Origin of the sequence: Streptomyces sp. NPDC059454 (genome assembly GCF_042749965.1) — a bacterium.
Taxonomy (GTDB): Bacteria; Actinomycetota; Actinomycetes; order Streptomycetales; family Streptomycetaceae; genus Streptomyces.
Map to the genome: position 1 here is coordinate 1 of NZ_JBHYVC010000037.1, position 47,391 is coordinate 47,391.

A 47,391-nucleotide genomic window follows, 5' to 3' on the forward strand; every position below is an offset into this window, starting at 1 on the left:
GTAGGTCGGAGGCGTCGCCGGAGGGCTGGTCTCCAGCAGGTCGAGGGCGAGCCGCACCGCGTCGTCGAGCACCGCGTAGCGGCCCTCCGCGTGCTGCGGGAGGGGCCGCCCGGTCCGTGCGAGGCACGCTCCGTCAGGTCACCCCTCGCCGAGCGGCCGGGGGTTGGGCGTGACGCGCTTGTCCTTCGGGCGGCCCGGTGGCTGCAGGAACAGCGCCACGAATCCGGCGAAGATCGAGATGCAGCCGGCCAGGGTGAAGGCGCCGTTGTAGCCCCAGGCGCCGACGACCACGGCCCCCATGCCCGCGCCCAGTCCGGAGACGAGCTTGGAGCTGTAGACCATCCCGTAGTTGGTGGCGTTGTTGTTCTCGCCGAAGTAGTCCGCCGTCATCGCCGCGAACATCGGGAAGATGGCGCCACCGCCGAAGCCGGAGACGGCGGAGAAGACCAGGAACAGCGGCAGGTTCTTGATCTCGGCCGACCAGATGATGCCGAACTGGGCGAGGCCCAGGATCGCGCACACGTAGAGCAGGCACTGCTTGCGGCCGTAGAGGTCGGAGAGCCAGCCGATGACGCCGCGCCCGGTGCCGTTGACGATCGCCTTCAGCGACATCGCGGTGGCCACGATGCCGGCCGCGAAGCCCGCGTCCTCACCGATGTCGACCTGGAAGGCGATGCCGAAGATGTTCACGCCGGAGGTACAGGCGAGACAGAACCACATCAGCGCCACCCGGCCGGTCCGCCAGGCCTCCAGCGGGGAGTACTGCTTGACGGCCGGGGGGTTCTTCTCCAGCGAACGCCGGGCCCGCGGGTCGTCCGGCGGGTTCAGCGGGTCGACGGCGGCCGGCCACCAGTTCTTCGGCGGGTCCCGGAAGTAGAAGCCGGCGACGGCCACGGTCGCGGCGAGGAAGACACCCGCCGAGACCAGCACCCAGCGGAAGTTGGAGGTGTCCATGTAGCCGTGGAAGATGAAGACGAACGGCACCGAGCCGTAGGCGAAACCGCCGTTGACGAAGCCGGTCTTGCCGCCCCTGCGCTCCGGGTACCACTTGCCGACCATGTTGACGCAGGTGGCGTACACCATGCCGGCGCCCATGCCGCTGAACACGCCGAAGCCGATGAAGGCGAGCGTGACATGCGGCGCGAACGCCAGTGACAGATAGCCGAGCAGCGTGCCGACCGAGCCCAGCATCATCGCCCAGCGCGCGGGCAGTTTGCCGTTCTCACGCAGCCGCCCCGCCGGAAAGGCGACCGCCGCCTGGCAGAACACCCAGGCGGTCATCATCCAGTAGATGCTGCCGCTGGACCAGTGGTGGGCCTCGTGGAGCGTGTCCTCGGCGGACGCGAACGCGTACTCGGCGGAGGAGATGCCCATCATGCCGATCCAGGGCAGGATCACCATCCACTTGCGTTTGCGCCCCATGATGTCGATGTCGGACTCGCCCACGCGGTAGACGCGTCCGTTCCTGTCGGTCACCTCCCGGTGGACGGTGACTCGTGTGACATCGGTGGTTGTCATGTCGTTTGCACCCCTTGCGTCGAAAGTTCTGGCCAGCGCCCCCTGTCCAATGCCTTTCGTGCGCGCGCGGGTCCCCGGGGCCGGCCGACGCGCACCCGCCGGCCGGCCCCTCGCCGCCTCACCTCATGAGCCGCCCCCCGGCATCCCGCCCGTCTCCCACCACCGCCCTGGCGGAGGGGCCTTCGGCCCTCAGCTTTGACGCGGCCCGCGCCCACCGGTACTTGGCGCCCAGCACGGCCACCGGCTTCTCGGTGGTGTACGGATACGCCACGACCCCGCGTTCGAAGAGGTACTGGCAGGCCTCCTCCACCTCCACGTCGCCCGCGAGGGACGCCACCACCGGCTTCTCGATCCCGCGCTCCCTGAACTCCGCCACCACACGCGCGGTGAGTTCGGCGAACACCATGGGAGGAGTGACGATCGTGTGCCAGTAACCGAGCACCAGCGCGTGGATGCGCGGGTCCTGAAGACCCAGCCGGGTCGTCGCCTCGTACGTCGACGGCGGCTCCCCGCCGGTGATGTCCACCGGGTTGCCCGCGGCCCCGAACGGCGGGATGAACTCCCGGAACGCCGCGTCCAGATCGGCCGGGATCTCCATCAGCGACAGCCCGTTGTCCGTCACCGCGTCCGACAGCAGCACCCCGCTGCCGCCGGCCCCGGTGATGATCACCACGTTGTCGCCCCGCGGAGCGGGCAGCACCGGCAACGCGCGCGCGTACTCCAGCATGTCGTTCAGACCCGGCGCCCGGATGACGCCGGCCTGCCGCAGGATGTCGTCGTACACCGCGTCGTCGCCCGCCAGCGCGCCGGTGTGCGAGCCCGCGGCCTTCGCGCCCGCCGCCGTACGCCCCGCCTTCAGCACCACGACCGGCTTCTTCGGCACGGTCGCCCGCGCGGCCTCGACGAACGCGCGCCCGTCCTTGAGGTCCTCCAGGTGCATCGCGATGCACTCGGTGTGCGGGTCCTCACCGAACCAGGTCAGCAGGTCGTCCTCGTCCAGGTCCGACTTGTTGCCGAGCCCGACGATCGCCGACACACCCGTCTTCGTGGTCCGCGCAAAGCCCAGGATCGCCATCCCGATGCCGCCCGACTGACTGGTCAGCGCCACCCCGCCCTTGACGTCGTACGGCGTGCAGAACGTGGCGCACAGGTCCTGCCAGGTCGAGTAGTAGCCGTAGATGTTGGGCCCGAGCAGCCGGACGCCGTGCCGCTCGGCGATCGCCACGATCTCCTCCTGGAGTGCGTGCTCACCGGTCTCCGCGAACCCGGAGGGGATCAGTACGGCGTTCGGGATCCGCTTGCGCCCCACCTCCTCCAGCGCCGAGGCCACGAACCGGGCGGGGATCGCGAAGACCGCCACATCCACCTCACCGGGAACGTCGGTGACACTCCTGTACGCCTTGCGGCCCAGAATGTCATCGGCCCTGGGGTTCACCGGATGGATCTCCCCGGCGAAACCACCGTCGACGAGGTTGCGCATCACCGAGTTGCCGATCTTGCCCGGCTCGTTGGAGGCCCCGATCACGGCCACCGAACGCGGCTGCATCAGCCGTCGCATGGAGGCGAGGATCTCCCCGCGCGAGTAGCGGCGCCGCTCCCTCGGCGCCCCGGTGGAGAGGATCACGCGGATGTCGGCGGCGACCGCCCCGTCCGCGGTGGCGATCACCGGGTTGAGGTCCACCTCGGCGATCTCCGGGAAGTCCGCCACGAGTCGCGACACCCTGCGGATCTGCTCGGCGAGGGCCCGCCGGTCCACACCCTCCTGGCCCCGCACCCCGCGCAGGACCTCCGCCGCCCGGATGGAGTCCAGCATCGACAGCGCCTCGTCGGCGTCCACGGGCGCCAGCCGGAACGTGACGTCCTTCAGCACCTCGACGAGCACCCCGCCGAGCCCGAACGCCACCACCTTCCCGAACGTCGGATCGGTGACCGCGCCGACGATGACCTCCTGCCCCTTCGGCAGCAGCTCCTGCACCTGCACGCCGTCGATCCGCGCATCCGGGGCGTACGCCCGCGCGTTCTCCACGATCCGGCAGAACGCCGCCCGTACGTCCGCCGCCCCCTCCACGCCGACGATCACGCCGCCGGCGTCGGTCTTGTGCGGGATGTCCGGCGACACGATCTTCATCACCACCGGCCCGCCGAACCGCGCCGCGCACGCCACGGCCTCGTCGACGTCCGTCGCCAGCTCCTCGCCGGGTACGGCGATCCCGTACGCGTCGGCGATCACCTTGCCCTCGGGCGCGGTGAGCGCGGTGCGCCCCTCGGCGCGCACCGAGTCCAGCAGCGCCCGGACCCTCGGCGTCCGGTCCTCGGCCATCACCTCAGATCACCCCGTTCGACTTGAGCAGGCGCAGCTCCTCGTCCCCGAGGCCGAGTTCGCCGACGTACACCTCTTCGTTGTGCTCGCCGAGCAGCGGGGAGGCGACCACGTCGACGGGGGAGTCGGAGAGCTTCAGCGGGCTGCCGACGGTGACGAACTCGCCGCGCTCGGGGTGCGGCACGGTGACGACCATTTCGTTGGCGACCAGCGAGCGGTCCTCGATGATCTCCCTGGTGGACAGGATCGGCCCGCACGGGATGTTGTGCGCGTTCAGCCGCTCCAGCACCTCCCACTTGGGCAGCGTCGAGGACCACTCCTCGATCAGCTGGAACATCTTGTTCAGCTTCGGCAGCCGGGCCTGAGGCGTCGCCCACTCGGGGTCCTCCGCCAGCTCCGGCCGGCCGATGAGCTCGCTCAGCGGCTTCCAGCCGACGGGCTGCACGATGACGTACACGTAGTCGTTGGGGCCGCCCGGCGCGCACTTCACCGCCCAGCCCGGCTGGCCTCCGCCGGACGCGTTCCCGGACCGGGGAACCTCGTCGCCGAAGTCCTCGTTGGGATATTCGGCGAGTGGACCATGGGTCAGGCGCTGCTGGTCGCGCAGCTTCACCCGGCAGAGGTTGAGCACCGCGTGCTGCATGGCCACGTTCACCCGCTGCCCGCGCCCGGTGCGCTCCCGCTGGAACAGCGCGGCGAGGATGCCGGCCACCACGTGCACACCCGTGCCCGAGTCCCCGATCTGGGCCCCCGTCGCCAGCGGCGGCCCGTCCTCGAAGCCGGTGGTCGACATCGACCCGCCCATGGCCTGGGCGACGACCTCGTACGCCTTGAAGTTGGTGTACGGGCCGTCCCCGAACCCCTTGACGGAGGCATAGACGATCCGTGGATTGATCTCCCTGATGCGGTCCCAGGTGAACCCCATCCGGTCGACGGCGCCCGGCCCGAAGTTCTCGACCATGACGTCCGAGCGCCGGATCAGCTCGGTGAGGATCTCCTTGCCGCGCTCGGTCTTGGTGTTGAGCGTGATGCTCCGCTTGTTGCAGTTGAGCATCGTGAAGTAGAGGGAGTCGACGTCCGGCAGATCACGCAGCTGCTTGCGCGTGATGTCGCCGGTCGGCGCCTCCAGTTTGACGACGTCCGCGCCGAGCCAGGCCAGCAGCTGGGTCGCGGAGGGTCCGGACTGGACATGCGTCATGTCGAGGACGCGGATGCCCTCAAGTGCCTTGGGGGTCATGGGCGTGCACCTCACTTGTACATGGTCTGGTTCATGGTTCCGGGGGCGTACGCGTCGGGGTCCACCCAGACGTTGATCAGCGACGGCTTGCCCGACTCGCGGGCCCGGCGCAGCGCGGGGCCGATGTCGGCGGGGTCGCGGACCTCCTCGCCGTGGCCGCCCAGCATCCGCGCGAACTCGTCGTACCGGACGTCGCCGAGGGTGTTGCCGACCCGCTCGCGCTCCTTGCCGTACTTGGCGGCCTGGCCGTAGCGGATCTGGTTCATCGAGGAGTTGTTGCCGACGATGCCGACGAAGGGGAGGTCGTAGCGGACCAGGGTCTCGAAGTCCCAGCCGGTGAGCGAGAAGGCGCCGTCGCCGAAGAGGGCGACGACCTCCTTGTCGGGCCGTGCCTGCTTGGCGGCGAGCACGAACGGCACACCGACGCCGAGGGTGCCCAGCGGCCCCGGGTCCATCCAGTGCCCGGGCGACTTGGGCTGTACCACCTGCCCGGAGAAGGTGACGATGTCACCGCCGTCGCCGATGTAGACCGAGTCCTCGGTGAGGAAGTCGTTGATCTCGCCGACCAGCCGGTACGGATGGATGGGCGAGGCGTCCGACCTCAGCTGCGGCAGCCGCTTCTCCAGGGCGGTCTGCTCGGCCGCCCGCAGTTCGTCCAGCCACTCCTTGCGCTTGGACGCTCCGCCGTTCACCCGCCCGGAGGCCGCCTCGGTCACCGACTTCAGCACCAGCCCCGCGTCACCGACGATGCCGAGGTCGATGTCGCGGTTCTTGCCGACGGTGCGGTAGTCGAGGTCGATCTGCACGACCGTCGCGTCGGGGGAGAGTCGCTTGCCGTAGCCCATCCGGAAGTCGAAGGGCGTACCGACGATCACGATGACGTCGGCGCCCGAGAAGGCGTACCGCCGTGACAGCTGGAAGTGGTGCGGATCGCCGGGCGGGAGCGTGCCGCGCCCCGCGCCGTTCATGTAGGCGGGAATGTTGAGCGTACGGACGAGTTCGATGGCGGCCTCGGTGCCCCGGGTCGTCCACACCTGGCTGCCGAGCAGGATCGCCGGCTTCTCGGCGTGCACCAGCAGATCGGCCAGCTTCTCGATCGCCTCGGGATCCCCGGGCGAGCGGGTGGAGGCCCGGTACGCGCCCTGCCGCGGCACGCGCGCCTTCGAGGCCTGCACCTTCGCGTCCAGCACATCGCGCGGGATCTCCAGGAAGGAAGGGCCGGGGGCACCGTGGTAGCACTCGCGGAAGGCCATCGACACCATGTCCGCCACCCGCGCCGTGTCCGGCACGGTCGCCGCGAACTTGGTGATGGGGTTCATCATGTCGACGTGCGGCAGGTCCTGCAGCGACCCCATCTTGTGCTGGGTGAGCGCCCCCTGACCGCCGATCAGCAGCATCGGGGACTCCGCGCGGAAGGCGTTGGCGACTCCGGTGACGGCGTCGGTCGTCCCCGGCCCGGCGGTGACGACCGCGCAGCCCGGCTTGCCGGTGAGGCGCGCGTAGCCGTCGGCGGCATGGGCGGCCACCTGCTCGTGCCGTACGTCGACGACCTCGATGCCCTCGTCGACGCAGCCGTCGTAGATGTCGATGATGTGGCCGCCGCACAGCGTGTAGATGCGGTCGACGCCCTCGGCCTTGAGGGCCTTGGCGACGAGATGACCGCCTGAGATGACGTCCTGGGTGTCGTCGGGCATGGCGAAGTCCTTGTCCCTTCCTGGGGGGCGGGGAACACTCTCGCGGTACATTGCATACAGTCGACGAATACTGTATGAAGCTTGTTATCCCGCATCCGATGGATGGTGTCCAGGGGGTGCGCGGCACTTTTCAGTCGCCGGTCTCAAGGCCCCCGGACCCCTCTCCGGACCTTCCGGCGACTTCGCAGACAGGAGCCGAAATGGACCTGTACGAACACCAGGCAAGGGAACTCTTCGCGGAACACGGCATCGTGGTGCCGCCGGCCGAGGTCACCGACTCGCCCAAGCGGGCCCGCGAGATCGCCCGCCGGCTCGGCGGCCGAGTGGTCGTCAAGGCGCAGGTCAAGACCGGCGGACGGGGCAAGGCGGGCGGCGTCAAGCTCGCCGCCGATCCGGCCGCCGCCGAACTCACGGCACGTCAGATCCTCGGCATGGACATCAAGGGCCACACGGTCGGCACGGTGATGCTGGCCCGGCCCGTCGACATCGCCGAGGAGTTCTACGTCTCCTACGTCCTCGACCGCGCCGCCGGCCGCTTCCTCGCCATCGCCTCCGCCGAGGGCGGCATGGACATCGAGGAGGTCGCCGCGACCCGCCCGGAGGCCGTGGCACGCGTCCCCGTCGACCCGGCCCAGGGAGTCACCCCGGCGACGGCGTCCCGCATCGCCGAAGCGGCCGGACTGCCGCCGCAGACCGTCGACGTCCTCGTCCGGCTCTGGGAGGTCCTCGTCCGCGAGGACGCCCTGCTGGTCGAGGTCAACCCGCTCGTCCGCACCCGGGACGGCCGGATCGTGGCGCTCGACGGCAAGGTCACCCTCGACGACAACGCCGTCTTCCGCCAGGCCCGTTGGGGTGCCGAGGACGCCGGCCACCACGACCCGCTGGAGGCCGCCGCGGCCGCGAAGGGCCTCGACTACGTCAAGCTCGACGGCGAGGTCGGCATCATCGGCAACGGCGCCGGACTCGTCATGTCCACCCTCGACGTGGTGGCCGGCTGCGGAGCCCGCCCCGCCGACTTCCTCGACATCGGCGGCGGAGCCTCGGCGCAGATCATGGCGGACGGCCTGTCGGTCGTCCTCTCCGACCCGGACGTGAAATCCGTCTTCGTCAACGTCTTCGGCGGCATCACCGCCTGTGACGCGGTCGCCGAGGGCATCGTCCGCGCCCTGGACACCGTACGGCTGACCAAGCCGCTCGTCGTACGGCTCGACGGCAACAACGCGGCTCGCGGACGGGCGATCCTCGACGAGCACGCGCACCCGCTCGTCGAACAGGTCACCACCATGGACGGCGCCGCGCGCCGGGCCGCCCGCCTCGCCACCACACCCTGAGGAGACCCGACGGCATGGCGATCCACCTCACCAAGGAGAGCAAGGTCCTCGTCCAGGGCATGACCGGCGGCGAGGGCATGAAGCACACCCGGCGGATGCTCGCCGCCGGCACGAACGTCGTGGGCGGCGTCAACCCGCGCAAGGCCGGCCGGAGCGTCGACTTCGACCTCCCCCGGAGCCCGAACGGCCCGGGAGGCGCCCCCATCGCCGTCCCCGTCTTCGGCTCGGTCGCCGAAGGCATGGACGCGACCGGAGCCGACGTCACCGTCGTCTTCGTACCGCCCGCCTTCGCCAGGTACGCCGTCGTCGAGGCCGCCGACGCCGGCATCGGCCTCGCGGTCGTCATCACCGAGGGCATCCCCGTCCACGACTCCGTCGCCTTCCTCGCCCACGCCCGGCACAAGGGCACCCGCGTCATCGGCCCCAACTGCCCCGGCCTGATCACCCCCGGCCAGTCCAACGCCGGCATCATCCCGGCCGACATCACCGAGCCGGGCCGCATCGGACTGGTCTCCAAGTCCGGCACGCTCACCTACCAGCTCATGCACGAGCTGCGGGACACCGGCTTCTCCACCTGTGTCGGCATCGGCGGCGACCCCGTCGTCGGCACCACCCACATCGACTGCCTCGCCGCCTTCCAGGACGACCCCGACACCGACCTGATCGTCCTCATCGGCGAGATCGGCGGCGACGCGGAGGAACGCGCGGCGGCCTACATCCGCGACCACGTCACCAAGCCCGTCGTCGGCTACATCGCCGGTTTCACCGCGCCCGAGGGCCGCACCATGGGCCACGCCGGCGCGATCGTCTCCGGCTCCTCCGGTACGGCGCGGGCGAAGCAGGAAGCGTTGGAAGCGGCCGGGGTCAAGGTGGGCCGTACGCCCACGGAGACGGCCCGGCAGGTGCTCGCCGTCCTGAACACCGGCAGTTGACGTCACCCGTCCCTTTCTCTCGACCGTGCACCGGGAGCGGAGCGAACCGCATGCCACCCACCCTCACCCTCAAATCAGGAACCTCCTGGGCAGACGCCTGGCAGCGCTGCCTCGCCGTCGCCCCCGAGGCATTCCGGGACGACCGCGTCCTCAACCTCTGGAACGCCGCCTGGCAGGCTGACGGCCGGACGCTGCCCGCCGTCAGCCCCGTCGACGGCAGTCCCGTCGCGGGCCCGCCGCGGCTGGACCGGGCCACCGCCCGGCAGGCCGTGCGCGCCGCGCTCGACCAGCACCGCGCCTGGCGGCACGTCCCGCTGCCGGAGCGCCGGGCCCGCGTCGCCGCCACCCTCGACGCCCTCACCCGGCACCGCGAACTCCTCGCGCTGCTGCTCGTCTGGGAGATCGGCAAGCCCTGGCGGCTCGCCCGGGCGGACGTCGACCGCGCCGTCGACGGCGTGCGCTGGTACGTCGACGGCATCGACGGCATGCTCGCCGGCCGGGCCCCGCTCGACGGCCCCGTCTCCAACATCGCGAGCTGGAACTACCCGATGAGCGTGCTCGTTCACGCATTGCTGGTACAGGCACTGGCGGGCAACGCGGTCATCGCCAAGACCCCGACCGACGGCGGCGTCGCCTGCCTCACCCTGGCCTCGGCGCTCGCCGCCCGCGAGGGGATTCCCGTCACCCTCGTCAGCGGCAGCGGGGGCGAGCTGTCCGAGGCGCTGGTGCGGGCGCCGGAGGTCGGCTGCGTCTCCTTCGTCGGCGGCCGCGACACCGGCGCCGCCGTCGCCACGGCCGTCGCCGACCTCGGCAAGCGGCACATCCTCGAACAGGAAGGACTCAACACCTGGGGCATCTGGAACCACTCGGACTGGGACACCCTGAGCGCGGTGATCCCCAAACTCTTCGACTACGGCAAGCAGCGCTGCACGGCCTACCCGCGCTTCGTCGTCCAGCGCCGGCTGTTCGACGACTTCCTGGCCGCCTACCTCCCCGCGGTCCGCACGCTCAGGGTCGGCCACCCGCTCGCCGTCGAACACCCCACCGACCCCCACCCGCGGCTGGACTTCGGACCGGTGATCAACGCGGCCAAGGCGAAGGAGCTCCACGACCAGGTCGCCGAGGCCATCGACCGCGGCGCCGTCCCGCTGCACCGGGGCGCGCCGTCCACCGCCCGCTTCCTGCCCGGCCAGGACACCTCGGCGTACGTCCAGCCGGTCACGCTGCTGAACCCGCCGCGCTCCTCCCCGCTGCACCACGCGGAGCCGTTCGGCCCGGTCGACACCATCGTCCTGGTCGACACGGAGGCGGAACTGCTGGCCGCCATGAACGCGTCCAACGGCGCGCTGGTGGCCACGCTGTCCACGGACGAGAGGTCCACCTACGACCGGCTGGCCCCGCACATCCGCGCCTTCAAGGTCGGCCACGGCGTCCCGCGCTCCCGCGGCGACCGCGACGAGCTGTTCGGCGGCTTCGGCGCGTCCTGGCGCGGCGCGTTCGTCGGCGGCGACCTCCTGGTCCGCGCCGTGACCCGGGGACCGACGGGGGAGCGACTGCCCGGCAACTTCCCGGAGTACCAGCTCATGCCCTGACGCACGTGACCGCCCGGACACACATCGTGCACCCCCACCCGGAGGCACGGAAAACGCAGGTGAAAGGCGCTGCGAAACCTTGGTATGGTTGTCCATGTCGCCGCGGGGGAACACCCCGCCAAGGCGACGGACACCTTGTCCGGGTGGCGGAATGGCAGACGCGCTAGCTTGAGGTGCTAGTGCCCTTTATCGGGCGTGGGGGTTCAAGTCCCCCCTCGGACACATCGCTCAGCCGATGGCCCGACCGTTCCGGTCGGGCCATCGGCTGTTCTCGTGTCACCGAGGGTGTGTCCCCGCTGCGGTTCCTCGGCCCGTAGGGTGCCATCGCGCAAGGCCTTGTTCGTGGCCCGTCCGATGACCGCGGTCGCTCCCGCGTCCACAGCGCCTTCGGCAGTGCCTCCTGGGATCGGTCCCCCCGGCGAGCGTGATCGCGGCGCGCCTGGTCCCGTACTTCGCGACGAGGTGGGTCCCAGCCACAGCCACGGACTCCTTGATGAGGCGGGAGGCACGTTCGCGGGGTCCGTGCGGGACTCCGCGCTCCTCGCGGGTTTTCCGGTCCGCGCGCGGGGCTGGTTGACTTCTTCCGCGCGGGCTGCCGGTGCCGGGACTCCGGCCGGGCGGCCCGCGCACCGACACACCGCTGGGGCTCACTGGAGGAAGTGCACGTGGAGCAGTTCGCTGCGGGCAAGGTACTGCGCGGCAGGTACCGGCTGGACCGGATTCTGGGCAGAGGGGCGATGGGGCACGTCTGGCAGGGGACGGACGAGTATCTGGAGCGTCCTGTCGCGGTCAAGACCGTCGCTGCGGATCTGCTCGCCCTGCCGGACCGGCGCCGCACCGCCCTGGCCCGTTTCGAGCAGGAGGCGAAGGCCGCAGCCCGTCTGGATCACGCCAACATCACCACCGTGTACGACGCGGCCGTGACGGAGGACGCCTGCTGCCTGGTGATGCAGCTCGTCGACGGCACGACTCTCGACAACGTGGTCGACGGCGCCGACGACGGGCGTCTGCCGGTGTCCGCCGCGGTCTCCGTGGCGGCGCAGCTGTGCGCGGGGCTGTCCGCCGCGCACGCCGCCGGGCTCGTCCACCGCGACCTCAAACCGCAGAACGTCATGGTCCGCGCCGACGGCCTGGTGAAAATCCTCGACTTCGGTCTCGTGAAGGTCCTCTCGGACGCCGACCCGCAGCTCACCATGACCGGCGAGACGCTCGGCAACGTCGCCTACGCGTCGCCCGAACTCCTCGCCGGGGACAGGACCCTGGACGGCCGCAGCGACCTGTACGCGGTGGGGTGCCTGCTGCACCACATGCTCACCGGCCGGCCCCCCTTCGACAGCCACGGCCCCGCCGAACTGGTGACCCGGCACCTCACCGCGCCCCCGCCCCACTTCGCCGACCACGGCGCCGACGCCCCGGCGGCGCTCCAGGACCTGGCGCACGCGCTGCTCGCCAAGAGTCCCGAGGACCGTCCGGGCGGTGCGGCGGACGTGTACGCGGCGCTCGTGCCGTATCTGCCGGCCCCCGATCCGGCGTTCGCGAACCGCAGGATGCCGCCGGAGGACCCCCGGCGGCCGTTCCTCGTGCCCCAAGGGCCGGTCATGCCCCGTTACGTCCCCCAGGGGCCGGTCATGCTCCGATAGCCGGGGGCCGCCACCGCGGGCCGGGTCACGCGGCGGCCGGCGGCCGCACCGCGATCAGCTCCTTGAGGAACGGACTCGCCTCCCCGTGCCAGAAGACGTCCAGGCTGTCCCGGGCGCGTGTGGCGGCCACGAACAGCAGGGACCTGGCGCGCTGCATCTCCGTGCGGTAGCGCGCCGGGTCCGTGGTGCGCCGCTGCCGGATGCCGGCGCGCGGCACCAGTCCGTCGGTCACCCCGGCGAGGATCATCCGCCGGTACTCCAGCCCCTTGAACCGGAACATCGTGCCGATGTGGACGCCGCTGTCGCCGAGGGGCCCGTCCGGGCCGATCTCGAGCGCCCGGATGCCGCGCCGGGCAAGCGTGTCCCCGACCTCCCGCGCCATGTCGTTGGTCGGCACGGCGATGGCGATCTGCTCGTGCGGCACCTCCCCCCACGACTCGATCAGCGCGGCGATCGCCTCGCGCTCGTCCGCCCAGTCGGCGAGCCGGTGCAGGTCCGGTACGCCGCCGCTGAGCACGGACCGGTACCCGGCCAGCGTCTCGGCGCTGCCGTCGAGGTCGTCGTACTTCTCGTCGCCGAGGACGTTCAGCGCGGAGCGCAGGATCTGCCGGGTGGTGCGGTAGCTCAGCGACAGCCTCGACGACCGGCCGCGGATGTTGACGCCGAGGCTGCCGAGGGTCACCTGGTTCTTGTAGATGCGCTGGTGGGTGTCACCGACCAGGAAGAGGTCGTTGCGGTCCGGGGCGGTCATTGCGCGCAGCATCTTCCAGTGCGCGGGCCGCAGGTCCTGGGCCTCGTCGACGACGATGTGCCGGTACCGGTAGCGCAGCCAGCCCCCCGAACCGTCGGCCATGTGGACGTTGTCGAGGCCGCCCGCCTCCTCCCGACGGCGTTCGATGTCCTGGATGCGCCGGGCGCGTCCCGCCTCCAGCTGCGCCGCCCGCTCCGCGATCTGGTCCCACGTCTGGACCCCGAGCCGGTCCAGGCGCTGGGCGAACCGCTCGGCGAGCTGCCAGATCTCGGCGCGCTCGGCACGGCTGACCGTGCGTCCGCGTCCCGCGCGGCGGGCCCGGAAGTAGTCCGTGCGGGAGGTCACCGCCTGGCCGAGGATCACCTGCGTCCACTCGTCGTGCAGGAACTCCGCGTCCCAGCCGTCCTCGCCGAGTTCGTCGAGGAGCGAGCGCCATTCACGGACCGCCTGCGCCTCGTCGACGATCCGCTTGCGGTTGCCCGGTTCCGCCTCCCGGACGGTGCGCAGCGCGAGCTGGTCGACGTGGCTGATCTCGACGCGTGACAGCAGCGCCTCGCCGCCCAGGGCGAGCAGCCGCGACCGCAGGTCCGCCGCGAGGTTCTTGTTGTACGTGGTCAGCAGGACCGGCTTGGTCCGGCCGGCCGGGAGCCGCTCCACCAGGTGCTTGACCCGGTGCAGCGCCACGATCGTCTTGCCGGTGCCGGGGCCGCCGCCCACGCGTGCCGGACCGTTGTAGTCCCGCGTGACCAGCTTGGCCTGGGTGGGGTGCAGGAACACCTTCCAGCGCCCGAAGTCCTCGCCCTCCAGCGCCTCGCGCAGCGCGTCGTCGGTCGTGGTGACGATGGTGGCGGGGCGCTCGACGGCGGCCCGGAAGTCCTCGGGGTCCACGGGCTCGGGCACCGCGACGGGGGCGGTGACCTGCTCCAGGACGTCGTCGTACGCCTTGCCGTCGTACAGCGCCAGCAGCACCTCGCCGGTGAGCTGCGGCGCGTACTCGACGAGGCCGAGGAGCTGGTCCTCGGTGGTCAGCGCGGCGACGACCGGTACCAGGGACGCGGCCACACCCAGGTCGGTGAGATCCTGCTCCGACCACTTCGCGAACAGCGGCTTTGGAGCGCCCGGTTCGGCGGGCTCGGCGGAACGGGCGGGTGCGGTGGGCTCGGTGGGTTCGGTGGGTGCGGCGGTCCGCTGGGCCGCGGGGGCCAGCACCTCCTCCTGCACGACCTGGAGGTCCACGTACTCGATGCCACCGGTGACGCGGTTGACCGAGTACGTGAGCCGGTCCAGGTGCGCGTACACGTCCTTGCGGTGCTTGACCGAGACGATCAGCCAGTCGTCGTCGGCCAGCCGCAGCAGCAGCGCGCGGTACTCGTCGTTGACGCGCGCCGAGTGCAGCTTGTCGTGCCCCTGCAACTGCTTGAGGCGCAGGCCCGCGGAGTCGGGGTTCGTCTTGAACTTGTGCTGGAAGTCGTAGATCGCGCCCTTGACCGGGCGGGGGAGCTTGAGGATCTCCCGGTCCGCCTTGTCGAGCAGGCGCAGTGTCACGTTCTTGCCGGTCACGGCTGTTCGTTCCCCCCGTTGTCCGTGGTGGTGTCATCTGACGGGCGATGGCCGATCCGCTCGGCGAGGGCGTCGGCCGTCCAGTCGGCGGCGGTCCGCACCTCCCAGCCGGCCGCGGCGAAGTCGCGGTCCCGGTCGGCGGCCTCCGGGTCGAAGTCCTCGCCCTCCGGTGGGCTCGGGGTGCGGACGACTCCGACGCGTGCGTCCGGCCAGGCCAGTTCGGCCTGCCAGCCGGTGTTCGCGTCGAGCTCGTAGCCGTCCCGGGGCACCGGGACGCCCCGCGCGGCGAGGGTCTCGGCGAGCGCGAGCAGGCCGGGCTCGTCCGGGTCGAGGAGCTCGATGACCCGGTCCCATGCCCTGTCCCGCACGGGCGGGGCGGACACCTCGACGACGGCCGGGGGCGCGGGCGTGCTGTCGGCGGGCGCGGTGCCGGCGAGCGTGACGCGTACGCTCTCCAGCACACCGCCGCCGCCCGTCACCGCCAGCGTCTCCACGGGGAACCCGTCGAGGCGGCCGGTCGTGAGCTGGACGGCGTCCCCGCCGCCGGTGTCCAGGAACTGCAGCAGGTTGGACCAGTACAGCCAGGCCCGCCAGCGGCGCTTGTGCGCCTCCTCCCGGGCGTGGACACCGGGCGCGTCGTCGAGGAGGACGAGGCCGGTCCACGCGGGGGGACGGGCCCGGCCGTCGGCGGCGAACACCAGCGGCAGTTCCGAGCGGTCGGTCACCGAGAACAACTGCACCGGGCCGGGCGCTCCCGCGGGCGTTCCGCCGCGCAGCGCCGCCGTGATCTGCCCGCCCAGCGCGTCCGGCGCGAGCGCGACCGGACGGGTCCCGGCACCCATGAAGCCCGCCAGGGCGGCCTCCGCCCGCCACTGCCAGAGTCTCGCGTCCGGCCGGCGCAGGTACTCCACGAGCTGCACGGCCGGGTTGACCCACACCGTCTCCGCGAGCTCCCCGGGCAGCCCGCCCCGCACGGTGGAGTAATAGCCGCGTGCCTTGCCGCAGGCCTTGTCCCCGTACGGTTCCCACACCGGGTCGGCCGGTCCCGTGCCCCCCTGCCCGGTGTCCCGGACGCGGCGCCGCCAGTCGCTCACGTCGCCGTAGGTGAGCTGGAAGACCCGGAGCCCTTCCGCGCGCAGCCGGGTGCGCTTGTCGGCGTCGTCACCGGCCCGGTTGTGCTCCCGGCCGGCGTGGAACTCGTAGCCGTCCAGGTAGAGCGCCACGCGCGGGCCGGGCGCGTCGAGCCGTTCGAAGAGGACGTCGGGGCGGGTTCCGTCGAGTACCCGCTGCTGGGACACCCGCCAGCTCAGCGTGGTGCCGTCGGCGGCGGTCAGCCGCAGGTCCAGCGCGTGGGTGCCGGCCGGGGTGATGTAGGCGTCGCCGCTGGCACGGCTCTCGGGCAGTGCGGCCCACTCCCGCAGCGTGTCGACGAACAGGACCTCCAGGTCGCTCTCCGCCTGCTGGTGCATCGGGATGTGCTGGGTGGTGGTGACGGGGGAGGTGGCCCAGCGTTCGCCGTCCGCGCCGAGCAGTTCGTCCAGCATCTGCCGGACCTCGTTGCGGCTGACCTTGTCGTAGTCGGCGGGCGGGACGCGGCGCAGCAGGCAGCGGTGGCAGCCGTCGAGCCCCTTCCTCAGGCAGTCGCACTCCTCGATGACCTCGCGGGCCTTCAGCAGGACCTCGCGGAAGCCGTCGGAGGTGGCCAGGCGGTGCAGGTAGCCGGTGCCGCCGGGCAGCCGGTCGTAGACCACGAGGAACCGGCGCGGCCAGTCGCGGTCCTCGCCGTCCGGCATGGACGCGGCGGTGATGTCGATGTGGTCGGGGTCGCCGCCGTAGCGGGCGGCTATGCCCGCGAACAGCGCGGCGGTGAACGAGGCGAGCCGCTCCTTGGCCCGCGCCACGGACGCCGGCAGCAGGATGCGGACGGCCTCCGTGGTCAGCTCGTGCGCCAGCAGCAACGGTACGTCCACTCCGGCGCCCTGGCCCTCCCCGCTGCCGCGCAGCCGCCGGCGCGGGCACCACAGCTGGTGGTGGGCGCTCGCCCGCGTGGAGTGGGCGAGGGACGCGGTGAGCGCGTGCTGCGACTGGTCGACGACCGGCCGTCCGTCGGCCGTCGCGCCGCCGCAACTCGTGCACACGTAGAACGGGTTGAGGCGTACGTCGTCCCCGGCCAGCGGGACCGTGCTGCTGCCGTCCTGCCGGTCGATGCCCAGGTTCAGGGTGCGCACGACGGCCCTGCGGGTGAAGTCGGCGCCGAAGACGGCGGTGTCGTGCCGCCACGATCCGGCCGCCAGGTGCGCGGGGTCGACGTCGACGGTGGTGAGCACCGCGTACCGCCTGCGATCCCGCTCGTCGCGGTCGTCGCGCACCCGGGCGTCGTCCCGCTTGTCCCGGGAGGTCACGCGCCGGGGCGTAAGGACGTGGTGCACGCAGCCCGCGTCGGCGATCTCCCTCGAACCGCACCGCGGGCACGGCGAGGTGTCGTTCTTCGGGTCGCCGTGCGTGCGCGCGTACCCGCAGGCCGGGCAGAGACGCCACACCGACCAGGCGCGCCGCTCCGGGCTGCCGATGTCGAGGGCGCGCACGACGTGCCGGTAGCCGTTGACGTAGAAGCTGTTGCCGGGCGCGAGTTCGGTGAGCGCCAGTTTGCGGGACCGCTCGTAGTCGCGCGTCTCGCTGCGGTACACCCACTCCCGGCGCTCGTCGTCGGCGCCCTCCGGTGCCTCCGGGCCCTCGTCGCCGCCGGCGGACTCCTTCCAGTAGAGGGTGGCCTCCAGGGACGTCGTGGTGTCGGTGAGGCTGTAGTTGGGCAGCAGGCCGAGTTCGACGAGGGAGCCGTGCGCGCCGGTCTGGCTCAACTGGCGCAGCAGTTCACCCGTGGCACGCCGCTCGGCGAGCAACTCGCGCCGCTCGGCGCCCTGTTCACGGTCCTCGGCGAGCAGACCGTCCACCGCGGTGTCGATGGCGGCGATACGGCGGCGCAGCTCCTCGCGGCGCGCCGTCCACTCCTCCTCGGCCTCCGCGAGCGTGCGCGCGATGCCTCCGGTGGCGTAGGCGCGCAGCTCGTCCGCGGCGTGCGCGGACACCCCCCGGTCGTCGTCCGGGCCGCCGTCCGGCGCCTGCGGGAACAGCGCGAGGAACTCCTCCACCAGCCGCGCCCCGTGGGTGAGTGCCGCGTCCGACAGGTCCTGGCACCAGCCGGACGTGCCGAACAGCGCCGACGACAGGCGCGGCACCGGCATCAGCGGTTCGCCGTCCGCCGTGGTGAGTTCGCCGCGCGCCGCCCGGTCCAGCAGGTGCGCGGTGTACTGGCGGCGCAGGATCTCGACGGCCGACAGGTAGCAGCCCGGGGGCACGATGTCACCGGCGATCATCTCGGTCGGGTCGTCCAGGTAGTACCGGTCGCGGGCCCGCCGCCCGCCGAAGGCGACCACCAGCGCGTTGCCGGTCCGGCGCCCGGCGCGCCCGGCGCGCTGCACGTAGTTCGCCGGGCCGCCCGGCAGCGAGCCGAGCAGCACCGCCGACAGGTCGCCGATGTCGATGCCCAGTTCCAGGGTGGGCGTGCAGGACAGCACGTTGGGGTCGGTGTAGTGGGTGCCCTGGCGGAACGTCCGCTCCACGCCCTCCCGTTCGGGCCGGGTCAGCATGCCGGTGTGCTCGGCGGTGACGACCCGGTAGGTGCCGCCGGTCAGATACAGGCGGCGGTAGTAGTCGGCCCGGTAGTCGCGCTCCAGTCTGCCGCCGAAGCCGCCGCTGCCCGACCCGGTCGACGACATTCCGTTCTGCGGAGGGGTGAGGTGGCCGGTGCAGCGCCAGCGCGGGCAGGGGTGCCCGTACCAGCGGGTGCGCCGCTCGGGCGGCAGGACCTGCTGCCAGCCGCACTCCTCGCAGGCCACGAACGCCTTGTTGACCAGGTCGTCCGCCAGCAGCCGCACCTGGATGTGGCCCGGCTGGAGCCCGTACACGCGGGTGGTGCGGTCCTTGGCGGTGCGCGCCGACACCACGCCCACGTCGGCGAGGACGGGCAGCAGCCGACGCAGGTACTCGGTCGCCTGGGCCGCGTCCAGGCCGAGGCAGCGCCGCGTCCAGTCCTGGTACCAGTTGCCCCGCCCGGAGACCGTGTCGAACCTGGTCTTCTCCTTGGGCCCGGCGAGCAGGAACCTCGGCGGTGCCACGTACCCCTCGGGGAAGGCCGGCATCCCTTCCGGCCGCTGCCCGGAGATCAGGTACTGGTTGACGCCGGCTTCCTTGATCCAGGTGTCCAGCCACCGGTGCCGGACGCCGCCGCGCAGCCGCATCCGCTCCAGCAGCCCCCGCACGTACGCCAGGTACCGGTCGGGCGTGGGCAGGCCGCCGTCGAGCCCCAGCTGTCCCGGAAGCGTGAGGTGCAGGTCGCGGGCGAGTGCGACGATCCGGTCCGGTTCGGCGATCACGACCTCCGCGGCCGTGGTCCGGGTCAGCTCCAGGGTGCGCCCGAGCCGCGAACGCAGCCCGAACTCCATCACGGTCGCGAACGCGAGCCGCTCCCCGATGAGTTTCCACGTCCGCGCGTCCCCGGTGCCGCGCCCCGACAGCAGCCGGTCGACGCCCGGTTCGTCGTGGAGGTCCGGCGGGACGACCGCGGCCAGCGTCTGCGGGTCGTCCACGGCGTCCAGGACGTCGCCGATGAGGTCGTTGAGCGGGAGCGGCGCGCCGGAGTCGTCGAGCCGGTGCGCGAGCAGCGAGCGCAGCGAGAACTTGTACGAGGCGTTGGCGACGTATCCGGCGCGGTGCGCCGCGTCCTGCGTGGAGTCGTTGAACAGCAGCGTCTTGCGTTCCTCCGGCGCCAGCGCGATCTCGTGACCGCCGGTGAACAGCTGGGTGACGGTGGCGGAGGCCAGCGCGGCGAGCGCGGTGCCGAGGAACCGGATGCCGTTGTCGGCGTTGCACGCGGGACAGGTGTCGTCCTTGGCGGCCTGGTCGGCGGTCTTCTTGTCCAGCACGGCCCGCGCGAACCAGGCGTCCTGCAGCCCCTCCCCGTCCTCGGCGACGGGCATCCGGTAGGTGCCCTGTGCCCCGTCCAGCACCACCACGGACTGCGGGTCGACACCGCCGGCCTGCTTCGGCGCGGTGCCGGTGAGCGCGGCGAGGGCGTCCCGCGCCTCGGCCGGCGTCGCCGAGATGAAGTACCGCAGCCGCCGCTTGTCACGTCCGACGGAGGCCTGCCAGATCTTCAGCGGCCCGGTCTCCAGCTTCTGCGGATCGGCCTCCGGGGACAGCGCCGCCCAGCCCGACCGGCCGCACACCCGGCAGTAGACCGCCGGCAGGTGCGCCTGGGCCGGCCGCTGCACGGTGTCCGAGCCGGGCAGTGCGTCGGGCCGCCGCGAGTCCGCCGTCGGCCACTCGTCGCTCTCCGACGACTCCTCGGACGCGGACGCCGCGCCGAGCGCGGAGCGCCGGGCGAGGGTCCGCTCGTCCTCGTACCAGCGGAACTCCGGCCGGGCGCCGACCCCGCTCAGTATCCGCCCCACCGGCCGCACCCACAGGTGCGCCTCGACGTGCAGCAGCGGACGCGGCCGGCGCTCGTCGGACTCGGGGTCCCGCGCGGACGACAGCAGCGCCACGAACCGCGACAACGCCTCCAGCGCGAGCCGGGGGTTCTCCCGCGCGGTGCGCGCCCACGCGTACCCGAAGCGGGCCATGCGGTCCCGCAGTCCCCACTCGTCGAGCGGATCGCCGTTCAGCAGCGCGAGCACCCCGTGGGTGAAGTCGTGCTTCTTCAGCAGCCGCCCGATCCGGAAGGCGTCCAGGCCGCGCCGCCCGAGCAGCCGCTCGGCGAGTCCGTCCAGGTCGAGCCGGTCCGGGTCGGACTCGACGCCCGGCCCGCCGGAGACGTCGATGACCTCCTTGGGGTCGGGCGGCTCGGGCAGTTCGTAGTCGATGTCGCCGGTGAAGTCGTCGGCGCTCAGCCGCTCCTCACCGATCACCGCGTCCGGCCCGAACGGCACGCCGAACACCTGCTCGGCGACGGCGAGGATGCCGCTGCCGTCGCCGCCGCCCTCGCCGAGGGTCGCCGAGGTCGCCACCGGGCATATCGACCCGAGCGGCCGCTCCGGCTTCGAGGCGCCCACGGCGGACGCCAGCCGCCGCAGCAGCATCGCCACGTCCGTGCCCTGCGCGCCGTCGTAGGTGTGGAACTCGTCCAGCACCACGTACGCCGGGTCCGCGCCCTCCCACAGCGGCCGGTCCTCGGCCCGCTGGAGCAGCAGGTCCAGCATCTTGTAGTTGGTGATCAGCACGTCCGGCGGCGCCTGGCGCATCTCCTCGCGCCGCGTCATCACCCGACGGAAGTCCGTGTCCGGTTTGTCGCCGATGTAGAGACCCGCCGTCACCTGCGCCAGCTCCGGCTGCGCCAGGTAGTCGCCGACGCGGCCGGCCTGGTCGGTGGCGAGCGCGTTCATCGGGTACAGCAGGACGGCCTTCACCCCGCGCCGGCCCAGCGCCTTCTGCCGCCGGCAGTGGTCGAGTACGGGGATCAGGAACGACTCGGTCTTGCCGGACCCGGTGCCGGTCGTCACGAGCGTCGGCTCGGCCGCCCCCCGGTACGTGCTCAGCCGCTCCCACGCCTTCGCCTGGTGCCGCCACGGCGTGAACGCCGGCTGCCACTCCAGCGCCGCCCGCCACCCGTCGCCGGCGGGGTGGAACGGCGTCCTGATCCGCAGGTACGGCCCCCGGAAGATCCCCGTCTCCGGATCCCCGAGGAACCGCTCCAGCGCGAGCCGCGTGTCCTCGTCGGCGAGCGCGTACGTCGTCGTGAGGTACTGCGTCAGACTGCCGCGCAACTGCGCGGCGGCCAGGGTGGGCTTCACGAGGACCTTTCGGGCAGGACGGGCACCGCGACCGCCGGGCACGCGGCGTCCGTGGCGGCGGCGCCGGTGCCGTGACGATCAGCGTCAAAAGTACCGCCCACCTCGGACAAGGGCACCCACCTGGTCGGATCCCGGACTTCCACGAAACGGGCCGAAGGTGCAAATGTGGCAGATGGTGTGGAGGGCGCTGCACCCATGCGTCCGGGTCCCGACCGAGCCCCGTCCGGCGGTCAGGTCCAGTCTCTCCAACTGCGGCAGGACCGTACGGGCGTCGGAGACCAGATCGTGCCAGATCTCCTCGCGGCCGCTCAGGTGGATCAGGAACCCGGCCAGGTTCTCGACGTGCAGTTCGAGGAGGCGGCCAGGCATGGGACGAGACCTATCGGGTCGGTGATCGCGGTGCGGCGGATCGGGCCGGACGCGTGGCCCGCGCCGCTGTGTTCGCCTTCTGTTCGTGCGCGGCTCGAAGGGTGGCGAGAGTACGGTCCGGTGCGAGGCGTCGTCCCGGCATGTCGAGCAGATTAGGCCAGGTCACTGACAACGCACCCGAGGTTCGCGGTGGTCGGCGCGGTGCTCACCGTCGCCCACACGGTCTTGCCGGGGCCGCCGCGGCGGTCGGTGACGCCCCAGTCGTCGGCGAGGGCGGCGACGAGGAGGAGGCCGCGGCCGGACTCGGACTCGGTGTCGGGGTCTGTGGGGGTGGTGACGGTGGGCCGGCGTTCCGTGCGGGTGTCGGAGACCTCCACGCGCAGCCGCCCGCCGTCCGCCTCGGCGGTCAGCCGGACATGGAAGTCCCGGCCGGGGACGCGTCCGTGCTGGACGGCGTTGGCGCACAGTTCGGCGGTGATCAGCGACAGCGTCTCGTTGACATGACCGGTGTGGGGGTGGCCCCAGGAGTCCAGGCAGTGCGCGACGAACAGCCGGGCCAGGCGGGCCCCTCGCGGGGTCGAGGTGAAGGCCATCGCGAACTCGGTGGAGGGCATGGGGAGGAGGGAGAGCAGCCGGGGCCGCTGCGGGGAAGGACTGTGCATGTCGTCAGAGTGACGGCCGCGACGGGCGTGTCACCAGCAGCGACGCCTGTACGGAGGGGTGCTGTACGCGGGTTCGGAGGCGGGCCCGTCCCGGCGGGAGGGACCGTCCGTGGTCAGGTGCGGCGGACGGCCCAGACGGTGCGCTCGGTGCGTACCGTCAGGTCGTCGCGGCGCAGGACGCTGTGCGGGCCGCCGGTGCCGAGGAGCCGGTCGAGCGCGGTGAGGTCCTCGGGGGAGAGCCTGTCGGCGATGACGCTGCGGAGCCGAGGATCTCCGCCTGGCCGGCCGTCGCGTTCTCGGGTGGTGACCGTGCGGAGCGCCGGGGCGGGAAGTGTGGGTGTGTGCGTGGTTCACGCTCCTCCCGCCGGCCGCTGTCGAACGCGAAGCCGAGGGCCAGAAGGACCCGACGGGGCGCGTCCGCGGTCCATTCGGCGATCGTGGTCAGGGATCCTGTACGAGCCGGGACGCTCGCTGCGGCGGCCGTCACGATGGCCGTCAGCGGGAACCGCCGGCCACGGCGGTCGCGCGGATCCGGCAGGCCCGCGAGGAAGTGGGCGAGGCACACCGCGTCGGGCAGCGGCCGCGGTGACGGAGCACGAGCCAGTTGCCCCAGGCCCGACGGCACAGGAGAAGACGAGACAGCAGACACGGTCTTCGGCCGTGGTCATGTGAACTCGACACTCACATGATCAACGAGGCCGCGCCTGTACCTGCATCCGGGTCCTCACAACGCGACTGACAACCCATCACCGGACAACCTCACCCGACCTGCGACCTCGCAAAGTCCCTGGAGACGGACCCGGCCAACGCACAGCCCGAACTCCTGTTGGATTCTCCGCATATTACCTTGATGCTCGCCTGCGTGCCGGTACGGTGGCACTACTGGCGTCCTGAAGGTTACAGATGGCTTCGCTCATGAGTTCCCGCACAATTCCCGTCATGATTGACTTTCACGGATTCTGCCTGCAAGACGCGGACGATTCGTGGATTCCGTCACTTTTCCCGCGCGATTTCGATGCGGGTATATTTCTCTCCTCGAAAGTCGGGCGTCTCGACATCGGAAGTGCCGGACATACCCATACAGCCGAAGTAACCGTCGAAGTGTGGGATTCACAGCCTCTCCAGCCGGCGGGAGAATGGGACGAGACGGGTATGGCGAGCATCATCTGCAAATCAGGACTTCTTAAGGCTTGGGCTGTTGCTGGCGGCCCTATGCCTGACGCAATAGAGCTGCCGGAGGCCGGGAAGGAATGGGCCGTCAGAGTGGCGTGCTCTGGCCGCTCCGAGGTTGCGCGCTTGTCGCGCGAGTCCGTACCTCAAGCCGTAGAGAAGTACCTGATGCAGTTCTGGCTTAAATAGTCAAAGACTCCGGGGGCGATGTTCTGCGTCGCCCCCCGGAGTCTTCATTTATCTCGCGGCTGACTACCCGACAATCTTCACGAGGAAACCGTCGTTCGTGCCGTCGATGATTCGGTTGAGTGTGTAGTACTGCCCCAGAAGACTTTCAGCGTTTCCGTTCTCTACTCCATTCAAGGCCATTACGCTGAAGTTCTTCGTCGGTGCTTCCAGGTCGTATTCAGGGAGGGCGCTTCCTCCATACACCCCGGGGTCGCGTTCGACACCGTGGGCGTGGCGACGGCCGGGGTGCACGGCTACCACGCCACGGAGAATCCCGGACTCTCAGCCGTCACCCATGCCGTCTTCCCTGCCTACGCCGGTGAGATCCCGTCGGGGCATCATGCCTTCCGGGCCAGTCCGGCGACGATGAGGCGTTCCCAGACGGTGAGCTCCCGTTGCTCGCCGCCCGCGCTCCACGGGTTGTCGGCCGTGTCGGGACGCCACAGGGGCGCGGGGACGATTCCGGGGTCGAGGATCTCCAGGCCGTCCAGCAGGGAGGCGATCTCCTCGTCGGTGCGCCACCGGCCGCGGCCGAAGGTCTGCTGGAGGACCCGCTCGGCCTCCGCGGTCTCCGGGTTGTCGCCGGAACGGAAGTGGCTGACGAAGAAGTGGCTCCCGGAGGGCACGTGGTCGCGCCAGTGGCGGACGATCCCGGCCGGGTCCTCCTCGTCGTTGACGTGGTGGAGGATGGCGCTGAGGACGACGGCGACGGGGCGGTCGAAGTCGATCAGTTCCAGGGTGTCCGGGTGGGTGCGGACGCCCTCGGGGTCGCGTACGTCGGCCCGGACGACCCGGGTCCGGTCGTTCTGCTCCAGCAGCGCACAGCCGTGGACCAGCACCTGGGGGTCGTTGTCGACGTACACGATCCGGGACTCCGGGGCGTGCCGCTGCGCGACCTGGTGGACGTTGTCGGCGGTCGGCAGACCACTGCCCAGGTCGATGAACTGCCGTACGCCGGTGGTCGTCACGATCTGCGCGACCGCCCGCGTCAGGGCCGCGCGGTTGGCGAAGGCGATGGCCACCGAACCGGGGAGGTCCCGGAAGAACACGTCGCCGACCTCCCGGTCGACGGCGTAGTTGTCCTTGCCGCCGAGCAGGTAGTCGTAGACGCGGGCGATGCTGGGCCTGGTGGAGTCGATGGAGGAGCCTTCAACCGTCATGACGGACATCCTCCACCGTGCCGCCGCCCGCCCACCGGCGTTCCGGAATCCCGGGCGGACGGATCCACCGGTGAACGCGGACAAGGCCGACGTCCGGTCCCGCACCCGTGACCACGACTTCACCGACCAGGTGACCAGTGGCTGTTCGAACGTCCACGGCGTCCGCTCCGTCGGTACTCATGAGGCCGGGCACCCCTTCGGGCCGAAGGACGTCCACGGGTCGTACGGCGACCTGACGACGTACGGCGGTTCGATCGGGTGCCCGACAAGGGCAAGGACCCCGGGCAGGGGCGATGTCCTCGGCCTCTGCGGCATCCATCGATCCGGGGCCCGAGGCCCCGGGAGGAGGTGTTCAGGTGAGAACCGTGACGTCGGCCGGGCGGAACGCCCTCGCGCGGGTACTGGCGGCGGCGGTGACCGTCGTGGTGTCCGCCGGATGCGCGTCGTCGGGCGACGGCGGGTCCGAGGCGTCCTGCGCGTTCCGGGTCGAGTACGACGAGCGCGTGTACGTGGACGTGGCCCATGCCGAATTCGAGATCGGCAGGAAGCTGGGGCCGGCCGTCCTGCCGCCGTGCGACGACTCGCCGGGCGACGGAGGCGGCCGGGCGTCACCGGACTCGGTGACCGCCTACGCGATCGAAGGAGTGGACCCCGGTGTCGCCATCGCGGTGGACGACGCACCCGACGACGTCCTCTTCGTCGTCGACTCCGGCGACGGACTTCCTCCCGAGGCCAAGAAGTTGATCAAGGCTTCCTGAGGCCCGGGTGACGGGTCGCGCACGCCACGCCTCGGTGACATCCGCGACCCGCGCGAAGCGGACGGCCGGTCGCGCGGGCGTGCCTTCGGGTGGGTGACCGCGGCCGTACGGCCTGCTGCCGCGGCGGGCGGACGCCGTTCGGCACGGGGTGAGGGCTTTCGGGTGACAACGCCGTCCGTTCCGGCGAACCCGGGCCCGACGGCCGTCACGACGACGGGGACGGGTCCGAACCGGCCTCCTCGAGAGCGCACTCGGGCGGTCGGGGGGAAAACTGAGCCGTCGGTCAGCTGCCCTGGTAGATCGTGGTGCACAGCAGCGTGGCGCCGTCGTCCACCAGAGCGGCCCAGTAGCGCGTCTGATCGTCTGCCACCCGGCGGCAGTTGTTCGCGTCGGCGCCCGCCGGGGCGCGGTAGACGCCCGTGATGTGCATGATCTGGTTGTACGGGACGGGTACCGGCTCGCGTCGGCAGGCCACGGCCGTCATCAGCGCGAGGGAGACCGAGTCGCCGGACTGCCGGCCGAGGATGCAGTAGCCGGCGTGGTAGACGCGGGAGAGGCAGAGCTTCGTGGTGTCGCCGGTGGTGGTGGACCGGTAGCTCCAGTACGACTTCCCGTAGCCGGTGGGGCAGTCCGTGTTGACGGCGGTCACCTGGACCTGCGCCTGCTCGCCGGCGCAGGACACGGGGTCCGGCGGAGCGCCGGCGCTCCAGTCGACGCTGGTGGTGCCCCCGCGGCCGGTGTCGTGGACCGGCAGGCAGTCGCCGGCCGAGACGGCTTCGAACGCCGCTTCGGTGGGATCCGGAGCGGGAGTGGGTGTGGGTGTCGACGGCTCGGGGTCCGGCTCGTCGGCGCTCCCCTCACCGTTGTCGGAGTCATCGGGGATGCGGTCGTTCGGCGAAGACGTGTACGGGGTTGGGCTGGAACCGGAGGGGGGCGAGTCGGCCAACAAGTCCTTCAGTTCCCCCGGGCTGCCCACGCCCAGCCAGGCCAGGATCGACAGCAAGGATGCGATCCCGCCGAGCAGTGCCCATGACTTGGCAGCGGAATGGTCACCGGATGCGGCTGCCACCATGCCCTCCCCCGCTGAGGCTCAGGCGATGTTAACCATTCCGGCACCGCTGGGAGTCGAACTCCCTTTATCTCGAATCTGTCGGCCCTCATGCGCGCAGATTCAGCACCCCCATTGATCGTCGCCCGGTCGGATCATCCGTTGATCGTCTCCGGCTTCCCGTGGCGCCCGGGCAGCTCACCCGGGAGATCGCCGTCCGCTGCCGGTTGCTTTCCGCCGGGCCGTCGCCGCGGGGACCGGGGAACGGGAACGCCGCGCGGCATCCGCCCGCCCGCTCGGTCCGGGCCGAACGGGCGATCCGGCGGGTGCCTGGCGGGTGATGCCCGGTTCTCAGTCGTCCAGTTCGGCGCAGAGGGTGGTCACCTTCTCGTGGGCCGCCTCCGCTTCGGCGCCCTTGATGTCGTACGTCCGCAGGCGCATGCTGATGTTCTGGAAGGCCTTGCCGAGAGCGTCGTAGCGGCTGTCCAGCTGGGCCGCGGACTGGGCCAGGGTGGCAGCACCGACGGCGCGCTCGTAGTGGGCCATCCTGGTGTCCTTGTCGTCGTTGTCGTATATCGCGTCGAGTGACGGAACACGCTTCCACGCCTGGCAGGCACCCGCCGCATCGGCCGCCGCGTCGTCGACGCCGGTCCCGGAGGCCGCGCTGTCCGGCCCGGACCACAGGAGCCAGCCGATTCCCATGCCCGCACCGGCGGCGACGACGGCAGCGGCCACCGGCGCGATCCACCGGGAGGGAGCACGACCACCGGGGGCGGGAGCCGGCGGCTGGGAGGGAGGGGGCGGCAGGGGAGCGGACGCGGTCATCGCAACGGCTTCCTTCGGTCTACGGACAGGCGATCCCGGCACGGGAACCGGCAGCAAGTGAACCACTTCCGGCACCGGGCAAGCAGTCGGGATACGCATCGAGTCGGTGAGGCGTCAGAAGCGCTCGGCTGTCCGGGCCGGGACCTGTGGCGAGGGCGCGGTAACACGCGACTTCCGGTCGGTTTCCGCTGCGCTCTCCGAGATGCGCGACGAATGGATCGCCTTACCTCGCCGTCACCTCCCCGAAGGGGATATGAGTGATATCTGCCGTAAACTCTCCTTTAGTTCCTCCGTGCTACCCAACGCACCCAAATGCAACCGCCAGTTGATCCCCAACGCCATGACGAGGGAGACTGCCTGGCGGATGCGTGTTCCCGACCGAGTGGCACTCGCTTCGGTATCCTCCCGTGCAGGCCATCAGAGGTCATTTACCCAAGGATTACTGGGCAGTTGACCTCGGGGTTTCGTGATAGCGTCCTTGTTCGGAGGGACAGTGCAACCTGAAAGGGAAATCGTGAACACGGAGAAGATCGCCGCTCGCCGCCTCTCGCTGGAAGAGGTGACGAAGCTCGGCGTGAAGGACAGGATCTTCGTTTCCGCCGACACGGCAGAACTCAAGCTTCCCGACTGCTATGTCCCTGCTTTTCTGACCAAGTCCGGTGAGGATTTCGAGGGCGGCTCGATCACGGCGAGGACCGTGTTCCAGGAAGAGGTCTCCTGCCTTCCCGACGACGAGAACGAAGCCGGGATCTACTTGGCCGACGAGAACGGCTCGGTGACCATCGAGGTTCTCCAGTCCGCCGGTGTCGTGCTGGACCTGGCACTTTTCGTCCCTGGTGGGGACAAGGGGTCCCTCACGGCCCTTTACGCCGCGGTCCGGCAGGCGTTCGGCGCCGACGTCGTGCAGATCTGGCGCCAGGGCCTCAAGGAGGTTCCCGACGTGAAGGTCGACATCTTCGAGGAGCAGATTCCCCGGGGGCGCAAGGGGAGCGACAGCCCCAAGCGTGACCGTCGCGCGATCGACACCTACCCCACCCGTGCGGACTTCATCGAGTTCTCCGCGGGGTGGAAGCCGGTCGTCGAGATCCACCGGCCGGTTGTTGACGACACCCCGACCATCTGAGGCGGCGTCACCTCTCGGTCCCGTCCTGGGGGAACGCCGAGAACGCATGCGCCGGACCCGGTCGATCCCTGGGCGGCCCAGGGAGCCGTCGGAAAACAACTCACGACCGCCGAAGCGCCGTTGTGCCGAGATCCCGGATGTGAGGCTGCGCGGGCCCGGTGCTGCCGCGCATGCGTTCTCATGCATGGAGCAGGCCATCCCCTGGGCGGTCGCCTGCTCATACTCTCAACAGAGTGAGGTGCGCAGTCGTCGCCGGCGGATGACGGCGCGGCCGAGGGCGACGAACGCGTGGTGGACGTCGTCGCGGACCTTGTCCCGGTAAGCCTCGTGGTCATAGCCGCGGTCGGCGTACAGGTGCTTGGGGCGGCGCAGTGGCCGGCCGCGCTTGCCGCGGATCGGTGGGACGGCCTGGACCAGCGGGATCAGTCGGGTGACATCGTTGCGGTTGCCGCCGGTCGCCGCCGGTTGGCGTCGTGGCCGGCGGGATGCCGTGCGCCTCGACGATCAGGTGGTGCTTGCCGCCGGCCCTGCCCCGGTCCACCGGGGACGGGCCGGTGGCCGGCCCGCCCTTCATCGCGCGGAGCGGAAGTCGGGCATCACGGCTCCCGGGCGGAGTCCAGCGGCCGGTGGCGGTCTCCTCGTCCGTGCACGGGAGGCGCGTGCTCATCGTGGGCAGGGGAGAAGCGATGCCGACCGTCTTGATCTCGGTTCTCGCGGTTCTCGTTTCACTGGGATCGCCGGCCCCCGCATACGCGTCCAACCGTCGCTCGCACATGCCCGTCTCGCAGTTCATGTGGGAGAGCGGGCAGGGAAGTCCGGGCGACCCCAAATAGTGGCTCGTCACCGCGGGAACAGGTCCTGCGACCAACACCGTCGTCGCTCAGGCGGTGAGGACCGGACTCACACGGGGCCTCGACGGCGAGGAGTGGTTCAACCGCTTCGGTCTCTGCCGTCGCCTCGGCGGGTGGGCCGACCCGGTGCTCTCCTGCAGACCGCGATGAGCGCCCGATTCGTGACCAGCCGTCGTTCCTCGTTCCGGCGGGCGGCAAGGCGGTTCGTCGGCTGACGGCGTGGCGGTGCGTCGTCCCCGTTCGCCGGTTCGACGACGGGGAGGGGAACCGGGTGAGCGACCTGACTCCGGTCGGTGTGGCCCCGGCGCAGGCCAGGTGTACGGGCGGGTGCTGTACGCGGTACGGGGGAAGCAGGGGCAAGTGACGCGAAAGCTACGGTGCGTGTCTCTAGAGTGAGCCGTGAGTGACAGTCGGGTGTGGTGCGGGGCGGTACCACTGTGCGGGTGGGTGAGGTGAGGTCACCGGTGACTACGGCTCACGGTGAGAGCGAGACGGGCATCCTGCGGTGCTTCGGGCAGCAGTTGCGGCTGCTGCGGACGAGCAGGGGGCTGACGCGGGCGGAGTTGGGTGCGAAGCTGAGTTACGGCGAGGACATGGTCGCGTCGGTGGAGCTGGGGCGGCGCATCCCGAAGCCTGAGTTCATCGAGCGGGCGGATGCGGTGCTGGAGGCCGGCGGTCTGCTGACGGTGATGAAGGAGGAGGTGGCTCGGGCCAGGTATCCCGCGTTTTTCCGGGATGCGGCGAAGCTGGAGGCGGAGGCGGTCGAGCTGCATGTGTATGCCAACCAGGCCGTGCCGGGGTTGTTGCAGGTCGAGGAGTACGCGCGCGTGGTGTTCGAGATGTGGCGCCCCCTCCTGGACGAGGAGACTGTGAACCAGCGTGTAGCCGCCCGGCTGGCTCGCCAGGAATTGTTCTCGCGCGGGACCATGCCGACGATCAGCTTTGTTATCGAGGAGAGCACTCTGCGTCGGCCGCTGGGAGGGAGCGCGGTGATGCGGGCACAGTTGGAGCAGATCCTCCTCTACGGCCAGCAGCGCAACGTCGAGATCCAGGTCATGCCGACCGATCGGCGCCAACATGCCGGAATGGGAGGTCCGTTCACCTTGATGGAGACGAGCAAGGCGCAGAGGATCGCCTATGTGGAGGTGAACGAGCACAGCCACCTCTACAGTGAGCGGCCGGTGGTTCGGGGGTACGAGGAGCGGTACGGCATCCTGCGAGCACAGGGCCTCACGCCCTCGGAGTCACTGGCCTTCGTTCAGAAGCTGTTGGGAGACCTATGAACACGGAAGACGCGGGCCGTCAGCCCCGCTCGGAACTGCGCTGGTTCACGAGTAGCTACAGCAGCGGCGCGGGTGGCGAGTGCGTTGAGGTTGCTGTGAATGCGGCTGCTGTCCACGTGCGTGACTCGAAGCGGGTGGCCCAAGGTGGGCCTGTGTTGAAGGTGAGCTCTGGGGCTTGGTCGGCCTTGCTCAACGCGATGTGAGTTGGCCGTTCCACGACCGCGTGGCTCGCGAGGTCGGCGCTTCGCAGGAGAAGCGCCGACCTGCGCTATTTGGAGCGGGTCTCAGACGTCACGGCGTCCAGCGACCAGCGGCGATCTCCTTGTCCAAACGGGCCTGGAAGTGCGCGTGCGCGGCCCGCATCTCGGCCTCGCGGTCGGCCTTGTAGAAGGGGGCGGTGTAGCCCTCAGGTGGCGGGGTGGACTCCGGGTTCTCCAGGTGGGCCATTAGGTCAAGGTAGTCCTGCTTGGTCTGCCCGTGGCCGTGGGCGTAAGCGTCCGCTGCGATTCGGCGTCCCTTGATATCGAAGTACATTGCCGCTTCGCGGTCGGCGAGGACTGCATAGCGAGACTTGTAAATCGTGGCAAGCTGATCTGCTGTAATGCCAAGCCAGACTGATACCAGAGCATCGAGTTCGACAAGGGCGGCACGACGCTCACATTCCGTGCGCAGCGGGGTTTCGTAGTCCCAGGTGCACTTGAGGTGCGCCGCGAGAGGATTGACGCCCGGCCATTTGGGGACGGCCCAGTCCTCATGACCTGGCCAGCTTGGATGAAATAGCTCTTCCCAGAGAGGAGCGTATTCTGCGGTAAGGGCATTGAGGCGAAGGGTGCGGAGAATTAGGGGATGAGCTAGGGGGTGACTAGGGTCGGGGGCAGGCATCTTAACGGCCTCGCCTGCCAAGAGGTTGGCTCGCCCTGTGACCCTCAGCAGATAGTCCAGTGGTAGCGCAGCCCAAAAGCCTGCGTTCAATGTAGTGGCGAGGTCGCTGGGGAGAGCCATGGAGAGTACGCCATGAGTGTGGGCGGGACCCGGGGGAATGAGGGCGGCGAAGAGGCTACGCTCTGTGTTCTTGGGGTCAATCATGGCTCGCCATGCCAGGCGATAGCGTTCAGTGTATCGTCGGCCATTCCAGCGGTCCTGCGCCGCTTCATACACGTCGCGACCGCTGGCTGGTGCATAGGTTGTACGCGGGATTGCGTTTTCGGGAAGGTCTGTCAGGCGCCAGGCTGCCCAGTCCTTCCCGTTGCGCATGGGCAAGTTTGGTTGCTTCGCGAATGGTGTCGCGATTGAAAAATGTGTCCCTTGAAGGATGACTTCTGTCCAGTTTGCCGGAAGTCCGACATGATAGTGGATAATTCCGTCATTCTTGGCGTTTGTTTCGTTGTATCCAGAACTGGTGAGTGGATGGCTATCCGCAAGTCGACCGTTCACCTGGGCCAGTGATGCGATGGCATCCTGTTCGTGGGTTGAGATCGAGTGAAGCAGTTGAGTCTCTTCGACTGGAGATCCTTGTTCTGAGGTGAGCATTTTCCAGCTGTTCAGAACATCTCGTGTAACGCGAATAATGCGACTCTTGTGTGGCCTGATGTCCCAGGTTCCTCCAAATTTCTGCGCAGGTGGTGGCCCGAATCCGTCATGTGTCAGTGACTCGAGCAGTGTGCTGGCGGCGTGAAGTTGGCTGAGTGTCAGGAAATCAATCTTCTGTGCTCGAGTCCCATAGATATGCAGTCCGAAGGGGACGGTGCGACCGATTTCGAAAGCCCAATTTCCAGAATTGATGAATGTGGCATGTAGGCGCAGATAATAGTATGCCTCTGCTCGGAGGCGTCCGTCCTTTGAGCCTTCGAGATGTGTGTCGGGGTGGATTAGTCCGGATGATCCGCGGCTATTTGCATGTCGCCACACTTGGCACATGAAAGACCGGTAGAGGTTAGGGCGAGAGCCCATGATGAGAGGGTAAAGTGCGGCAGAGCCAAGTGATTCTCCAACACCAGTATTTGTTGCCAGCTCATCCAAGAAGTAGTTGAGAGCGAACCTCTGAAGAGCTTCTTCCTTTCGGAGTCGCCATTCCTGAGGGCTTGGCTTCTGTGCGAGTTTGAACCAGGGCTCCAGTTCGGCCAGGACTGCGTCCTCCTGCCAGTCCGGTCTCACCCACGGCGGGTTCCCCACCTGCAGATCAAACCCACCCCGTGCCCCGAAGACCTGCCCAAACTCCAACTCCCAGTGGAAGAACCCCTGCCGCTCAGCCACATCCCGCGCGACCCCCGCCCACGGATACCGCGACTCCAGCGAGTAGAACCGCTCCATGCCCATCCACTCGGGCAACTCGTCCTCGTACCGCTCCAGTTCGTCCAGCGTGTCGAACTGGGCCACCAGCGAGTCCGCAGCCACGTCCTGCGTGCCCAACAGCGACTCGGCGAAGTCCAGCCAGTCGTCCAGCGAGGCCAGCGGGATCACAGTCCGCCGCTCGCCCCGGATCTGCTCCTTGCGGCCCCCGCCCCGCGCACCCTTCGCCTTGACCTCGACGACCTGGACGTCACCGAACAGGTCCTCCGACTCGTACGTCTCCCGCACGGGCGCACCCGCCTGACCCGGAACCGGAGCCGCCGACACGGTCCACCCCGCCGACTGCGAAGCGACCTCCGCCGCCCGCGCGTACGCCTCATGCGACCCGTCCAGCAGCGCGGCCTCCTGCACGGGCCAGAACCACAGCGCGCACCACGCGTCCATCAGCGTCTTCAGACGCCAGTACGGGGTGTCGACGGCCTCCAGGTCGGCCTTGACCTTCTCCCTCGGCACTGCGACCTCGGGTGACCGCAGCCACCCCTCCTCCGCGCCCCACACATCCACCCGCCGCGAGATCTCCCGCTCGGAGATCTCCAGCCGGCGCACGACCAGCCCCCACAGGTACTCCGCCCGCCGGGCCAGCCCCTGAAGCCGCTTCGTCTGCACGGGACTCGGCGACTTGGTGATCGCCTTCCGCCAAGCGGCCAGCGCCTTCGCCTCCGCCGGAGCCAGTGCCTTGGCCTCCTTCTCGGCCGCGACCGCGCCCCACTCCTTCGCCGGAAGCAGGAAGTGGTGCACCGCCCCCTCGGATAGCGCCGCCCCCGCCAACGCCTCGGACAACGGGAAGCGTTCCGGAGTCGTCCCCAGCCAGCCGCCCTTCTTCAGACGCTCAGCGGAGTACACCTCCCGGCGCCCGCCGATCAGCGAGTTGCCGCGCCGCAGGTGCAGCCCGAACCACGGCGCCTCCATCCCCGGATGCATCGTGTTCAGCCACAGCGACACCTCCGCCAGCTCCACCGCCGTGTTGTTGAGGTCCACGCCGTAGGAGTTGTGCAGCGCGATGTACGCCTTGGCCTTCTGGAGCTCGACCGCGTACTTCTCCGTGTCGATGGCGACGCCCAACTCGTCCTGCCGCCGCCGCAGGTACTCCGCCGCGACCTGGTTGATCGCCTCGTTCAAGAACGCGCCCGAGCCGAGCGCCGGCTCGCAGATCTTCCAGTCGAGGAGCTCGCGCGCCTCGGTCACCGTGTCGTCCTGGTCCAGCCGGTGCTGCAACGCGAGCTGCACCGTCACCCGGGTCAGCGACTCCGGCGTGTAGTACGAGGCCGACGTCTGACGGTCGCGGCCCGACAGGCGGTACACGAACGCGCCCGGCGCGTACCACACGCGCTCCTCCACGCCGGTGTCCTCGTCCTTGTGGCGGACGAACACCTCGTCGGGGTACTCGTCGGCCTTCGTCGCCGGAACGAGCCAGGAGCCGTCCTTCGGGTCACCGTTCTTCGCGACCTCGTACAGCTTCTCGCCCGCGACGAAGCCCGAGTACGACATCAGGCCCTCGTACACGGCCCCGAGCTGGTTGATGCCCAACTGGGCGTAGGAGATGAAGCCGCCGCGCTCGCGCCGCTTGCCGCGCGTGAGCATCAGCAGGCGCAGCACCCGGTACAGCGTCTCGTTGCGCAGCCGGGTGTCGATGAACCGCTCCCCGCCCTCGCCCTCGGCCTCACCCTCGACCCGCGGGTCGGGAACCGCACGCGCCCCGATCAGCCGGATCGCGCCCGGCTCGAACAGCTTGGAGTGCAGCGGCTCGAACCGCAGCCCCATGTCCTCCGACGTCTTCGCGGTCACGGCCTCCGACGGCGTCTCCGCGTCCGCCCCGTGGGTCCGACGCGGCCGGTAGCCCTCCTGCACCTTGCCGAACAGCAGGTCCAGCGACTCGTACAGGTAGAACCCCTTGCGGGACTTCTCGTCGACGAGATCGCGCTCGGCGATCAACTCGCCCAGCCGGCCAAGCCCGTACCCCAGCTGGTACTCGGGGTAGTCCGACGGCAGGATGCCCAGCTCCGGGCGGGCCTCCGCGTACAACAGGAACAGGATCCGGTACAGGTACCGCAGCGACTCCCGCGTCAACTGGCGTCCAAGTTCCGGAAGTTCCTTGACCTCCTCCGGGCGGACACCGCCCTCGCGCAGCCGGTCGAGCACCTCGTTGGCGATCAGCTCGACGCTCAGCCGCAGCCCGTCCCGCAGCTCACTGCTGACGCCCACCGCGTGCTTCGTCGACTTGTCGACCAGCGTGGCGAGGGGGTTCTCCCCGCCCTCCGCCGGCGTACGCAGCGAGTCCGCCCCGAACAGCGCGGCCACCGTGTCGAGTTCGCCGCCCGCCTTGGTGTCGTTGCGCTCCAGCACCCGGTCCAGCGACACCGCCAGGTAGCGGCCCTCACCCCACGCCGCCCGGTCCGCGAGCACGACCACACCGCCGACCAGCAGCAGCACGTAGCGCGGCGCATCCTCGCACGCGAACAGGAACGAGGCGAGCTTGGACCCGGTGACGACGGTGTGCTGACCGTCCAGCCGCAGCTCGTCCAGCAGCCGCCCCGCGCCGTCCGGGTCCAGCGCGTCATCGGGTTCCGCCGACCAGCCGCAGTCCAGCGCGACGAGATCCTTCTCCGCGTGCGCGACCGTCACCTCGTGCGACTGGTCGGCGCGCACGACGGTGAGCGTGCCCGGCTTGGCGTCGAAGCCGAGGGCGCGCAGCACCTCCCCGTTCAGCTCGCGCACGCGGTCGCGCCACTCGGGGGCGTCGTACGTCACGGCGTCGTCGCCGGTCGCCGCCCGCCCCTCGTCCATCGTGAAGTACGACCGGGCCGCGAAGTAGGTGCGGCGCAGCGCCCGCAGGCCCGCGCGCGGGGTGACCGGCAGCGCGCCCTCGGGACGCTCGGCGCCGGCGGCGTCCTCCTCGCGCTGTTTCCACTCGGCGAGCAGGCCGGACTTCAGGTCCTTGGGGAGGACCTCGGCGAGGTAGTGCGCGGAGAAGTAGTCGCCGCGGTTGACCAGGGAGTCGAACGTCATCGTGAGATACCTCTGGGCGGGTCGGTCAGGCGGCGGCGTGGGCCGGGGCGAGGACGGCGAGGACGCGGAGCATCGGACGGCCGGTGGTGAGCAGGGAGTCCGCGAGGGAGGCGAGCCGGTCGCGGGTGGCGGTGGGCGCGGAGCCGCCGCCCGCCGCCGTCAGCGTCGGCTGCTCCCAGGCGCCCAGGCGGGCCTTGTACTCCTCGATCGGCACCCGCAGCGGCTCGTCCCACGCCTCCCGGTGCCGCTCGAGGAAGGCCTCCGCCGTGTCCAGGACGGCCGGGATCGCCTCGGCGAGGTGGTCGGTGTCGTGGTCGAGGCCGGGGTTCGCCATGGTCGGGCCGACCTGGGCGCGGCGCAGCACCGCCACCATGTCGTCGTCGACCTCGCCGTCCGTGGTGACCGCCATCCACTTGACGACGGTCGGCCGGCCGAGCGCGTTGGAGTAGATGCCCTGCACGAGGTACGTGGGCCGGGCCACGTCCGCCGTCAGCACCGGGGCCTCCTGGCGGTCCAGGCGGACCAGGACCTTGTCCGTCAGCCACTCCATGACCGGGTGCAGATCGGTCAGCAGGGAGATGTCCGGCCAGCTGGACGTCGCCGAGGCGCGGGCGCGCGTCAGACTGCTGTCGGCGAGGCGCCGGTTGAAGGTGACCTTCAGCCGGTCGCGCAGGCCCTGCTCACGGACGTACTCCGGGGGGAGTGCCTTGAGGCGGTGGACCAGGTCGGAGGGCGGGACGAAGGACAGCAGCCCGGTCTCGGGGTCGGCCGACAGGTCGAGCCGGTCGTGGGCGTCCGGGTACACCTCGCGCAGCGCCTCGTCGAGGAACTCCCGGGTGGAGCCGAACAGCCGGGGCACGTCCGCCCGGGGCACGGCGGCCCCGGTGCCGTCGCCGCCGCCCGCGTCGGCGGGGTCCTCCTCCGGCTCGTCGCCCACGGCGCCGAAGAAGTCGGCGAGGAAGTCGTCCACGGAATCGTCGGCACCGGAGGTGCGGTCGGCGTCCAGGGACTCGTCCACGTCACGGCCCCGCAGCAGGTCCTGGATGAGGGACTTCTCCTCGGCCTCCGCCCGGTACAGCCCGGACACCGCCTCCGCCGTGCCCAGCGACCGGTGCGCCTCGGCCTCCCGCTCCAGCAGGCGCTCGGAGACGAGCGTGTCGTCCTTGGCGCCGTCGACGGAACTGGTGAGGATCAGCGCCCGGAACTGCGGCTGGTGCGGCTGCCCGTAGCGGTCGATGCGGCCGTTGCGCTGCTCGATGCGGATCAGCGACCAGGGCACGTCGTAGTGGACGAGCTGGTGGCACTGGCGGTGCAGGTTGACGCCCTCGGAGGCGACGTCGCCCGTGAACAGGATGCGCACGGGCGTGTCCGCGAGGCCGAAGTCCTCCACGCACTGCATCTGCTGCTCGTCCGACAGACCGCCGTGCATGACCCGGGCGGCCTCCTGCGCGGCCTTCCCCTTGAAGCCGAGCGCCGCCGGCACGGTCCGCGCCAGCCACTCCAGCGTCTGCACCCGCTCGGAGAACACCACCACCCGGGTGTCCGACTTCGGCCCGACCCCGATCTCCCGCAACTGATCGAGCAGGGCCCCGAACTTGCCCGAGTCCGCCTCCGTCATCCCCGACGCCAGCTCGAGGAGCCGGTGCAGGGCCGCGCGCTCGGCGGCGGTCGACTCCGGGTCGTCCTTCTTCTCCAGCGTCTTGATGCGCGTGGTGACGGTGGCCTTCAGCGCCGTGTGGGAGGAGAGGAAGGACTTCAGCAGCGTGTACGGGAACAGGGGCACGTCACTGACCGACTTCGACCCGTCGGACGGCAGCCACACCGCCGCCAGCTCCTCGAAGACCTTCTCCTCGGCCGGAGTCGCCGTCACCCGGATCGAACGGGACGGGCCCCGGTCCGCCCACTGCCCCTTCATCTGCTCCCGCACCTCGGGGCTGACCTTCGTACGGCGGATGAACAGGTGCTTGATGTCGTCGGCGCGGTAGTGCTCCGGGTCGCGGATCGCGGCCGGGTCGAGCAGCGAGATCAGCTCGGCGAAGGAACGGGCGTCGCCGTTGTGCGGGGTCGCCGAGGCCAGCAGCAGGGCGTCCGTGTGCGGGGCGAGGGTGCGGGCGAGCTGGTTGCGCAGGGAACCCTTGTTGATCAGGTTGTGCGATTCGTCGATGACGACCGCGTCCCAGGTGATCCGCTCCAGGTGATGCTTGTACTGGTCGGTGTTCTTCAGGGTGTCGATGGAGACGATGACCCGCTTGAAGTACGTGAACGGGTTGCGGCCCGCCGGGATCTCCCGCTGGATCCGCTCGATGCCCACCGAGTCCAGCCGCACCAGCGGGATCGCGAACCGGGTCCACAGCTCGTGCTGGAACTGCTCCAGGACGTGCTGCGGGGTGACGACCAGGATGCGCTCGCCGCGGCCCCGACGGATCAGCTCGGCCAGGGTGAGGCCGATCTCCAGGGTCTTGCCGAGGCCGACGACGTCCGCGATGAGCAGACGGGGGCGCAGGTTGCGGCCGGACAGGGCGAGCTGGGCGGGGCGCTGCTGGTAGGGGAGGGCGTCCAGGAGGAAGGAGTCCGCGAGCGCCAGGCCGCGCTCGGCCTGCGGCAGCGGCGTCTTGCGCAGCACCGCCTCCAGGAACAGGCGCGAGCGGCGGAAGTTCGGCGAGTCGTCCCGCACCAGGCGGGTCAGCTTCGGGTCGAGCAGTTCGATCCGGTCGAGCCTGTCGAAGAACACCGCCTCCTGGTCGCGCACGAAGTCCGACGCGCCCACCGCCTCGATCCTGGCCCCGTCGTGCTCGGTCCGCGTCGCGGTGCGCACCAGCCACACCTCGTCCCGTACGAGGATCTGGGCACCCGGCGGGTACTGGGCGTCCTCGCCGCTCGTCGCGGGAGCGGTGCTCAAGTCGGCGGTCACGCGGGTGCCTCCTGGGCGATCAGGTCGATGGGGTGGATGTGGGGCAGGTCGGGCGGCCGGTGGGGGCACGGCCGGGACGGCGGGACGGCGGGCCGGGAAGCGGGCGCGGGGCCCGTCCCGGCCGACCGGCCGTCGGTGTCAGAACGGGGCCTTCGCCGCGTACGCGGTACGCAGCCGCTCCGCCGTCCTGCGGGCCTGGACGGAGTGGCGCAGCGTGTGCGCCGGCTCCTTGGGCCGGCCGGGGACCGCGGACGGGCGGTGGCCCGGCTGCGGCTGCTCGCGCCGGTCACCGCGGGGGCGGTCGCGGGGCTCGGCGGGCACGGCGGCGGGCGTCCCGGAGAGCGCCGGGGAGTCGTGCGCCTGAGGGGCGGCCGGGCCCGGGACGGTCTCGACCACGGTGGGGGAGACCGGCGGGGCACCGGCCGGTGTCTCCGGCTCGGCCGGGCCGGTCTCCGTGACCCGGGTGCCGTTCGCGGGGGCCGGCCGGGCGACGGTGGGGACGCTGTCGGCGGGCGCCGTCGGCCCGTGCCGGCGCTGCTCCGCGGTGTGCGCGGTGAGCCTGCGGCGCGCCTGGGCGATCTTCATGCCCCGGGCCTCGATCACCGACCGGCACTGCTGCACCACCTCGGTCAGCGACGGCCGGTCCGCGGCGCCGTGGGCGAGCATGCCGGTCAGGAGCGGCAGCAGTTCCTCCGGGACGCCGGACAGGTCCGGAGCCGTGCCGGGGTCCGTGACCAGGTGGAACACCATGTACGGGGTGGCCGCCTCGTGCGGATGGTGACCCGTCACGGCGAACAGCAGCAGCGCCCCCAGCGCGTACACGTCCACCGCCGCCGTCAGCGGCTTCACGCCCGCGGCCTGCTCCGGGGCCATGCAGACCGGGGTGCCGACGACCTGGTGGGGGGCGGTCAGGGAGACACTCGACTCGGTGAACGCGGCCAGGCCGAAGTCGATGATCTTCGGGCCGTTCGGTCCCAGCAGGACGTTGGCCGGCTTGAGGTCGCGGTGCAGCAGGCCCTGGGCGTGCACCCCCGACAGCGCCTCGGCGAGGATCGCGCCGAGGGCCGCCGTGAGGACGGACGGCAGCGTTCCGTGCGTCTTGACGTGCTTCGCGAGGTCCGGGCCGTCCACGTACTCCGTGGCCAGCCACGGCTGTTCCGCCTCCGCGTCCGCTCCCAGGAACGCCGCGATGCGGGGGCCCCAGATCGTCTTGAGGACCTCGATCTCCTGCGCGAACCGCTGCCGGGACTCGGAGTCCACGACCGACGGCTTGATCACCTTCACCGCGGCGGGTTCACCGCCGAGCGACTCGCCCAGGAAGACCTGGCCCATGCCTCCTTGACCGATCCGGCCGAGGAGTTCGAAGTCGCCCAGGGCGACCGGATCCTCGGGGTTCAGGGGCGTGATCTGCACGTGTGTCCTCGGCATTCGGTCCTGGCGGGCGTCCGGTCAGCCGCGATGCGCGCCTGGGGACACGGTAGTGGATGGGTGCGGGGTCGGGAACGAGGGTTGCGGAACGGAGATACCGGCCCCTATGGGCGAAGAGCGTGTGAAGGGTGCGCGCGAGGGGCGCGACGTCACGTTCCGGGCGGCAGCAGCCGGCCGCCCGTGAGTCCGCCCGCCAGCAGCCGTGCCGTCTCCTCCGCCAGCTGTGCCGCCCGCTGCGCCTCCGCCCGGAGCGCGTGCACGTGCCGGAAGGCCTCGCCGTACCGCCGCTGCTCCGCCGGCGGCAGCAGCGGTACGCGCAGCCGCCCCGGGCTGAGGTGGAGCGTCGAGCTGCCGGTCGAGGCGCCGGCCAGGTTGGCCTCGGAGCTCAGGAACCCGAAGAGGAACCAGGGGTCCAGCCGCGCCGGGTCCGGCCGGAACAAGTGAACGCCGGCCCCCAGCAGGGCGCCGCCCTCCGCCTCGCCCGCGACCCGGGCCACGGCGCCGGCGCCGCCGAGCAGGCTGCGGACCAGGACGTCGCCCACGGCGATCTCCGGCGTCTGCTCGGCCCGCACGTCCGGGACCTGCCCCGTCGGCCCGGTCCCGCGGGCGATGTCGCCGCCGGTCAGAGCGGGCCGGCGTTCCCCGCCGCCGGCGCCCGCCTCCGCCTCCTCCGCCTCGGCGGCCGTCGCCCGCGGCGAGACCGGAACCGCGCGCAGCACCTTCAGCGCCCCGCCCCGCGCCAGGTCCGACACCGTGGCCGTGCGCCACTCGCGGGCCGAAGCCCCCGCGGCGTCCCACGACGCCGTGCCGGCCAGCTCGGACACTGTCCGTGCCGCCGCCGCCAGCCCCTCGCGGGCCGCCGCGGTCTCGCGGGCCAGTTCCCGCGGGGCGACGTCCGCCGGCGAGGCGCGCACCTGCCGGGCCGGGGTCACGTCGACCACCTCGTCGAGCAGGTCGACCACGCCCACCGCCCGCGCCACCCCGGCCCGCGCCTCGAACCCGTTCGGGTCCCCGGCGTACGTCGTCCACGCGGAGACGATCTGCTCCGTCACCCGCGCCCAGTCCACCGAACCCGAACGGGTTCCGCCGCGTCCCGGCGCCGACGGCTCGCCGGCCATGTCGACGAAGAGCACCGTCCGGTGCGCCGGCCGGGTCGGTTCCGGCCGTTGCAGCACCCACACCTGCAGGCCGATGTGGAGCGGGATCGCCGCCCCCGGTGGCAGGGCCGCCACCGCCCGCAGCGCGCCGCTGCGGATCAGCTCGGAGCGGACGCGACGGCCGGAGGAGCGGGACGCCGTGGCCGGCGGGAGGAGCAGCACGGCGTGGCCGCCCGGTTCGAGGTGGGACAACGCGTGCTGGACCCAGGCCAGTTCGGACTCGGCGCGGGGCGGGAAGCCGTATGCCCAGCGCGAGTCGTAGGCCAGTTCGTCGTGGCCCCAGTCCCGGTCGCCGTAGGGCGGGTTGCACAGCACGGCGTCGACGGTGAGGTCGGGGAAGGCGTCGGCGCGCAGGCTGTCACCCGTGCGCACGGTGACGTCCGTGCCCTCCCCGGCCGTCAGGGTCAGGCCGACCGCGGTGCGCCGCGCCTGGACGGGAACGCTGTCCTGCCCGTACAGCTCGCGCGCGCCGCGTGCCGCCGCGGCCGTCAGCAGGGTGCCGCTGCCGCAGGCGGGGTCGAGGACGCGGGCCGGGGAGCCCGGGAGCAGGCGGGCCAGCAGGTCGGCGAGCGGGACGGGGGTGCGGTAGGCGCCGCTGGCCGCGCTGTCCTCCAGCTCCCGCTCCGCCAGGACGCCGAGCGCCGTCTGCGCGCCCTCGTCGCGGACGCAGAGCAGCAGGGCGCGCAGGACCGTGGTGTCGGCGGCGGTGAACCGGGCGGGTTCCGTGTCCGGCACCACGTCCGCGGCCCCGGCCGCCGCGTCGTTCGCCTGCTTCACCAGGTCGGTGTCGGACAGCGCGAGCAGACCGGTGAGGTCCTCGGCGGGGCGGCGGGCGGCCGCCAGGACCAGCAGGAGCAGGTCGGACGGGCCGGCGCCGGCCCGCTCGCGGAGGCGCAGGGTGGTGCGCAGCTCCCCGCTGGGCGTGGCCGCCGTGTGCTGTCCGCGTGCGGCGAGCCAGGCGCGGACCTCCTCCAGGTCGTACAGCGGGCTGCTGTCCGTGCCGCCCGAGGGTGCGGGGAAATTCTCGTGCCGACGGCGCCAGTTGCTGACGGTGGCGCGCGTGACGCCCGCGATGCGGGAGATCTCGGCGGCTGTCACCTGGGCGGAGGGTGCGGGTGGCTGCGGCATGGGTGAGTCCTGGCTCTGGTGGTCGGCGTGGTCACACCTTACAACGCGGGTCAGTCTTCACAGGGTGTTGGACAGTGCTTTCATGTTCGCGGGTGCCGCCGCCGGCGAAGACGCACCGCGGCCCCCTTCCGTCCCGGACGAGAGAGGGGGCCGCGGTGCGGACGACGGAGGGCTCAGGGGGCCGTGGTGGCGGCGGGGACCTCGTCGTGCTCGGGGTCGGCGACGGCCTCGCCCTCGTCGAGCCCGACGTCCTTCGTCTCCTTGCCGAGCAGCAGTGCCACCAGGGTCAGCAGCGCCATCGAGGAGAGGTAGACGCCGACCAGCCACGGCGAGCCGTCGCCGGCCTCCCACAGGGCGACCGCTATGAACGGGGCGACGGCCGCGCCGAGGATCGAGCTGACGTTGTAGGAGATCCCGGAGCCCGTGTAGCGCACGCTCGTCGGGAAGAGCTCCGGCAGCAGCGCGCCCATCGGGCCGAACGTCATGCCCATCAGCGTGAAGCCGAGCACCAGCCACAGCACCACGCCCAGCGTGCCCATGCCGATCAGCGGCACCCACGCCAGCCCGAAGACCAGGATCCCGGCAGTGACCGCGATCAGCGTGGAGCGCCGGCCGTACTTGTCCGCGAGCGGCCCGGAGACCAGGGTGAACACGGCGAAGAACAGCACCCCGAAGATCATCATCAGGACGAAGGTGGTGTAGTCGTACCCCAGGCCGGGCACGGCGGCGTCCTCGGGCGTACGGCCGTAGCTCAGCGAGAACGTGGTCATCAGGTAGAAGAGCACGTACGTCGCCAGCATGAAGAAGGTGCCGAGGACCAGCTGCTTCCAGTGGCCGCGGAAGACGGTGGCCAGCGGCAGCTTCCGCACCAGCCCGGCCTCGCGGGTCCTGGCGAAGACCGGCGCCTCCACCAGGCGCATCCGCACCCACAGGCCGATCGCGACCATCACCGCGGAGAACAGGAACGGGATGCGCCAGCCCCAGCTCAGGAAGGCGTCCGAGGGCTGCGACGGGTCGGCGCCCGCCGCGGACGGCAGCAGCGCGCCGATGACCAGGAAGAGCCCGTTGCCGATGATGAAGCCGAGCGGGGCGCCCAGCTGCGGGAACGTGCCGTAGAGGGCCCGCTTGCCCTGCGGGGCGTTCTCGGTGGCGACCAGGGCCGCGCCGCTCCACTCGCCGCCGAGCGCGAAGCCCTGTGCGAGCCGCATCAGCACCAGCAGCGCGGTGGCGACCCAGCCGGCCTGCGCGTAGGTGGGCAGCACGCCGATGAGGAAGGTGGCGATGCCCATGGTGAGGAGCGAGGCCACCAGTGTGCCCTTGCGGCCGAGCCGGTCACCGAGGTGTCCGAAGACCACGGCGCCGATCGGGCGGGCGACCATCGCGGCGCCGAACACCGCGAAGGACGACAGCAGCGCCGTGGTCGGGTCGCTGCTCGGGAAGAAGAGCGAGGGGAAGACCAGGACGGCGGCGGTCGCGTAGATGTAGAAGTCGTAGAACTCGATCGTCGTGCCGATGAGGCTCGCGATGAGGACCCGGGACCGGGAGTTGACGGGAACCGGGCTGGTGGTTGGTGCGGGCATTTCACGGTCTTTCCAGGTGGAACGGTTGCCCCACGATCTCAGACATCTCACTTGTCAGGAACGTCGTACCAGAGTGTGAGACGGCGACGGGTGTTCCGCGAGCCGGGCGGGCCGGCGTGGCAAGAGGGTGTCGGCAGGTGACCGCAAGTTGCCACGTCCGCCGCTCCGGCCGGGCGCCGGCCCCTGGCAGGGTTCCTGCCAGGGGCGCGTGGGCGCGCCGGCCGGCGGCCGAGGTTTCCCAGGAGGGGCCCGATGACGACGCGCGACATCCGTGAGCCGCACCGGGACGCCGGGGATCCCCGCGGTGCCCGTGGCGCCGGCGACGCTTCGGCGGCGACGGACGAGGGCGCGGCGACGGTCGCGATCGCCGCGCTGGCCGAGGGGGACTCACCGCGGCTGGGCGGCCTGGACCCGGTCCACGTCCGGTTGCTCGCCGAACGGGTGGACGCGATGCCGCCCCTGCTGGTCCACAGGGCGACCATGCGGGTGATCGACGGGCACCACCGTATGGCCGCGGCACGGTCGCGCGGCCTGGACCGTGTGCCCGTGCGGTGGTTCGAGGGGTCCGAGGACGAGGCCTTCGTGGCCGCCGTACGCCTCAACGCCTCGCACGGACTCCCGCTGACCGCGCAGGAGCGCGCCGCCGCCGTGTGCCGCCTCCTCGCCTCGCGTCCGGAGCGGTCCGACCGGTGGACGGCGTCGGTGTGCGGAGTCGCGCCGCGCACCGTCGCCGCACTGCGCGCGCGTACCGCGTCGGAGGGTGCGACCGCCGCCCACCGCGTCGGTCGGGACGGACGGCGCCGTCCGCTCTCCGCCCGGGAGGGGCGGGAGCGCGCCCGGGAGATCATGACGCGCGAGCCGCAGGCGAGCCTGCGGGCCGTGGCCCGCAGGGCGGGGATCTCCGTGGGGACGGCGCTCGATGTGCGCCGCCGGCTCACGGCGGAGCCCGAGGACACGCCGGCCGCCGCGCCGGCCGACTCCCTGCGGCCCCGGCTGGAGCAGCTGTTGCGGGATCCGTCGCTGCGGTACAACGACCAGGGACGGACGCTGCTGCGCCTGGTGACGTCGACCCTGGCCTTCATGGAACGGCCCGACTCCGTCGCGCAGGCGGCCGCGAGCCACTCCCGGGAGGCGCTCCAACTGGTCGCCCATGCCTGCGCGGAGGGTTGGCAGCGCTTCGGGGCACAGGTCGCCGACGAGGAGCCCCGGCAGGACGGTCCGGGGGCCGCCGTGTGACGGGCGGGGGCGGACGGTCCGGCCGGGTCCGTACGTCCGCGCACGCACGACACCGCGCCGCCGGGTGGCCCCGGCGGCGCGGTGTCGTGCGGACGGCCCGACGGGTGGGTCAGGAACAGGTCCGGTTGGTGTAGGAGGCGACGTGGGTCGCGGCGCCCTCCGAGAACGCGTACCGTCCGCCGGAGTTGCGGACGACCGTGATGTCGTACCTGGACCCGGCGTAGGTGTCCACCTGGCCGTCCCCGGTCTGGTCGCGGAGCCGGTCGCCCGCCCTGGTGAACGTCTTCTTCCCGACGATGCCGTCGGCCTCCAGACCGCGGTCGTACTGCCAGTTGTAGGTGGCCGCGTGGGTCGTGCTGCCGAAGACCCCGTCGACCTCGACGGTGGACAGGTAGCCGTCGGCGTACAGGACCTTCTGCCACAGGCAGGTGGCGTTGGAGTACGTGCCGTTGTACCCCCGGGCCAGGGTGCCCTCGTCGTCCCAGTCGTCCGCGAAGGCGCCCGATCCCGAGACGTAGCCGTCGTTGATGTTGGCCGAGGCGGACGTGGCCACACAGATGTCGAGGCCGAGGGCCGTCACGGCGGCCAGGGCCACGGGGACGGTCTTGCGCAGGGCGCGGTCGAGGAACATGGAGCTCTCCCGGTGCAGAGAAGGAAGGTGGTCGAACTGCTCACGGCGGGCGGGCCGGTGACGGTGCGCCGGCCGGCGGCCGCTTCCAGGAGTGTGCTCCCTCGCGGTCGGCGGGACGCCGGTCGTCCGAGGCAGGAGGATGCGGGGCGGTGGCCGCATCCTGCCAGTGCGGACGTCGCGGCCCACGGGCCGGTGGTGTTCAGTGCGCCGGTTTGCCGTCGCCCCGCCCACGCCTATGGTGGGCCCGCCCTTCGGGCCCCGGGCCCGTACGGAATCCAACGACCGAGGAGATCGGCATGCTCAGGAGAGCCCTGTACTCCCTGCTTGCTTGTGTCATGCTCATGATAGGAATGGTGGGCACCGGCGTCACCGCCGGCACCGCGCACGCGGTCGCCTGCCGGACCTGGTCCCACCTGCCCCTTGAGCCGGGCGAGTCCAACGAGGACGTCAGACAACTGCAGATCCGCGTCGCGGGCTGGGTGACCTCCGGCGAACGCCTGTCGTACGACGGCGTCTACGGGGACCGCACGGAAGCGGCCGTCCGCAAGTTCCAGCAGGCCTACAACCTGGACGTGGACGGAGTCGCCGGCACTCAGACGATCACCAAGATCAACCAGCTGTCGGACAGCGACTGCACCCCCATCCACTTCTCCTACGCCGAGCTCAACCGGTGCAACTCCACCTGGGCGGGCGGAGCCGTCAGCGCGGCCACGGCCAAGAGCAACGCGCTGAAGACCATGTGGAAGCTGGAGGCCATCCGGCACAAGCTGGGCGACACCCCCATGACCGTCTCCAGCGGATTCCGCTCCGACGCCTGCCAGCCGCCGGACAGCGCGCCCACCAGCCGCCACCGCTTCGGTGACGCCGCCGACCTCACCGGCACCCTCGCCCGGCGCTGCTCCTACGCGGTGCAGGGCAAGACCTCCGGCTTCTCGGAGATCCTCGGCCAGGGCTACGAGGGTCACAACGACCACACCCACCTGGCCCATGACCCGTCACCGTTCTGGAGCGCCCCCGGCTGTGCCGGCTTCTGACGGTTCCTGGTGAACCCCCGGGGTCCGGCGC

At 71.1% G+C, this 47,391-nt stretch carries 29 protein-coding genes, 1 tRNA gene and 3 pseudogenes; 12 read left to right on the forward strand and 21 right to left on the reverse strand.

The window, feature by feature from the left end:
• Positions 1 to 138 precede the first annotated feature (138 nt).
• The 4 genes from ACFXAE_RS23480 to ACFXAE_RS23495 form a co-directional block, all read right to left on the reverse strand.
• Positions 139 to 1,518, reverse strand: a complete 1,380-nt coding sequence (locus ACFXAE_RS23480; RefSeq protein WP_384718081.1) for an OFA family MFS transporter — start codon at positions 1,516 to 1,518, stop codon at positions 139 to 141.
• A gap of 118 nt (positions 1,519 to 1,636) precedes the next feature.
• The gene (locus tag ACFXAE_RS23485; protein WP_384718083.1) at positions 1,637 to 3,838 is read right to left on the reverse strand and encodes an acetate--CoA ligase family protein; all 2,202 of its coding nucleotides are present in this window, start codon (positions 3,836 to 3,838) and stop codon (positions 1,637 to 1,639) included.
• A 4-nt stretch (positions 3,839 to 3,842) separates the two neighbouring features.
• Complete coding sequence (frc, locus tag ACFXAE_RS23490) at positions 3,843 to 5,075, reverse strand: formyl-CoA transferase (protein ID WP_384718085.1); 1,233 nt, start codon at positions 5,073 to 5,075, stop codon at positions 3,843 to 3,845.
• An 11-nt stretch (positions 5,076 to 5,086) separates the two neighbouring features.
• Positions 5,087 to 6,769 (reverse strand): thiamine pyrophosphate-binding protein, encoded by a 1,683-nt coding sequence (locus ACFXAE_RS23495; RefSeq protein WP_384718087.1) that lies wholly within the window; start codon positions 6,767 to 6,769, stop codon positions 5,087 to 5,089.
• A gap of 200 nt (positions 6,770 to 6,969) precedes the next feature.
• Here ACFXAE_RS23495 and sucC point away from each other — a divergent pair, with 200 nt between their 5' ends.
• The 5 genes from sucC (at position 6,970) to ACFXAE_RS23520 (ending at position 12,264) form a co-directional block, all read left to right on the forward strand.
• On the forward strand, positions 6,970 to 8,100 hold the full coding sequence (gene sucC / locus ACFXAE_RS23500; RefSeq protein ID WP_384718089.1) for an ADP-forming succinate--CoA ligase subunit beta: 1,131 nt from the start codon (positions 6,970 to 6,972) through the stop codon (positions 8,098 to 8,100).
• A gap of 14 nt (positions 8,101 to 8,114) precedes the next feature.
• Positions 8,115 to 9,032 (forward strand): succinate--CoA ligase subunit alpha, encoded by a 918-nt coding sequence (gene sucD / locus ACFXAE_RS23505; RefSeq protein ID WP_384718091.1) that lies wholly within the window; start codon positions 8,115 to 8,117, stop codon positions 9,030 to 9,032.
• A 50-nt stretch (positions 9,033 to 9,082) separates the two neighbouring features.
• Positions 9,083 to 10,624 carry an aldehyde dehydrogenase family protein gene (locus ACFXAE_RS23510; protein WP_384718093.1) on the forward strand — a complete coding sequence of 514 codons (1,542 nt, stop codon included), beginning with the start codon at positions 9,083 to 9,085 and terminating at the stop codon, positions 10,622 to 10,624.
• A gap of 137 nt (positions 10,625 to 10,761) precedes the next feature.
• Positions 10,762 to 10,846: transfer RNA gene (locus ACFXAE_RS23515), tRNA-Leu, on the forward strand.
• 443 nt (positions 10,847 to 11,289) lie between these two features.
• Positions 11,290 to 12,264, forward strand: a complete 975-nt coding sequence (locus tag ACFXAE_RS23520) for a serine/threonine-protein kinase (protein WP_384718095.1) — start codon at positions 11,290 to 11,292, stop codon at positions 12,262 to 12,264.
• A 25-nt stretch (positions 12,265 to 12,289) separates the two neighbouring features.
• On the opposite strand, the gene ACFXAE_RS23525 is transcribed toward ACFXAE_RS23520, so the two are convergent.
• The 6 genes and pseudogenes from ACFXAE_RS23525 to ACFXAE_RS23550 form a co-directional block, all read right to left on the reverse strand.
• Positions 12,290 to 14,575 (reverse strand): UvrD-helicase domain-containing protein, encoded by a 2,286-nt coding sequence (locus tag ACFXAE_RS23525; RefSeq protein WP_384718097.1) that lies wholly within the window; start codon positions 14,573 to 14,575, stop codon positions 12,290 to 12,292.
• Positions 14,572 to 21,423, reverse strand: coding sequence for a DEAD/DEAH box helicase (locus ACFXAE_RS23530; protein ID WP_384718099.1), 6,852 nt, complete (start codon positions 21,421 to 21,423; stop codon positions 14,572 to 14,574). Before ACFXAE_RS23530 ends, ACFXAE_RS23525 begins: the two co-directional genes overlap by 4 nt.
• 84 nt (positions 21,424 to 21,507) lie before the next feature.
• A complete protein-coding gene (locus ACFXAE_RS23535; protein ID WP_384718101.1) occupies positions 21,508 to 21,792 on the reverse strand; it encodes a hypothetical protein in 285 nt (94 codons plus the stop codon).
• A gap of 152 nt (positions 21,793 to 21,944) precedes the next feature.
• Positions 21,945 to 22,454, reverse strand: coding sequence for an ATP-binding protein (locus tag ACFXAE_RS23540; RefSeq protein WP_384718103.1), 510 nt, complete (start codon positions 22,452 to 22,454; stop codon positions 21,945 to 21,947).
• A 113-nt stretch (positions 22,455 to 22,567) separates the two neighbouring features.
• Positions 22,568 to 22,720 (reverse strand): annotated as a pseudogene (locus tag ACFXAE_RS23545) (SAM-dependent methyltransferase); the annotation flags it as partial.
• A 134-nt stretch (positions 22,721 to 22,854) separates the two neighbouring features.
• Positions 22,855 to 23,103: pseudogene (locus tag ACFXAE_RS23550) on the reverse strand (transposase family protein); the annotation flags it as partial.
• A gap of 290 nt (positions 23,104 to 23,393) precedes the next feature.
• Here ACFXAE_RS23550 and ACFXAE_RS23555 point away from each other — a divergent pair.
• The gene (locus ACFXAE_RS23555) at positions 23,394 to 23,813 is read left to right on the forward strand and encodes a hypothetical protein (RefSeq protein ID WP_384718105.1); all 420 of its coding nucleotides are present in this window, start codon (positions 23,394 to 23,396) and stop codon (positions 23,811 to 23,813) included.
• 63 nt (positions 23,814 to 23,876) lie between these two features.
• On the opposite strand, the gene ACFXAE_RS23560 is transcribed toward ACFXAE_RS23555, so the two are convergent.
• Complete coding sequence (locus ACFXAE_RS23560; protein ID WP_384718107.1) at positions 23,877 to 24,113, reverse strand: hypothetical protein; 237 nt, start codon at positions 24,111 to 24,113, stop codon at positions 23,877 to 23,879.
• 77 nt (positions 24,114 to 24,190) lie between these two features.
• Positions 24,191 to 25,021 (reverse strand): SAM-dependent methyltransferase, encoded by an 831-nt coding sequence (locus tag ACFXAE_RS23565; RefSeq protein ID WP_384718109.1) that lies wholly within the window; start codon positions 25,019 to 25,021, stop codon positions 24,191 to 24,193.
• Between the two features lie 347 nt (positions 25,022 to 25,368).
• On the opposite strand from ACFXAE_RS23565, the gene ACFXAE_RS23570 reads away from it, so the two are divergent.
• Positions 25,369 to 25,770, forward strand: a complete 402-nt coding sequence (locus ACFXAE_RS23570; RefSeq protein ID WP_384718111.1) for a DUF6281 family protein — start codon at positions 25,369 to 25,371, stop codon at positions 25,768 to 25,770.
• A gap of 283 nt (positions 25,771 to 26,053) precedes the next feature.
• Here the strand turns inward: ACFXAE_RS23570 and ACFXAE_RS23575 are convergent, their stop codons facing one another.
• Both ACFXAE_RS23575 and ACFXAE_RS23580 read right to left on the reverse strand, forming a co-directional pair.
• A complete protein-coding gene (locus ACFXAE_RS23575; protein ID WP_384718113.1) occupies positions 26,054 to 26,842 on the reverse strand; it encodes a hypothetical protein in 789 nt (262 codons plus the stop codon).
• A gap of 327 nt (positions 26,843 to 27,169) precedes the next feature.
• On the reverse strand, positions 27,170 to 27,643 hold the full coding sequence (locus tag ACFXAE_RS23580; protein ID WP_384718115.1) for a hypothetical protein: 474 nt from the start codon (positions 27,641 to 27,643) through the stop codon (positions 27,170 to 27,172).
• A 514-nt stretch (positions 27,644 to 28,157) separates the two neighbouring features.
• Between ACFXAE_RS23580 and ACFXAE_RS23585 the strand changes: the two genes are divergently transcribed.
• Positions 28,158 to 28,766, forward strand: a complete 609-nt coding sequence (locus tag ACFXAE_RS23585) for a hypothetical protein (protein WP_384718175.1) — start codon at positions 28,158 to 28,160, stop codon at positions 28,764 to 28,766.
• A gap of 300 nt (positions 28,767 to 29,066) precedes the next feature.
• Here ACFXAE_RS23585 and ACFXAE_RS23590 read toward each other — a convergent pair.
• Positions 29,067 to 29,334, reverse strand: a pseudogene (locus ACFXAE_RS23590) (transposase); the annotation flags it as partial.
• 747 nt (positions 29,335 to 30,081) lie between these two features.
• On the opposite strand from ACFXAE_RS23590, the gene ACFXAE_RS23595 reads away from it, so the two are divergent.
• Positions 30,082 to 30,900: a Scr1 family TA system antitoxin-like transcriptional regulator gene (locus ACFXAE_RS23595; RefSeq protein ID WP_384718117.1), complete on the forward strand. Its 819-nt coding sequence runs from the start codon at positions 30,082 to 30,084 to the stop codon at positions 30,898 to 30,900.
• Positions 30,897 to 31,103, forward strand: coding sequence for a DUF397 domain-containing protein (locus ACFXAE_RS23600; protein WP_384718119.1), 207 nt, complete (start codon positions 30,897 to 30,899; stop codon positions 31,101 to 31,103). The genes ACFXAE_RS23595 and ACFXAE_RS23600 overlap by 4 nt, the downstream gene beginning before the upstream one ends.
• Before the next feature lie 88 nt (positions 31,104 to 31,191).
• Here ACFXAE_RS23600 and ACFXAE_RS23605 read toward each other — a convergent pair whose 3' ends face one another.
• The 5 genes from ACFXAE_RS23605 to ACFXAE_RS23625 all read right to left on the reverse strand — a co-directional run bounded on the left by ACFXAE_RS23605 (position 31,192) and on the right by ACFXAE_RS23625 (position 44,459).
• Positions 31,192 to 36,255, reverse strand: a complete 5,064-nt coding sequence (locus tag ACFXAE_RS23605; protein ID WP_384718121.1) for a class I SAM-dependent DNA methyltransferase — start codon at positions 36,253 to 36,255, stop codon at positions 31,192 to 31,194.
• 25 nt (positions 36,256 to 36,280) lie between these two features.
• Positions 36,281 to 39,166 (reverse strand): DEAD/DEAH box helicase, encoded by a 2,886-nt coding sequence (locus ACFXAE_RS23610; RefSeq protein WP_384718123.1) that lies wholly within the window; start codon positions 39,164 to 39,166, stop codon positions 36,281 to 36,283.
• 138 nt (positions 39,167 to 39,304) lie between these two features.
• A complete protein-coding gene (locus ACFXAE_RS23615; RefSeq protein WP_384718125.1) occupies positions 39,305 to 40,579 on the reverse strand; it encodes a protein kinase in 1,275 nt (424 codons plus the stop codon).
• A gap of 164 nt (positions 40,580 to 40,743) precedes the next feature.
• Positions 40,744 to 42,879, reverse strand: coding sequence for an N-6 DNA methylase (locus ACFXAE_RS23620; RefSeq protein WP_384718127.1), 2,136 nt, complete (start codon positions 42,877 to 42,879; stop codon positions 40,744 to 40,746).
• 173 nt (positions 42,880 to 43,052) lie between these two features.
• The gene (locus tag ACFXAE_RS23625; RefSeq protein ID WP_384718129.1) at positions 43,053 to 44,459 is read right to left on the reverse strand and encodes an MFS transporter; all 1,407 of its coding nucleotides are present in this window, start codon (positions 44,457 to 44,459) and stop codon (positions 43,053 to 43,055) included.
• Between the two features lie 252 nt (positions 44,460 to 44,711).
• Here ACFXAE_RS23625 and ACFXAE_RS23630 point away from each other — a divergent pair, with 252 nt between their 5' ends.
• The gene (locus tag ACFXAE_RS23630; RefSeq protein WP_384718131.1) at positions 44,712 to 45,695 is read left to right on the forward strand and encodes a ParB N-terminal domain-containing protein; all 984 of its coding nucleotides are present in this window, start codon (positions 44,712 to 44,714) and stop codon (positions 45,693 to 45,695) included.
• A 109-nt stretch (positions 45,696 to 45,804) separates the two neighbouring features.
• On the opposite strand, the gene ACFXAE_RS23635 is transcribed toward ACFXAE_RS23630, so the two are convergent.
• Positions 45,805 to 46,326 (reverse strand): peptidoglycan-binding protein, encoded by a 522-nt coding sequence (locus ACFXAE_RS23635; protein ID WP_384718133.1) that lies wholly within the window; start codon positions 46,324 to 46,326, stop codon positions 45,805 to 45,807.
• Between the two features lie 296 nt (positions 46,327 to 46,622).
• Here ACFXAE_RS23635 and ACFXAE_RS23640 point away from each other — a divergent pair, with 296 nt between their 5' ends.
• Positions 46,623 to 47,360: a D-Ala-D-Ala carboxypeptidase family metallohydrolase gene (locus tag ACFXAE_RS23640; protein ID WP_384718135.1), complete on the forward strand. Its 738-nt coding sequence runs from the start codon at positions 46,623 to 46,625 to the stop codon at positions 47,358 to 47,360.
• The last annotated feature ends 31 nt before the right edge of the window (positions 47,361 to 47,391 follow it).

Excerpts from the sequence above, each read along its gene's own strand:
- ACFXAE_RS23480 (WP_384718081.1), bottom strand. The coding sequence starts at position 1,518 with ATGACAACCACCGATGTCACACGAGTCACCGTCCACCGGGAGGTGACC.
- ACFXAE_RS23485 (WP_384718083.1), bottom strand. The coding sequence starts at position 3,838 with ATGGCCGAGGACCGGACGCCGAGGGTCCGGGCGCTGCTGGACTCGGTG.
- frc (WP_384718085.1), bottom strand. The coding sequence starts at position 5,075 with ATGACCCCCAAGGCACTTGAGGGCATCCGCGTCCTCGACATGACGCAT.
- ACFXAE_RS23495 (WP_384718087.1), bottom strand. The coding sequence starts at position 6,769 with ATGCCCGACGACACCCAGGACGTCATCTCAGGCGGTCATCTCGTCGCC.
- sucC (WP_384718089.1), top strand. The coding sequence starts at position 6,970 with ATGGACCTGTACGAACACCAGGCAAGGGAACTCTTCGCGGAACACGGC.
- sucD (WP_384718091.1), top strand. The coding sequence starts at position 8,115 with ATGGCGATCCACCTCACCAAGGAGAGCAAGGTCCTCGTCCAGGGCATG.
- ACFXAE_RS23510 (WP_384718093.1), top strand. The coding sequence starts at position 9,083 with ATGCCACCCACCCTCACCCTCAAATCAGGAACCTCCTGGGCAGACGCC.
- ACFXAE_RS23535 (WP_384718101.1), bottom strand. The coding sequence starts at position 21,792 with ATGCCTGGCCGCCTCCTCGAACTGCACGTCGAGAACCTGGCCGGGTTC.
- ACFXAE_RS23540 (WP_384718103.1), bottom strand. The coding sequence starts at position 22,454 with ATGCACAGTCCTTCCCCGCAGCGGCCCCGGCTGCTCTCCCTCCTCCCC.
- ACFXAE_RS23555 (WP_384718105.1), top strand. The coding sequence starts at position 23,394 with ATGATTGACTTTCACGGATTCTGCCTGCAAGACGCGGACGATTCGTGG.
- ACFXAE_RS23565 (WP_384718109.1), bottom strand. The coding sequence starts at position 25,021 with ATGTCCGTCATGACGGTTGAAGGCTCCTCCATCGACTCCACCAGGCCC.
- ACFXAE_RS23575 (WP_384718113.1), bottom strand. The coding sequence starts at position 26,842 with ATGGTGGCAGCCGCATCCGGTGACCATTCCGCTGCCAAGTCATGGGCA.
- ACFXAE_RS23580 (WP_384718115.1), bottom strand. The coding sequence starts at position 27,643 with ATGACCGCGTCCGCTCCCCTGCCGCCCCCTCCCTCCCAGCCGCCGGCT.
- ACFXAE_RS23600 (WP_384718119.1), top strand. The coding sequence starts at position 30,897 with ATGAACACGGAAGACGCGGGCCGTCAGCCCCGCTCGGAACTGCGCTGG.
- ACFXAE_RS23605 (WP_384718121.1), bottom strand. The coding sequence starts at position 36,255 with ATGACGTTCGACTCCCTGGTCAACCGCGGCGACTACTTCTCCGCGCAC.
- ACFXAE_RS23620 (WP_384718127.1), bottom strand. The coding sequence starts at position 42,879 with ATGCCGCAGCCACCCGCACCCTCCGCCCAGGTGACAGCCGCCGAGATC.
- ACFXAE_RS23625 (WP_384718129.1), bottom strand. The coding sequence starts at position 44,459 with ATGCCCGCACCAACCACCAGCCCGGTTCCCGTCAACTCCCGGTCCCGG.
- ACFXAE_RS23630 (WP_384718131.1), top strand. The coding sequence starts at position 44,712 with ATGACGACGCGCGACATCCGTGAGCCGCACCGGGACGCCGGGGATCCC.
- ACFXAE_RS23635 (WP_384718133.1), bottom strand. The coding sequence starts at position 46,326 with ATGTTCCTCGACCGCGCCCTGCGCAAGACCGTCCCCGTGGCCCTGGCC.
- ACFXAE_RS23640 (WP_384718135.1), top strand. The coding sequence starts at position 46,623 with ATGCTCAGGAGAGCCCTGTACTCCCTGCTTGCTTGTGTCATGCTCATG.